We start from the raw sequence: 57106 nt of genomic DNA, 5'->3' as shown, positions 1-57106 counted from the left end.
TGGGTGACAGGCAGCCACCCCGCCGTGACGTAGCGTTCGCATCATGATCGATCAGCAGGTGTCGCTGCGAGGGGGCGCGGCGCGTCTTCCCGTGCGGCCGAGGACCGGTCGGTGTCTCGTGCTGGCCGCTGTCTTCATCTGTGCTGCCTGCGGCCTGGTCTACGAGCTCGAACTGGTGGCGCTCGCCTCCTACTTGATCGGTGATTCCGTCACCCAGGCGTCCGTCGTGCTCTCCGTGATGGTGTTCGCGATGGGCGTCGGCTCGCTCCTCGCGAAACGTTTACGCAGCCGTGCAGCAGTCGGTTTCGGGCTGATCGAGGCGGCGCTCGCACTCGTCGGCGGCTCCTCGGCGCTCGTGCTGTACGCGTCGTTCGCCTGGATCGGGGAGTCGCGGTACGCCCTGGTCGGGTTCTCGCTCACGATCGGCGTCCTGATCGGGGCGGAGATCCCGCTGCTGATGACGCTGATCCAGCGCGTCGACCGGCAGGACGCGGGCGGGACCGTCGCGGATCTGTTCGCCGCCGACTACGTGGGTGCGCTGGTCGGCGGGCTCGCGTTCCCCTTTCTGCTGCTGCCGGTGCTGGGACAGCTCACCGGGGCGCTGTTCACCGGCGCGGTCAACGCGGCGGCGGGCGGGGCGCTGGTGCTGTGGGTGTTCCGGCGGGACCTCACCCCGCGCTCCCGGTGGCTGCTGATCCTCGTCAACGTGGCCGTGATCGCCGTACTCGCCACCGTCACCGCGCTGGTCGGTGACTTCGAGCGGGCGGCGCGGCATGCGGTGTACGGGGACGGGGTGCGGGTCGCGGTGCGGACCGGGGTCCAGGAGGTGGTGCTGACGGGGGCGGGCCGCAGCTCCCTGGACCTGTATCTGGACGGACGGCTGCGGGTCAGCGCGCGCGACGAGTACCGCTACCACGAGGCACTGGTGCACCCGGCGATGAACGGGCCACGCACCCGCGTCCTGATCCTGGGCGGTGGTGATGGCCTCGCCGCCCGGGAGGTGCTGCGCTACCCGGACGTACGCAGCGTCACCCTCGTCGAGCTCGATCCCGGCGTCACCCGGTTGGCCCGTACCGACCGTGCGCTCTCGGCGCTGAACGCCCACGCGTACCGCGATCCGCGGCTGACGGCCGTCAGCGCCGACGCCTTCAACTGGCTGCGGGCGGCGCACGGCGGTTACGACGTGGTGATCTCCGATCTGCCCGACCCCGGGATCTCCGCCGGCACGAAGCTCTACTCGGCGGAGTTCTACGGCCTGGTCGCCGAGGCCCTCGCATCGGGCGGCCGGCTGGTGGTGCACGCGGGGCCGCCGGTGACCCGGCCACGTACGTACTGGACGGTGGAGGCGTCGATGAGGGCGGCGGGCCTGCACACCCGCCCGTACCGGATCAGCGGCAGGCTCTCCGATTTCGCGGCGGGACCCGACAGGGCCACGCACCGGGCGCAGGCCGAGCAGGGCTGGGGCTTCGTCCTCGCCCGGCCGGTCAGGGCGCCGGTGCTCCGCCTCGCCCCGGGGGCGCCGAAGCTCCGGTCGCTGACGCGGGCCTCGCTGATCCGTGCGGGGCGGGAGGCGGAGAGCGGACGGCTGCGCGGGCTGCTGCCGTCGACGCTGGTGCATCCCCGGTACTGGGAGGACCGGTGAGCCGGACGCCGTACGCCGTGCGTCCGGCCGTTTTTGCGACGTGGAACCGCTGACGTGACGGCCGGGGCTGAGTAGGCTCGGTTTCCATGGAGCATGAGGTGTTCGTTCCGGTTCCGGTCCTGTCCCTTCGGCGGACGCTGGGCGATCCCGCCCGCGTCGCGCGCTGCGTACCGGGGCTCCAGCAGGACGCCGACGCGTCCGCGGGCCCGCTGTCCGGCCGGCTCAAGGTCCGGGTCGACGGCCACACGATCACGTACCGCGGTGCGCTGCGGCTCACTGTTTCCCCGCAGGACGGCCCGGACGGGGACGCCGGGATCCTGGTGGCGGGCGAGGGCGTCGAGGCCCGGGGGACCGGCTCGGCGAAGCTGGCTCTGACGATCAGCCTGACGCAGAAGGACGGCGGTACGGCGATCGGGTTCACGGGTACGGCGAGCGGTGACGGCCGCCTCCTGGAGCTGGACCCGGCGGCGGCGCTCTCGACGGCCCACCGGCTGCTGGACCGCTTTGTGCAGCAACTGGTGACGGAGACGCTGGCGGGCGAGGACCTCGGCCGGGCCGAGCGGTCCGTCGGGGAAGCCGTGGAACAGGCCATCGAGGAGGCGGCCGAGGAGGCCGACGCGACCGGCGCGGCCACCAATCGGAGTACTGCTCCGGAAGCCGCCGACGACACCGACGACACCGACGACACCGACGACACCGATGACACCGACGACATCGACGACGGCGCCACCATGGACGAGGCATCCTCCACCGAGAACCCGCCGGGCACGGGCTCCGTCTTCGACGCCCCTGTGCCCCCGCCGTCGCTCGACCCCGTGGCGGAGGTGGAGTTCACCGTCCCCGACGGCCCCCCGGTCGAGGCCGCGCACGCCAGGCGCACCATGATCGGCCGCAGCGCCGAGGAGGTCGACCACGCGCCGCCGCGCGGCAGGTACGCCCCCGTACCGTCACCCGATTCGACCACCGCGGGCGCCACACTCCGCTGGGTCGCTCCCGCCGCCGCACTCGCGCTCGCCTCCGCCGTCGTGGTGAGCAGGGCGCTGAGGCGGCGGAGGTAGGAGCAGCGCCAGTAATGTCGGTCGGGTGAGTAGCAGCGAGAAGGACGTCCGGCTGTCCGTCGGCGATGCAGAGTTGACCGTGAACCCCGCCAACGGCTGTCGCATCAGCAGTCTGCGGATCGGTGGCACCGAGGTGCTGCGGCAGGGGGAGCGGTACGGCTGCTTCCCGATGGTGCCGTGGTGCGGGCGCACCGAGAACGGGCTCTTCCACAACGGCGACGTCCCGCACCGGTTGCCGCTGAACTCCCCGCCGCACGCCATCCACGGAACCGGCAGGGACACCGCCTGGCGCATCGCCCGGGTGGGCGAGCAGGAGGCCGCGTTCTACTACGACCTTGCCGACCCCTGGCCGTATCCGGGCCGGGTGACCCAGACCTTCGAGTTGTCCGAGGACTCGCTCACGCTTGCGTTCGGCATCGAGACGTACGGGGATTCGTTCCCGGCGCAGGCCGGCTGGCATCCCTGGTTCCTGCGGGATCTCGGCGGCGGCAAGAACGTGGAGATCGCCTTCGACGCGGCCTGGCAGGAGGAACGTGGCGAGAACCATCTGCCGACCGGCCGCCGCATCCCGCCCCTGGCCGGCCCGTGGGACGACTGCTTCGGGATGCCGGACGGCGTCGACGTGACGCTCACCTGGCCGGAGCAGCTGCAACTGACCGTGAAGAGCCGGGCCGAGTGGGTCGTGATCTACGACGAGCAGGCCGAGGCGGTCTGTGTGGAGCCGCAGTCCGGTCCGCCGAACGGATTGAACACCGCGCCCCGGTATGTCACCCCGATCGAGCCGCTGGAGATCGCGACGACCTGGAACTGGCGCAGGCTCTGACCCGACAGCGGTGCGGGCTTCGACCAGGCACCCGTGCAGGGCCACGACCCGTTGTCGGCGCGGGCCCCGACACGGCAACGGCACGAGCCCCGACACAGGCGCCTTAAGCTCGTAGCCATGACTGACGTACGTGCTGAGCTGCTCCAGCAGATCAAGGACAAGGCCGTGGTGCACGGCAAGGTGACCCTTTCCTCGGGTCTTGAGGCCGACTGGTACATCGATCTGCGCCGCATCACGCTGGACGGCAAGGCCGCTCCGATGGTCGGTCAGGTCATGCTCGACATCACCGCCGAACTGGACTACGACTGCGTGGGCGGGCTGACGCTGGGCGCCGACCCGGTCGCCACCTCGATGCTGCACGCCTCCGCCGCGCGCGGGCAGGAGCTGGACGCGTTCGTCGTCCGCAAGGCGCAGAAGGCGCACGGGATGCAGCGCCGCATCGAGGGCACGGACGTGAAGGGCCGCCGCTGCCTGGTCGTCGAGGACACCTCGACGACCGGCGGTTCGCCGCTGACGGCCGTCGAGGCGGTGCGCGAGGCCGGTGGCGAGGTTGTCGCCGTCGCCACGATCGTGGAGCGGGGTGCGGCTCCGGCCATTGCCGAGGCCGGTCTCCCGTACGTCCACGCCTACACGGTGGCGGACCTCGACCTGGCCTGATCGCCCGGTTTGACCTGCGGTTTTCTTCGAGGGCGGACGGTTTCACGTGAAACCGTCCGCCCTTGTCGTGTGCCTTCCGCCGTCCGGTCCGGACGTTGAGGGACCAGGCCGGGTGGAGCCGGAGCGAGAGTCTGGGAAGATGGGGGCGACGATGACGTCGCCCCCAGGTCAGGGAACCCGCAACGCACACCCGCACATCCCAAGGAGCGGACAGATGCCCATCGCAACCCCCGAGGTCTACGCCGAGATGCTCGACCGGGCGAAGGCAGGCAAGTTCGCCTACCCGGCCATCAATGTGACGTCGACCCAGACCCTGCACGCTGCACTGCGCGGCTTCGCGGAGGCGGAGAGCGACGGCATCGTCCAGATCTCCACCGGTGGGGCGGAGTTCCTGGGCGGCCAGCACAACAAGGACATGGTCACGGGCGCCGTCGCCCTTGCCGAGTTCGCGCACATCGTCGCCGCCAAGTACGACGTCACGGTCGCGCTGCACACCGACCACTGCCCCAAGGACAAGCTGGACGGTTACGTACGCCCGCTGCTCGACATCTCCGCCGAGCGCGTCGCCAAGGGCCAGAACCCGCTGTTCCAGTCCCACATGTGGGACGGCTCGGCCGAAACCCTCGCCGAAAACCTGGCCATCGGCCAGGAGCTGCTCGCCAAGGCCGCCGCCGCCAAGATCATTCTTGAGGTCGAGATCACCCCGACCGGTGGCGAGGAGGACGGCGTCACGCACGAGATCAACGACGAGCTGTACACGACCGTCGACGACGCGCTGCGCACCGCCGAGGCGCTCGGCCTGGGCGAGAAGGGCCGCTACCTGCTGGCCGCCTCCTTCGGCAACGTTCACGGCGTCTACAAGCCGGGCAACGTCGTCCTCCGTCCCGAGCTGCTGAAGGACCTCCAGGAGGGCGTCGCCGCCAAGTACGGCAAGGCCGCCGGTAGCCGCCCCTTCGACTTCGTCTTCCACGGCGGCTCCGGCTCCACCGAGCAGGAGATCGCCACCGCGCTGGAGAACGGCGTCGTGAAGATGAACCTCGACACCGACACCCAGTACGCCTTCACCCGCCCGATCGTGGACCACGTGTTCCGCAACTACGACGGTGTGCTGAAGGTCGACGGCGAGGTCGGCAACAAGAAGGTCTACGACCCGCGCAGCTGGGGCAAGTCCGCCGAGGCGGGCATGGCCAAGCGCGTCACGGAGGCCTGCGCCAACCTGCGTTCCACCGGCACCAAGCTGAAGTAGCGGCCGGTACGAAGTGTGGCCGTGGGCCCGGTACCCCCTGGGGTGCCGGGCCCACGGCATGTCCGAGAGAAGAAGTGAGGGATCCCTGTGAGTTCCAGCGCCCGCTATGACTTCGACACCGTCGTCGACCGCCGGGGCACCTGGTGCGTCCAGTGGGACGGGGTCGCGGACCGGTTCGGGGTGGACGGACTGCTGCCGTTCACCATTTCCGACATGGACTTCGAGACCGCACCGGAGGTGCTGAGCGCGCTGCGGGCCCGTCTCGACCACGGGGTGTTCGGCTACACGACCTGGCAGCAGGACGACTTCCGCTCGGCGATAGCCCACTGGTACGCGACCCGGTACGGGACACGGATCGACACCGGGCAGCTGGTGTACGGGCCGTCCGTGCTCAGCCAGCTCTCGCAGCTGCTGCAGATGTGGACGGCCGAGGGCGAGGGCGTGGTCGTCCACACCCCGACGTACGACGGTTTCCGCAAGGCGATCACCGGGCTCGGGCGCGAGCTGCGGGGCGTGCCGGTGGGAGACACGGCCACGCTGGAACGCGAGCTCGCCCGCCCCGACAGCAAGGTCCTTCTCGTGTGCTCGCCCCACAACCCGACGGGCCGGGTATGGACGGAGGCCGAACTGAGTGAGATGTCGGCGCTCGCCGCACGGTACGGGGTCGCGGTGATCAGCGACGAGATCCACGCGGACTTCGTGCATGAGGGGCATGTGCATGTGCCATGGACGCGGGTCGGGGGCGACGGGCGCTGGGCGGTGATCTCCTCCGCGTCGAAGGCGTTCAACTTCCCCGCGCTGACCGGTTCGTACGGGCTGATCGGCGATCCGGCCGACCGGGCGGAGTTCCTGCGCCGGATGGAGACGGCGGAGGGGCTCGCCTCCCCGGCGGTGCTGTCACTGACCGCGCACATCGCCGCGTACCGGGAGGCCGGGGCGTGGCTGGACGAGGCCCGCGCCTATGTCGCCGGGAATCTGGCGCTGGTCGCGAAACGGCTGAACGAGGCGTTTCCGGAACTGGGATGGCAGCCGCCACAGGCCGGCTATCTGGCGTGGATCGATCTGCGCCCGGCGGGCGTCGGCGACGACGAGGCGTTGCAGCGGGCGCTGATCGAACGTGAGAAGGTCGCGGTGATGCCGGGGGCGGTGTACGGGGCCGAGGGCTTCGTACGGCTGAACGTCGGGTGTCCGCGGTCCAAGGCGGAGGCGGGCGTGGAGGCACTGATCCGGGCGGCGCGGGCGGTAGCGCTCTGATCCTCGGCCATCGGGCCGGACAGGTTCCGGACCTGGGCCGACAGGCCGAGGAGGTTTCGTAGGCGCAGGTCCGACGTTCATTCGGGCAGCGTGCCGGGACAGGCAGACGCTGCCCGACGCGGCACCAGGGACTCAGCCGCGCGGCTGCTCCGGTTGTGGGCTGATCACCCGCGGGCGACCACCTTGCGGATCTTCGCGGCGGAGCAGCGAGGGACGGCTGTCCCGACCCGTGGATCCGGACTGGCCTCGCGGGCGGGAAGCGGGGATGCTGCTCGCATGGGCGAGACACCCGCCGGTGAAATTCGTACCGCCTCCGCACTCGGACGCTGGGTCATCCTCACCACCGTCCTCGGCTCCAGCATGGCCCTGCTCGACTCCACCGTCATCAACGTCGCCCTGCCCCGCATCGGCAAGGACCTCGGCACCGATCTGGCCGCCCTCCAGTGGACCGTCAACGCCTACATGCTGACCCTCGCCGGGCTGATCCTCCTCGGTGGTGCCCTCGGCGACCGGTACGGCCGGCGGCGGGTCTTCGTCGTCGGAGTCGTCTGGTTCGCCGCCGCGTCCGTGATCTGCGGCATCGCGCCGAACGCCACCGTCCTGATCGCCGCCCGCGCTCTTCAGGGCATCGGCGGGGCGCTCCTCACCCCCGGTTCGCTGGCACTGATCCAGGCGAGCTTCCATCCGGACGACCGGGCCCGCGCGGTCGGACTGTGGTCGGGGCTCGGCGGGGTCGGCGCCGCCATCGGGCCGTTCGTCGGCGGCTGGCTCGTCGACGGGCCCGGCTGGCGATGGGTCTTCCTGCTCAACGTGCCGGTCGCCGCGGTCTGCCTGCCGGTGGCGCTGCGCCACGTACCGGAATCGCGTGACCCCGACGCACACGGGCGCTTCGACGTGCTGGGCGCCGTGCTCGGCGCGCTCGCCCTCGCCCTGGTGACCTATGCGCTGATCGAGGCGCCGGGACAGGGGGCGTCCGCGGTGGTGATCGGTGCGGCTGTCGGCGGGATCGTCCTCGGGGCGGTGTTCGTGCAGGTGGAGCGGCGGCGGGCGGACCCGATGCTGCCGCCCTCGGTGTTCGCGTCCCGGCAGTTCACCGTCGTCAACATCATCACGCTCTGTGTGTACGCGGCACTCGGCGGCTACTTCTTCCTCTCCGCGATCCAGCTCCAGGTCGTGGCCGGGTACTCGGCCCTCGGCGCCGGCACGGCCCTGCTGCCCACGACCGTGCTGATGCTGCTCTTCTCGGCCTCCTCGGGCGAACTGGGGCAGCGTATCGGGCCCCGCATTCCGCTCACCGTCGGCCCACTGGTCGCCGCCACCGGAATGCTCCTGATGCTGCGGGTCGGGCCGGGGTCGAACTCCGTCTCCGCCTACTTCGCCGATGTGCTTCCCGCGGTCGGTGTGCTCGGCGTCGGACTCGTCACCCTGGTGGCACCGCTCACCGCGACCGTCCTGGCCTCCGTGGACACCGCACGGGCCGGCCTCGCCAGCGGGATCAACAACGCTGCCGCTCGCGCCGCCGGGCTGATCGCGGTGGCCGCGCTGCCGCTGCTCGCCGGGATGGGCCCGGAGGCCTACCGGAACGCCGACGAGTTCGCCGCGACGTTCCGGCGGGCCATGCCGATGTGTGCCGGGGTGCTCGTGCTGGGCTCGCTGATCGCCTGGGCGACCGTACGCAAGGCCCCCGTCACGGCGGACGAGAAGGAGAAGGCGCGCCCCGAGTGCACGGTGCACTGCGGCGTCGTCGCCCCGCCCCTGGAACCCACGCACGAGGAGGCGGGGAAGCCGGGCGTGGACCGGCCCTCCCCGGGGCGCCCGGGTATTCCCGGCGTGAACTGACCCACCGCACGGCGCCCGGGTATTCCCGGCGTGAACTGACCCACCGCACGGCGCCCGGGTATTCCCGGCGTGAACTGACCCACCGCACGGCGCCCGAGTACCCCGGCGCGCATCTGCCAGGCACACTTGAACCCATGTCGATCCACGAGAACCTGCTCGGGGGGCCTCCCCCGACCCACCTGCCCGACGACCCGGAGCCGCGCGAGCTGCTCGCGAACGGCACGGCCCCCGCCGACGTCGCCGCGAAGTACCCGACCTCCTCCCTGGCCTGGGCACAGCTCGCCGACGAGGCGTTCGAGGGCGGCCGCGTCATCGAGTCGTACGCCTACGCCCGCACCGGCTACCACCGCGGCCTCGACGCGCTGCGCAGGGCCGGCTGGAAGGGCCACGGCCCCGTACCGTTCGAGCACGAGCCGAACCGCGGCTTCCTGCGCGCCCTGCATGCCCTGGCGCGGGCCGCCCAGGCGATCGGCGAGCAGGAGGAGTACGAGCGCTGCTCGACGTTCCTGCGCGACTCCTCGCCGACCGCCGCCGAGACCCTCGGCTAGTGCTGCGGTCGCAGCACTAGCGGCGACCGAGCCTCTCGGCCGGGGCGACGGAACCCCTCGGCCAGACGTACGCGTACACCTTGTGACGTTCCGGACCCCGCAGATGTACCGGCATCTGCGGGGTCTGCGCGCTTGTGCGGGCTCCGTTTAGGATGCGGGCAGGGGACCGGAGCTCCACCACCTCACGGAAGGGGCGGACCGCTACCCGGAAGCTCGTGTCGAGGAGACAGCAATGTCGACGATCCACCCCGACCCCGAAGCCACCGGTGCGCAGACCCCGCACCTCGACTTCGCGGGAACGACTCCGTACGAGGACTATGTCCAGGCGGATGTCCTGACCCATCTCCAGCACCTTCGCTCCGACGATCCGGGCGAAATGGTCTTCCTGATCACCACCCAGGTCATGGAACTGTGGTTCACCGTCATCGTCCACGAGTGGGAGACCGCCGCGCACGCCCTGCGCGAGGACCGGGTGCCCGTCGCACGCGACGCGCTCAAGCGGTCGGTGCGGGAACTGGAGGCGCTCAACGCCTCCTGGACGCCGCTCGCCCAGCTCACCCCCGCCCAGTTCAACTCCTACCGCGCCGCCCTCGGTGAGGGGTCCGGCTTCCAGTCGGCGATGTACCGGCGGATGGAGTTCCTGCTCGGCGACAAGTCCGCGTCCATGCTCGTGCCGCACCGGGGCGCGCCCCGCGTCCACGCGGAGCTGGAGAAGGCGCTCGCCGAACCGGGTCTGTACGACGAGACGCTCGCCCTGCTCGCCCGGCGCGGCCACGCCGTACCGCAGGCCGTGCTCGGCCGGGACCTGACGCAGAAGTACGAGCCGTCCCCCGAGGTCGAGGCCGTCTGGGTGGAGATCTACGCCAACCCCGACCAGCACGACGAGCTGGTCCGGCTCGGCGAGGCGCTCACCGACGTCGGTGAACTGGTGTGGCGCTGGCGCAACGACCATCTCGTCGCCACCCGGCGCGCGATGGGCTCGAAGACCGGTACCGGCGGTTCCGCCGGGGTCGCGTGGCTGGAGAAACGGGCCACGAAGAACGTCTTCCCCGAGCTGTGGACGGCGCGCAGCCATGTCTGAGACCTTCGCCGCGCGGGCCGCGGCACTCGATGCCGCCGACCGGCTCGCCGATCTGCGCAAGCTGTTCACCCTCGACGACACCGTCTACCTCGACGGAAACTCGCTCGGTGCGCTGCCCGCGCACGTACCCGCGCGGGTGCAGGAGGTCCTCACCCGCGAGTGGGGCGAGCTGCGCATCCGGTCCTGGGACGAGAGCGGCTGGTGGACCGCGCCCGAGCGGATCGGCGACCGCATCGCCCCGCTCGTCGGGGCCGCCGCCGGGCAGATCGTCGTCGGCGATTCGACCAGTGTGAACGTCTTCAAGGCCGTCGTCGCCGCGAGCCGGCTGGCGCCGGAGGGCCGCGACGAGATCCTCGTCGACGCGACGACATTTCCCACGGACGGATACATCGCCGCATCCGCGGCCCGGATGACCGGCCACCGGCTCGTCCCGGTCGCCCCCGCCGAGGTGCCGGACGCCCTCGGCCCCCGTACCGCGGCCGTCCTGCTCAACCATGTCGACTACCGCACCGGCAGGCTCCACGACCTGCCCGGACTCACCGCCGCCGTGCACGCGGCGGGCGGCCTCGCCGTCTGGGACCTGTGCCACAGCGCGGGCGCCCTGCCCGTCGGCCTCGACGCACACGGCGTGGACCTCGCGGTCGGCTGCACGTACAAGTACCTGAACGGCGGCCCCGGTTCGCCCGCCTACCTGTACGTCGCCGAGCGTCACCAGGCAGCCTTCGACTCGCCCCTGCCGGGGTGGACGTCGCACGCCGACCCGTTCGGCATGACCCCCGGATACGCCCCGGCGGACGGTGCCGTACGGGGCCGGGTCGGTACCCCCGACATCCTCTCCATGCTGGCACTCGAAGCGTCGCTGGACGTGTGGAACGGGGTGTCGATCGAGGCGGTACGGGCCAAGTCCCTGGCGCTGACGGACTTCTTCCTGGAGTGCGTCGCCGAGCATGTGCCCGAGGGCCGGGTCACCTCCGTCACCCCGGCCGCGCACACGGAACGCGGCAGCCAGGTCGCGCTGCGGTGCGAGGACGCGGAACCGGTGATGAGCGCGCTCATCGCGCGGGGTGTCGTCGGGGATCTGCGGCGGCCGGACGTGCTGCGGTTCGGGTTCACGCCGCTGTACGTGGGGTTCGCGGACGTGGAACGGGCGGCGCGCGTACTGGGTGAGGTGCTGAAGCCCTAGCAACGGGGACCCGGAGGCCCCTGCATGATCCGTCGGCGGGGACGGGAACGTTCCGTACTGGTACCGTCCCCGCAGGTCAGGCCAGTTGGGCTGTTGGGTCGTTGAGCTGTTGGGCTCAGATACAGGACGGTTGGAGCAGCATGTCGGATTCTGCCGCGCGTGATCGTGACGCAGCCGAGACCGAGTCGGCACTCTCGCATCCACCGGTCGCCCCCGATGCATCGGCCGCCTACGGCAGCCACCCCGACCAGGTGGTCGACTTCTACGCCCCGCGTGACGGCCGGACCGGTGCGCCGGTCGTGGTCGTTCTGCACGGCGGGGCGTGGCGGGCGCCGTACGACCGGCAGCATGTGTCGCCGTTCGCGGACTTCCTGGCCCGGCGCGGTTTCGCCGTCGCCAGCGTCGAGTACCGGCGCGGCAGCGAGATCCCGCAGCAGCGGGGTTCCGGTCCGGTCGCGGGCCGTTGGCCGGAGACCTTCGACGATGTCGCCGCGGCGATGGACGCACTGCCGGCCCTGCTGGCCCGGGAACTTCCGCAGGCCGACGCCCGGCGGATCGTCGTCACCGGGCACTCCGCCGGCGGGCAGCTCGCCCTGTGGGCCGCCGCCCGGCACGTCCTGCCCGCGGGCTCGCCGTGGCGGCTGCCCGCACCGCCGTCGCTGCGTGGTGTCGTCGCTCTCGCGCCGATCGCGGACTTCACCACGGCCGTCGAGCTGGACGTGTGCTCGGGGGCGGTCGGGCAATTCCTCGGCCGCGAGGAGGACTTCGCGGCGCGGGCCCCGCACGCCGACCCGGCCGTGCTGCTGCCCACCGGGATCGCGACCACGGTGGTGCAGGGCACCACCGACATCGATGTGCCGCAGGCCGTCTCGGAGGCGTTCGTCGACGCGGCGGCGAAGGCGGGGGAGACGGTGGGCCTGACCCTGCTGCCCGACGTCGGTCACTACCCGCTGATCGACCCGGCCAGCGACGCGTGCGCGGTGGTGGCGGAGGAGCTCACCCAGCTCGCCTGGTGAGCGGGCGGTCCGGCGCCGGTGCGGCCCCGTAGTACTTGCGATGGACGGCGCAGGATCCGTATCGCTGCTGACGACCCGGGCCGATCCGGCCCCTACCGTGGAAACGTGACCGAGACCAAGAGCAGAAGCCCCGAGTTCCGAGTGGCCGCAGGGGCGTTGGACGGCCTGCGGCAGGACCTTTTCCGCAACGCCTTCGCGTACCGTCCGCTGGAGCGGATGCGGACCGACGGACCGCTGCTGCGGCAGCTGCCGGAGCGGATGCGCGAGCGTGCCGCGTGGACACCCCACGCACTGGTCGGGGCCGCCGCACTGCTCACGGCCTTCGTGGGCCTCGTCTCGGCGGACTCCTTCGCCCTGCGTTTCGCGGTCGACTTCATCCTGATCGTGCTGCTCCCTGTGATATCCGTACTGATGACGCTGGTCAGGCCGGTCGGCGCGTTCTGGATTTCGATGGCACTCACCCCGTTCTCGGCGGTCGCCAGCGGTGGCTACTGGCCATGGGCGCCGAGCACCTTCCTCTCGCATCTGATGGTGCTGGTCGTGGTCGCGGCCCGGACCCGGCCCCGTACCGCCGCCTGGATGTGGGGTCTCACCGTGGTGTTCGGCACCGCGCTGGAGAACTTCGGCGGCTGGCACCCCTCCTCGACCACCTCCACCTTTGCCGTGGCCTCCGCGTTCGCGCTGCTGGTCGTGGCCGTGGTGCAGATCCGTCGCGACGCTCAGCGCGAGGTGACCGTGCAGCGCACGGTGACCGCCGTCGAACGCGACCGGCGCACACTGCTCGAGGAGCGCACCACCATCGCCCGTGAGCTGCACGACGTGGTAGCCCACCACATGTCGGTCGTCGCGATCCAGGCCGAGGCGGCCCCGTACCGGGTGGAGAATCCGCCGCCCGAGCTGGAGCAGGCCTTCGTCACGATCCGGGAGAACGCGGTCGCCGCTCTCACCGAACTGCGCCGGGTCCTCGGCGTCGTACGGGCCGAGGACTACCAGGCGCCGGACGCCCCGCAGCCCACCCTCGCCCAGCTCGACGGGCTCCTCGCCAATGTGCGTGAGGCCGGCCTGGAGACGGAGAAGACGGTCACCGGCGCGGTACGTGAACTGCCGCAGGGCGTCGAGCTGTCGGCGTACCGGATCATTCAGGAGGCCCTCAGCAACACACTGCGGCACGCACCGGGCGCCACTGCCAAGGTGGAGATCGGCTATGTGCTGGGCGGACTCGGCCTGCGCGTCGTCAACGGGCCGCCGACCGGTCCGGTGAAGCCCTCGCCGGGGGCCGGTCACGGGATCACGGGGATGCGGGAGCGGGTCGCGATGCTGAACGGCGACATGACGGCCGCGGCGACGGAGGAGGGCGGTTACGAGATCGCCGCGTTCATCCCCGTCCAACTCATCTGCGACACGGGCGAGCCGAACGGGACGCACACGACGCACGAGTCGCACAAGGCGCAGGCGGAACTGGGGGAGAAAGCATGACCATCCCCACTGCCCCGGCCATCCGGGTGCTGATCGTCGACGACCAGATGATGGTCCGCGAGGGCTTCTCCGTGCTGCTCAACGCCATGCCGGGGATCGAGGTCGTCGGCGAGGCCGTCGACGGCCGGCAGGCCATCGCGCAGGTCGCGGCGCTGCGTCCCGACGTGGTGCTGATGGACATCCGGATGCCGGAACTCAACGGCATCGAGGCCACTCGCGAGATCATCGCCGCCGACGCGGACGCCAAAGTGCTGGTACTGACCACCTTCGACCTCGACGAGTACGTGTACCAGGCGCTGCGCGCCGGGGCGTCCGGCTTCCTCCTCAAGGACGCCTCCGCCCGTCAACTCGCGGACGGGGTACGGGTGGTGGCCGCCGGTGAGGCGTTGCTCGCCCCGACCGTCACCAAGCGGCTGATCAATGAGTTCTCGAAGCTCGCCGAGACCCCGCGCCTGCCCGCCTTCGCCCGGATCGGCGACCTCACGGAGCGTGAGACGGAGGTGCTCGTCCTCATCGCGCAGGGCCGGTCCAACGCCGAGATCGCCTCGCATCTGGTGGTGGCCGAGTCCACCATCAAGACGCATGTGAGCCGCATCCTGGTGAAGCTGGGTCTGCGCGACCGCACGCAGGCGGCGGTCTTTGCGTACGAGGCCCGGCTGGTCACGCCGTCCTGAGGAGTCCGGGGAGCTCGGGGTCGCTGGTCGGCGACGGGGGCCGGGGTGGGTGACCGACGGGGCCCGGGGGGTGGGTGGCCGACGGCCGTCGGGTCCGGTTAGCGTCCGTATATGCACCCGTCCTCACGTTCCGCGGCCGACGCCCCCTTCGCCCTCTTCGACCCTTGGTCCCCGGCGTTCGTCGCCGACCCGTACCCGGCCTACGCCGCGCTGCGAGCAGCCGGCCGGGTGCACTACTTCGAGCCGACCGACCAGTGGCTCGTCCCGCACCACTTTGATGTGTCCGCGCTGCTGCGCGACCGCCGCCTGGGCCGTACGTATCTGCACCGCTTCACCCACGAGGAGTTCGGCCGCACGCCGCCGCCCGCGGAGCACGAGCCCTTCCACACCCTCAACGGCCAGGGGCTCCTCGATCTGGAGGCCCCCGACCACACCCGGATCCGGCGCCTGGTCTCCAAGGCGTTCACTCCGCGTACGGTCGAGCAGCTCGTCCCGACCGTGCGGCGGCTGGCCGCCGGGCTGGTCGACTCGTTCGTCGAGGCGGGAGGCGGCGATCTGCTGACGGCCGTCGCCGAACCGCTGCCCGTGGCCGTCATCGCCGAGATGCTCGGCATCCCGGAGTCCGATCGTGCCCCGTTGCGGCCCTGGTCGGCGGCGATCTGCGGAATGTTTGAACTGAATCCGTCCGAGGACACCGCCCGTGCCGCCGTCCGCGCCTCGCTCGACTTCTCCGCGTATCTGCGCGAGCTGATCAAGGAGCGGCGCAAGAACCCCGGTACGGATCTGATCTCCGCGCTCATCGCCGCCCACGACGAGGGGGAGCGGCTGAGCGAGCAGGAGATGATCTCCACCTGTGTGCTGCTGCTCAACGCGGGCCACGAGGCGACCGTCAACACCACGGTGAATGGCTGGTGGACGCTGTTGCGCCACCCCGAGCAGCTGGCCGCGCTGCGCGCCGACCACGGGCTGCTGCCGACGGCGATCGAGGAACTGATGCGGTACGACACTCCGCTGCAGATGTTCGAGCGCTGGGTCCTCGACGACATCGAGATCGACGGCACAGTCATTCCGCGCGGCTCCGAGGTGGCCCTGCTCTTCGGCTCCGCCAACCGTGACCCGGCCCGCTTCCCGGCCCCGGACACCCTGGACCTGGCCCGCCGGGAGAACCCCCACATCACCTTCGGCGCCGGCATCCACTTCTGCCTGGGCGCCCCGCTGGCCCGGGTCGAACTGGCCGCGTCCTTCGGTGAGTTGCTGCGCCGCGCCCCGAACCTGCGACTGGTGGCCGAGCCGGAGTGGAACCCGGGTTATGTGATCAGGGGCCTGAAAGAACTGCGCGTCGAGCTGTGACGGGGTGAGGAGGGGGTGGGCCGGGCACGGCGCGGGCCGGGAGTCAGCACCCCGGCCCGCAGTTCAGCGGCGGTCCTTCCAGTACGTCGAACGCCACCCCGAAACCGGCAAGGGCCGTCAGGAGCGCCGCCGCCCCGAGTGCACGCCGCCACTTCCCCTGTACGAGGGCGAAGAGCGCGATCCCGGCCGCGATGCCGCCGAGAGTCATGACCGGCAGGCCGAGCAGGAGCACGTTCCACTCCGACTCGCCCTCGAAGCCGCCGAAGATCCCGCGCCGGCCGTAGGGGGCCCAGGCGAGCATTCCGGCGGCCCCGCCGGCGGCGGCGACCATGCATCCGGCGACCCCGCGGATGGCTTCGCGTCGGTTCTCCATGGTCAGGGGGACGCGGGTGCACCAGGGGGAGGTTGCACCCGGGGCGGCCCCGCCCTCGCGTCACGTCAGGACATCGCGTCGCCGCAACGCCGCCACCCCGGCCCCCACCAGCACCATCGCGGTCGCGGTGAGCGCCAGCACCGGGCCCCATTCCATCCCCGTGCTCCCCGGCAGCTTCGGCAGATGCGTGAACGGCGATACGTCCATCACCGGCTGCGGCAGATCGATGGCGGGCCCGATCCACCCCAGCGCCAGGCAGATCCCGGCCACGCCCCAGGACGCCACCGCCGCCTTCGGGAGCGCCCCGTACAGCAGGACCGCCACTGCGCCCAGCAGCCAGATCGCCGGCAGCTGCACCAGCGACGCACCCAGCACGGCCGGGAGTTCGTGGCCGTAGCCGACGGCCAGGCCGAGGCCACCGACCGCCATGATCAGGGCGGCGCCGCCGAAGGCGATGGCCAGATGACCGGCCGCCCACCCGATCCGGCTCACCCCGCCCGCCAGCACCGGTTCGGCGCGTCCGGCGGTCTCCTCGCCGTGCAGCCGCAGCACCGTCGCGACGATGTACAGCGCCGCGACCATCCCGAGCATCGAGACCATCGCCGCGAGGAACGCGTCGGTCAGCCCGGACTGTCCGCCCATCCGCTCGAAGATCTCCTGCGTCTTCGCGTTGTCGCCGACGAGATCAGCCGCCCCGCCGGTCAGCCCGCCGAAGACGACACCGACCGCGGCGAAGGACAGCATCCACCCGATCAGCGAACCGCGCTGGAGCCGCAGCGCAAGACCGAACGCCGTGGAGATCCGCCCCTGCGCGGGCCCGGGCCGGGTCGCCAGGAAGCTCATGCCGACATCGCGCCGCCCCGCCAGGGCGTACGCGAGGGCGGCCTGGACCGCGACGGCCGCCGCGATGACGAGCAGCACCCACCAGCGCTCGTCCGCGTACGCGCGCACGTTCTCCGCCCAGCCGATGGGGGAGAGCCAGGTCAGTACGGACGAGCCGTCGCCCGTCGCGGAGTCGCCCGCGGCCTTCAGTACGAACGCGGCACCGATCACCGCCGCCGTGAGTCCTTTCGCGAGCCGTGCGCTCTCGGTGAACTGTGCGGCGATCGCGGCGGTGCAGGCGAACAGCATGCCGATCCCGGCGATCGCCAGCGCGAGCGCCACCGCTCCGGCGCCGCCCCCGCCGGACCCGGCCATACCGGCCGTGATCATCAGCGCCAGCGCGGCGTTGGCGATCAGCGCGGCGAGGAGCGCGGCGGTCAGCGGGGCACGGCGGCCCACCATGGCGGAGGAGAGCATCTCCTGACGGCCGGTCTCCTCTTCCTCCCGGGTGTGCCGGATGACGACGATCAGGCTCATCACGGCCGCCAGCGCTCCGCCGAAGCCGACCATCCGCCAGCTGACGAGCCCGCCGACGGAGTCGTTGAAGACCGGTCCGTACAGCGCCCGGAGCGAGCTGTTGGCGTTCATCGACGCGGCGAGCTCGGCGCGCTGGGCGGCCGTTTCGTACAGCGAGGCGAAGGACTTCCCGACCGAGGAGAAGGAAGCGCCGAGCACGATCACCCAGATCGGCATCATGATCCGGTCGCGCCGCAGCGCGAGCCTCAGCAGGGGCCGGGTGCCGGCGAGCTGCCCGGTAGCGGACCCGGTCCGGCGTCCCGCGCCGGCCGGTGCGGTCATGGTCACGGCAGTCATCGCGCCGCCACCCCCACACCCTCGCCGCTCTCCGTCGTGCCGGTCGTGCCCGTCGCGTCGGTCGCGTAGTGACGCAGGAAGAGCTCCTCCAGCGTGGGCGGGGTGCTGGTCAGCGTCCGTACCCCCGATGCGCAGAGCGACTTGAGGACCGCGTCCAGCTTGTCCGTGTCGACCTGGAGCGTGACCCGCAGGCCCTGGACGTCGAGGTCATGGACGCCGGGCAGATGCGCGAGCCCGTCGGGGGCACCGGCCAGCTCGGCGCTGATGTTCGTACGGGTCAGATGGCGCATGTCCGCCAGCGAACCCGTCTCCACCGTCTGCCCCTGGCGGATGATGCTGACCCGGTCGCAGAGCGATTCGACCTCGCTGAGGATGTGGCTGGACAGCAGGATCGTCCGCCCGCGCGCACGCTCCTCGGCGACGCAGTCCTGGAAGACCTCCTCCATCAGCGGATCGAGACCGCTCGTCGGCTCGTCCAGGATCAGCAGATCGACATCGGAGGCGAACGCGGCGACGAGGGCGACCTTCTGCCGGTTTCCCTTGGAGTACGTGCGGCCCTTCTTCGTCGGGTCGAGCTCGAACCGTTCGACGAGGTCGGCGCGCCGGGTCCGGTCGAGGCCGCCGCGCAGCCGCCCGTACAGATCGATCACCTCGCCGCCGGAGAGGTTGCGCCACAGCGTGACGTCACCCGGGACGTACGCCACCCGTCGGTGGAGCTCGACCGCGTCGTTCCACGGGTCGCGGCCGAGCAGCTGGGCGGCGCCGGAGTCGGCCCGCAGCAGCCCCAGCAGCACCCGGATGGTGGTGGACTTCCCGGACCCGTTGGGCCCCAGGAAGCCGTGGACCTCACCGGTCTCGACCGTGAGGTCGAGGCCGTCCAGTGCGTGCGTCCGACCGAACGACTTGTGCAGCCCGGCCACCGTGATTGCCTTCGTCATGTTTTTGAAGCTACGCTACTTTCACAAATTTGTGAAGTTAAGGAAGCGTATAAAGTTGGGGCTGCGGCGGGGGCTTGGGAATCAGGGGAGACGATCGGGTCATGACCAGCGAAACCGAACAGAACATGGGCGACGGGCGTGACGCGGAAGCCGTGTCGCGGTTCGTGGAGCGGTTCGCGTCCGACATGAGCGAGGCGGGGATGCAGCGAATGGGGTCCCGCGTCTTCGCCGCGCTCCTCGCGGACGACGACGGCTCGATGACCTCCGCCGAGCTCGCCATGGCCTTGCGGATCAGCCCGGCGGCCGTGTCCGGCGCGGTCAATTACCTCACGCAGGTCGGCATGGTCGGCCGCGAACGCGACCCGGGCTCGCGCCGGGACCGCTACCGCGTGCACGACGAGGTCTGGTACACCACCTTCACCCAGCGCGACCGGGTGCTCACCCGCTGGGAGAACACCCTCAAGGACGGCGCCCGCACCCTGGGCGAGCACACCCCGGCCGGCGCCCGCCTCGCCGAAACAGTGGCGTTCTTCGAGTTCGTCCAGTCGGAGCTGGGCGGCATGATGGAACGCTGGCGCGAGCACCGCAAGACGCTCGACCTGCCGACGGCCGACGGCCGCAGCCACGCCTGACGGCCCCGCACGGCGCCCGTCACCGGCAGATCGAGTGCGACCGGCGTCGTCCCCACGGCCCCCGACCCAGGTAACCGCCGCTCCCGCGCCGGCGCCCGCTCCCGGTCTGTCCGCATCGTCCGGCATACCCCGCCCCTCACTCTTCCGCCCCGTGCCGGAGGCTCCCCGTCCGGGGCTATCCCTCGCCCACCGGCAACATCAGCCCCCAGGCCCCCGCCCGTACCGTCCAGGTCCTCGTCCGGACCGGGCCGCCGACCTGTATGTCCGCGCGGTAGCGGAAGTCCGCGCCCGAGACCGTGACGGCCTTCGCCTCCGCCGTGACCGGTTCGGACGCCGGAGTGCGGATCACCACCTCCGCGAGGCCCCCGTCGCCGCCCTGCGAGGTCACCGTCACCGACTCGACCGGGCGGTCCAGATCGTTCAGCAGGACGCCGTCCGCCTCGACCCGCAGCCGGTGTGTGCGCGGCGGGGCGGGGGGCGTCGCCGGGGTGGGGCGCACCAGGGTGCGGACCAGGGTGCGGCAGGTGTCCCAGACCGCCGTGACCCCCGTATGGGCGGCCACCGCGCCCGGTAGCGCGCCCAGGGCCGGGATGCGCAGCGCGCCCAGGACGACGCCGTCGCTGTCGTCGACCAGCAGGTCGAGCCTGCGCACGGCACCGTCCAGTGCGGTGCGCGCCGCCGCCACCGCGCCCAGGGGCACGCCGAGCGAATGGGCGAGTTCCAGCGCGGCCGCGGCGCCGACCGGAATCAGCGAGAGCGCGGCCTGGGCCGGCTCCCGCTCCCGGTGCAGGAGGGACACCGCCCGCCGCAGCGCCCGGTCGTCGCCGACCACCACCGGACGCCGACTGCCCCGGCGGGACAAGGCCCGGGCGAACTCCTCGGGCCCGTCGGGCAGGCAGATCTTGGCGTGCGAACCGGCGCTGAGCACGTCCTTCGCGATACGGACGGACTCGCCGTCGGTCCGGCGGGCTACCGGGTCGATGACCACCAGCAGCTGGTGCGCACCGTCGCCGGGGGGCTGGGCAGCCGACACCTCGGTCCTTCCTCGGGTAGCATCTTGGTGCAAGAGCCCCTTGCGCTATTGCGCCAGGGGCTTCGTCTATTCCGGGGCACCCGGTTCGACGGTTCAGGCCTTGTCGTACATCGTCGTACGGCATGTACGACGTTTACGTACGCCCCCTGACCTTGGACATGCCCCGCCCGGAAGGGGTGTACGCCTGTGCCCGCACTTGTGCTGCTCGGTGCTCAGTGGGGTGACGAGGGCAAGGGAAAGGCCACCGACCTCCTCGGTGGATCCGTGGACTATGTGGTGCGCTACCAAGGCGGCAACAATGCCGGCCACACGGTGGTCGTCGGTGACCAGAAGTACGCACTTCATCTCCTCCCCTCCGGAATCCTTTCGCCGGGGTGTACCCCGGTCATCGGAAACGGTGTCGTCGTCGACCCGGCCGTCCTGCTCTCCGAGCTGAGTGGGCTGAACGATCGCGGCGTGGACACGTCCAAGCTGCTGATCAGCGGTAATGCCCATTTGATCACCCCGTACAACGTCACGGTCGACAAGGTGACGGAACGGTTCCTCGGCAAGCGCAAGATCGGTACGACCGGCCGGGGTATCGGCCCGACGTACGCCGACAAGATCAACCGTGTGGGCATCCGCGTCCAGGACCTCTACGACGAGTCGATCCTGGAGCAGAAGGTCGAGGCGGCCCTGGAGCAGAAGAACCAGCTCCTCGCCAAGGTCTTCAACCGCCGCGCCATCGAGTCGGGCAAGATCGTCGAGGAGATGCTCCAGTACGCGGAGCAGATCAAGCCGTACGTCGCCGACACGACGCTGGTCCTGAACGATGCCATCGACGCGGGCAAGGTCGTCCTCTTCGAGGGCGGCCAGGGCACGCTGCTCGACGTCGACCACGGCACGTACCCCTTCGTCACCTCGTCGAACCCGACCGCGGGCGGCGCCTGCACCGGTGCCGGCGTGGGTCCGACGAAGATCAGCCGGGTCATCGGCATCCTCAAGGCGTACACCACCCGCGTCGGCGCCGGCCCGTTCCCGACGGAGCTGCTCGACGAGGACGGCGAGGCGCTGCGCCGGATCGGTGGGGAGCGCGGTGTCACCACCGGCCGCGACCGCCGCTGCGGCTGGTTCGACGCGGTGATCGCGCGGTACGCGACCCGGGTCAACGGTCTCACCGACTTCTTCCTCACCAAGCTGGACGTGCTGACCGGCTGGGAGCAGATCCCAGTGTGCGTCGCGTACGAGATCGACGGCAAGCGCGTCGAGGAGCTCCCGTACAGCCAGACCGACTTCCACCACGCGAAGCCGGTCTACGAGATGCTGCCGGGCTGGTCCGAGGACATCACGAAGGCCAAGACCTTCGCTGATCTGCCGAAGAACGCGCAGGCGTACGTGAAGGCGCTGGAGGAGATGTCCGGCGCCCCGATCTCCGCGATCGGTGTCGGCCCCGGCCGCACCGAGACCATCGAGATCAACTCCTTCCTGTAGGAGTTCCTGCAGGAGCGGCGAACGCGCCGAGAGGGCCGGGACGGTGAGTCCCGGCCCTCTCGGCGTCCGGTCAGTCCTTGCCGCAGATCCGCAGCCCCTTCGGGGTCGCGCACGGCAGATGCCCGTGCGTACGGATCACGTCCTGGCCGTTCCCCCGGCTCAGATCCGCGGCCCGGGTCGCCACGCACGAGCGGATCACCGCCGTCCTCGGTACGGCGCCGGGCTCCCGGCTGTGCTGCTGACGGCCGAATGCCGCGGCGCCGTGGACGACTTGGGCCTGCCCGGCCCGGTGGTGCGGTTCGGAGTGTTCAGCGGAAGGCCGCGGCATTGCGTTCGGCCCACGCGGCGAAGCTGCCCGCCGCCCGGCCCAGGACACGCTCGGCATCGGGGCTCACCCGCTGCTCCTCCTCGGTGGGTTCGCCCAGGATGGCCAGCGTGCCCTCGACCACGGGAAGCGGCATGAACCGCGCCATCAGCGCGTGGGCCTCCTTGCGGGTCTGCTCGGTGAACCGCACCGGTTCGCCCAGCGCGGCCGCGATCGCCGCCGCCCGCTCGCGCGGGGTGGTCGGCGCGGGACCGGTCAGGGTGTACGTGGCACCCGCGTGAGCGTCCTCGCGCAGGACGACGGCGGCGACCGCAGCCACATCGGCAGGGTCGACGAAGGGCAGACCGACGTCACCGAACGGTGCTGCGGCCTCCCGCCTGGTACGGATCGACTCGGCCCACGCGAGGACATTGGTGTCCATCCCGCCCGACCGCAGAACCGTCCAGTCGAGCCCGGACTCCCGTACGGCCGTCTCGAACAGAAGGGGATGCCGGTACGCCTCCGGACGGGTTCCCGCACCCTGCGAGGACAGCAGTACCACCTTGCGCACCCCGGCGGATTTCGCCACCTCGAGAATGCCGTGCGGGTCGTCGCCCGCCACCAGCAGGAACAGCGCCTCCGCCCCGTCGAACGCGCCCTGCAGACCGGCCGGCTCGGCCAGGTCGGCAGCCGTCGCCCGAACCCCCGGCGGCACATCGGCGTCGGTGATGTGCCGGGCCACGGCCGTCACCGGCACCCGGGCATCACTCAGCACCTGCACCAGCGCCCGCCCGACGTTCCCGGTCGCACCTGTCACCACGATCATGCCGGTCTCCCTCGTTGAGAATGAGTCGGTGAGTCGAGTTAGTTAGTCAACTCACTTACTTCGTTGACGGGACGCTAGCACAGTCGGACCGGTCGCTGTCTATAGTTAGTCGGGTGACTGACTCAGTGGATTCCCGGCGCCCTCGGGCGAAGGCCGCCGACAAGCGGCAGCGGCTGATGGCGGCCGCCGCCCGGGTCCTGCACGAGCAGGGCGTGGAGCGCACGACCATCGCGGACATCGCCCAGGCCGCCGACGTCCCGGCAGGCAACGTGTACTACTACTTCAAGACCAAGGGTGAGCTGGTCGAAGCTGCCCTCTCCGAACACACCAGGCACCTGGAAGCCCTCACCGGCCGCCTCGATCAGCTCACCGATCCGCGCGAACGCCTGAAGGGCCTCGTGGATGCGTGGGTCGGGCAGCGCGACACCGCGGCCCGCTACGGCTGTCCCACCGGCACCCTCGCCGTCGAACTCGACAAGCGTGCCGAGGGAGGTCTCGACCTGTCGGTCGGTCAGGTCATCCGCCGTCTGCTGGACTGGGTGGAGCGGCAGTTCCGTGAGATGGGGGTGGCCGACCCCGAGGGTCTCTCGCTGACGTTCGTCGGCGCCTACCAGGGCATGTCGCTGCTCTCCAGTGCTCTGCGCGATCCGGAGATCATGACCCGCGAGGGCGCCCGCCTCGTCCGCTGGCTCGACACCCTGACCTGACGCGGGTGGCCGGGCCCGGGTGCCGCCGGCCGCTGACCGGCCGACCGGTCCGACGTTTCGCATGCTGGACGGGCCCGAAGGTTTTACCTTCGGGCCCGCCCGGCATGCGGCGCGTGATCCGGATGAACTCCGTCCGGAATTCCTCCTGTTGAGAGCGGGTCCGGCGGCGCGAATGTGCTGCGGGCCCGCCCGCGAACGCTCTTTCGGGAAGGTTTCCCGATGTTGGTCTAGACCTTGACAGGTTCAGACCAGCGGCGCTTGAGTGACCGTCACCCCCCATGGCGGCGCACCGTCCAGCTCGGTGCGCCGCACCGAAGGAGTGATCACGTGATCAGACGCATCATGGGCCTGCTGGCCGCGCTGGGCGCGGTCGTCGCGATGGTCGTCGTTCTCCCTGCCACCACCGCCGCGGCAGCCGACTGCGCGGCACCCTGGAATTCCTCGTCCGTCTACACCGGCGGTGGATCGGCCTCCTACAACGGGCACAACTGGACCGCCAAGTGGTGGACCCAGAACGAGACCCCCGGCAGCTCCGACGTCTGGGCGGACCAGGGCAGTTGCGGCGGTGGCGGCGGAACGGACCCGGGCACCCCGTCCGGCTTCGTCGTCAGCGAGGCGCAGTTCAACCAGATGTTCCCGAACCGGAATCCGTTCTACACGTACAGCGGACTGACTGCGGCGCTGAGCGCCTACCCGGGCTTCGCGAACACCGGCAGCGACACCGTCAAGCGCCAGGAGGCGGCGGCGTTCCTCGCCAACGTCAGCCACGAGACGGGCGGTCTGGTGTACGTCGTCGAGCAGAACACGGCCAACTACCCGCACTACTGCGACAGCAGCCGGCCCTACGGCTGCCCGGCCGGCCAGTCCGCGTACTACGGCCGCGGCCCGATACAGCTCAGCTGGAACTTCAACTACAAGGCCGCCGGTGACGCTCTCGGCATCGATCTGCTGGGCAACCCGTACCTGGTCGAGCAGAACGCCTCGGTCGCCTGGAAGACCGGCCTCTGGTACTGGAACACCCAGAACGGCCCCGGCACCATGACCGCCCACAACGCCATGGTGAACGGTGCCGGATTCGGCGAGACCATCCGCTCGATCAACGGTTCCCTGGAGTGCAACGGCGGCAACCCCGCCCAGGTCCAGAGCCGTATCGACCGCTACCGGGCATTCGTATCGATCCTCGGTACCACCCCCGGCTCCAACCTGAGCTGCTGACCCGCAGCCCGTATATCCGCAATCCGTGGATCCGCGGTGTGCGGATCTGCAGACTGCGCATCCCCTCACCCGACGAGGGGCGTGCCCGGCCCCGGCCGGTCACGCCCCCCGTCTCGGTTCACCGGGCGGCGTCCGCTCCCGCTACGTCCAGGGCCCGGAAGGCCAGCCACAGGTCATAACGAGCACTCGGTGTCTGCAGCAACGAGCGCTGAAGAATCGACTCGAGCCGCGCGAGACGCTTACGGGCCCCCGGTACCGAAATCCCCAACGTGGCCGCCGTCGGGCCAAGTCGGGCCTCGCACTCCAGCCAGGTACGGAGCGTCGCCCGCGGGTCGGCGGCGGTCAGGGAAGAGCGGGACGCGGTGAGCGGGCGCAGCTGCTGGGCCGCCCATTCCTGGACGGCCGGGCCGCGCAGGATGTCGTCCAGCCGGCGGGGCGACGCAGGTGTTGCCCCGGCCGGGCCGACTGTCCTGAGCACGGTGGGCGTGGCGCGGATGCGCAGGGCCAGGTCGAGGGCGGCCTGGTCGGCGACCCGGTTCAGGTCGAGGCCGAGCAGCTTGCCGATCAGCCGGAGCCGTGCGGCCAGCGTGTTCCGGTGGATCTTCAGATGCTGGGTCGCGTGCGAGGAGAACGCGAGCCAGGAGGAGAGGGTTGCCGCGAGCTCCTGGCTGCCCGGGTCATGGCTGCGCCGCGGGAGATGCGTGAGCAACGGGTTCAGCAGCGCATCCGCCCACTGCGCGCCGCTCGCACCGGCGACCAGGGCGGCCTCCGGCGCCGAGCCGAAGCGGGCATGCCGGGCGGGCAGCCCGCGGGCCACGGCCAGGGCATGGAACGCCTGGCGGTATCCGGTCGCCGTGTCGGACAGCGGTACGTCCTCGCTCACCCCCACGACACACTCGTCCACCACGTCGGCGACCCGGAGACCGAGCTGCTGTTCGGCCACGTCCGGGCCCGCCGGCACGACGAGGATCAGATGGCGTGCGTACACCGGACACCGCACGATCCAGGACCGGCCGCCGGAGAGTTCCGCGCAGATCCGTGCCACCTCGTCCCGGCGCCCGCCCGGGCACTCCACGACGCACACCCGGACGGGGTCGGGCAGCGTGGGCTTCAGCGCACCCGCCACCTGACGCGCGATGGACAGCTGGCCGGTCATGAGCAGATGCAGCACCGCTTCCCGGCTGCGGGACTCCGCGAGGTCCACGCGGCGGCGCCTGCGCTCCACGGTCTCCGCGGCCCAGCACATGGCGAGAGGCAACACCACATCGGAGAGAAGCGTGACGAGTCCGTCCGGCAGCGGGCGCGGGGCGACGACGGCCAGGAACGGGGGAGAGACGTTCGGCGGGCCGTCGAGCGGGAAAAGCAACGCGGTGTGCGGCCCCTTGTCGAACGAGAAGGAGTGCGCGTCGAGTGACGCCAGTTCCCTGACGCCCTCGGTGGCCAGCGCGGCGGCCTCGACGCCCGTACGGTCCGCGGTCCGGGTCACGCAGTGCAGAACGGTGCCGTCACCGTCGAGCAGTCCGGCCCAGCCCTCCGCCCGGCCGGACACCCAGCGCAGAAGCTCCTGCGATCCGCCGGATCGGGCCAGCCGGTGCATCCGCAGTACGTCGTCGGCCCGTTCCCGCGCGTGCACGCATCCTCCGCTTCTGTGTTCCTGCGCTTCCGTGTTCCTGCGCTCCTGCCAAAAACCGGAGTGCAGCGTACTGGTCCGGCTGTGCGGACTGTTACCTCTGACGGCCCACGCAGTGCGAACTGAATCTTTCTGTCGCGTACCCGAAGTCCTAGAGTCCGAACTCGGTTGCGGGGCTCTTCGGGGGAGGGGCACGGGGACGACGGCCGCGGCTCACGGGGGTGGCCGCTGTCGTCGGCCGCGACCGTTCTTCCTTCTCCCGTTGTCAGTGGTGGCCCCTAGTGTCGGCTCACGATCACGACCACGATCAGAGACGACCGGGAGAGGCCGCCGCCATGGAGTTCCGCATTGAGCGCAGCGCACTGACCGACGCCGTGGCCTGGGCGGCCCGGGTGCTGCCCACGCGCTCGCCCGTTCCTGTGCTGGGCGGGCTGCTGTTGGAGACTTCCGACGGCCGGCTGCGTATCTCGGGCCTCGATTACGAGGCGTCCGCGTGCATCGAGGTGGAGGCGGAGACCGTACGGGCCGGGAAGGTGCTGGTCATGGGCCGTCGGCTGCTCGATGTCTGCCGGGTGCTGCCCGAGGGGGCGGTGCAGTGCGCGGTCGAGGGCTCACGGTTCTCGCTGACGAGTGACAGTGCCCGGTTCGGACTCTCGGTGCTGCCGTTCGACGACTATCCGGCGCTGCCGTCACTGCCGGAGGTGCTTGGTGCGGTGGACGCGGAGGAGTTCGCCGCGGCCGTCGCCCATGTCACGGTGGCGGCGGGCCGGGACGACACGCTGCCGATCCTGACCGGTATCCGCCTGGCGCTCGACGGCGACACGATGACGCTCGCCGCCACGGACCGCTACCGGTTCGCGGTACGCACGCTCCTCTGGAAGCCCGGGAAGGACGGTGTCTCGGCCGATGTCGTGGTCTCCGCCCGCAGGCTGACCGAGATCGCCCGCTCCTTCGGCCGGGCCGGAATGGTCCGACTCGCACTGGACGGTGGTTCGGCCGGCTTCGAACTGGCCGGGATGCGCACCACGGTGCGTCTGCTCGACGGCCGACTTCCGCGCCACGACAAGCTGTTCGCCATGGTGGACCCCGTCTCTGCGGTGACGGACCGGGCCCCCCTGGTCGAGGCCGTCAAGCGCGTCGCCGTGGTCGCGGAGGGCGGCAGCCCGCTCCAACTGACGTTCTCCGGTGACTCGGTGCTGCTGCAGGCGGGTTACGAGGACGACGTCGCCTCCCAACGTCTGCCTGCCGTCCTCGACGGCACCGATGAACTGACGGTCGCCTTCAACCCCTCGTACCTGATGGACGCCCTGGCCTCGTTCGACGCACCCGTGGTCCGGTTCGACCTGATGGGCCCCGGCCAGCGCGCGATGGTCACCGGCCGGTCGTCCCGGGAGGACGCGGCGGACGATGCGTCGCACCCCGCTCACCAGCACCTGCTGATGTCGGCGAAGCCGCTGGTCTAGGACGAAGGTGGCTGGTCCGGAGCGATGGGCCCGGGGCGGTCCCGTACGACCGTCTCGCCGGGGTGCCGGTGCGTCCGGACCACCAGGCCGGGCTGATCGCGCGGCTGCGTATCCGGCACGGCCAGGGACCACGACCGGCTGCCGGAACGGCGGTGAGGGCAGCAGGACTTGTGGCGTGTCGGCTCATGGCGGGGTGGCGGTGCAGGGGCAGTCCGGGGCGATGCCGAGGCACATGTGCAGTGCGGTGCGGAGCCGGGCGTCGAGTTGCGAGCGTTCGGAGTCCGTGTGGGGTTCCTCCGGCGGTGTGAGCGCGAAGGGGGCCGCGACGGTGAGCAGGACGTCCGGCAGCCGGTACATGTGCGGAATCGTCCGCGCCAACGGTCCCGGAAACAGGCCGCCCAGCCAGTACCTGGCCCGCCCGTGCAACCGTGTGTCCGTATCGAGCAGGGCGCTCCGCAGCAGGTCCGGGTCGGTCCGCACGGTCGTCCGGGTCACGGGGTGCTCGCGCGCCATCCGGGCGGCACGAACGATCTGCTCGGCGACCCGGCACAGGCCCTCCTGCTCGGAGCGCAGGTCGCTCGCGACGAACAGGACGCGTTGCAGCTCGCTTTCGGCGGACTCGCGGACGAGCACATTGCGATCGGGCCAGTTGCGATAGAGCAACTGGCGATCGGTGTCGGCGATGCGTGCCGCGAGGGCCATGTTCATTCTGCGGGGCCCGTGTTCGGCCATGCTCTGCAGCACGGCGGAGTAGATCAGGCTCTGTGACGGTGGTGCCTTGTACGAAGAACGTGGGCGCATGGGGCGAGGCTGGCGCAGGAACCGGTCCGTACGGGCGGCTTCACCCCGCTCCCACCCATAGGGGTCGTTGTACAACGTGACAGGTATGGGGGTGAGTGTCATGTTGCACGGACGGGTGGCCGGCGCGGGGTCGGTCGGATGCGGCGGTAGGTGCCGACGCGAACGTGACAGGTGGAGGGGGAGGTGTCACGTTGCGCGGAAGGGGTGCTGTTGCGGGAGGGCGGGGCATGCGAGCGGGGCCGGGCAACCTGCCCGGCCCCGCACACGTACCGGCCGCTCGTCGGCCTGTCTGCCCGGTTACTTCGTGAAGATGAAGTACTTCCAGGAGCCGTTGGTGTTCGAGTTCACGGTGTCGCCCGAGGTGCCGTTCACGTACGAGGCACGGACGCGCATCCGGTAGCCCGTGTCATGGGTGCCGGTGAGCGTCACGACGGACTTGCCGTTGGTGCCGAGCTTGAAGTACTGCGAGCCCGCGTCGTACCACGTGCCCTGGTAGTAGAACTGCAGGGACAGCTTGTGCGAGCGGTTCTTGTAGTAGCTCATCGTCGTGGTGAAGACCGGGTTGGTCTTCTTGTGGAAGTACGCGTACGACGTGGAGCCGATCTTGGCCGTCTTGTACTGCTTGGAGACGGAGGTCGAGACCTTCACCTTGGCGTACGCCGTGGACGTGACCGTCTTGGACGTGTACCGGCCGTCGCCCTTGAAGACGGCGGTGACGGTGGTGTCCCGGGTCATGTCGACCGTGGTGGACAGATTGCCCTTGGAGTTGACCTTGTCGGTCTTCACCAGCTTCTTGGGCTTGTCCGGACCGAACGGGTCCACCCACAGCTCGACGGTGCGGTTCTTGTACGTCTTGCCGAGATGCGCGGTGAACGAGACGTCGGTGCCGTAGGAGTACAGCGCCTTGTTGTGGTTCAGGGTCAGCGAGGTGGCCGCCCGGGGGACGGCGACCTTGTCGGAACCCGACGCCGCGGAGTGGGCGGCGTCGCCCGCGTACGACACCTTGTAGGTGACCTGGCCGCCCGCGGTCGGGGTGTCGGTGAAGGAGAAGCTGCCGTCCGACTTCAGCGTCACCGCGGGAAGTGTCTTGCCCTTGGGCGACTCGATGTCGGTGCGCGTCACCGTGGCCGTGGCGCCCGTCGGGAACGCGCCGTCGGACTTCACCCGGCCGGTGACGGTGAGCTTCTTGCCGCGCTCCGACTTCGCCGGGGCGTTGACCGTGACGGTGGTCGCGGACTTGACGGCGTCGGTGAGCACCCGCAGCGAGCGGACGCCGTTGCTGTTCACAGTGACGGCGAACAGGCGGCTGGTGTCCGGCGCCCAGGCCAGGCCCGCGTCCTCCAGGGTGTCCGAGCCGCTGCTGTTCCCGGTGTTGGGGAACTCGTACGTCCGGACCGGCTTGCTGGTGACACCGGGCTTGTAGACGTAGACGTCCGGGTCGTACCAGGCGAACGATCCGGCGGCGACCATGCCGTTCGGAGCGATGTCGACCGCATTGGGGTACGAGGTGGACGGATACGCGATGCCCGGCGTGAGGTCCGTCGCGCTGTACGCCTGGTGAAGGTACGGAGCGGCGCTGGCCACCACGACCTGCTTGCCGTCCGGTGTCAGCGCGAGGTCGCGCAGATTGCCCCCGTCCGTGGACCGGAACGCGGTGCGTGTGGCCGTGCCCGAGGACACGTCGTACACGGCCAGATACGTCGGGCTCTGGGTCTCGATACCGGCGGCCAACGTGTCCGGCGCACCGGGCGTCGATGCCAGGGTCGGGGCCGCGTACCAGGTGCCGTTCGTCTCGTGGTCCAGGGTGACGACCGGTTCGGCGCCGGACAGGTCGAGCGAACCGATGTGGCCCGAACCGCCCCCGCCGTACCCGAACCAGAGCTTCCCGCCCGCCAGCGCCGGGAACTTCGGGTCGGTGCCGTTGCCGGTCGCGTACCGCGCGGACTCCTTGAGAGCGGCGGTGTCGATCGTGACGATGGCGTCGGCGCCCGGCACGGCCGCGTACAACGTGCCGGAGTCTGCGGAGAGTTCGAGACCGGTCACGCCCGGCAGAGACGAGATCGTGGCGACGACCGCGCCGTTGTAGTCGGCGACGAGGACCTTGCCGCCGGTCGGGTCACTGATGAAGACCCGCTGGTGCACACCGTCCGCGACGATGTCGCCGACCGATGCGGCGGGAAGGATCTTGCTGGAGTCGGCAGCGGCCGGATTCGCCGCACCGCCGACCAGGACCACGGAACTGAAGAGGACTGCGAGCGAGGTCGCGGCCGAGATTCTGCGCGTACGCAAAATGATGTATACCCCCACGGTAAGAGGGCCGCGTGGCACCCGAAGATGAGAGAGGGGTGCGGCCCAGGAACGCAGGGTATGGCATGGCGTCCACATCTCGTACACATTTGCGGGGCCGGGACGTCGCCGACCCCGCCAACCGTCAGTTCGCCCAGGTGAGGAACGTCGACCAGGCGTCGGGGGCGACCGCGAAGGTGGGGCCTTCGGGCACCTTGGAGTCCCGGACGTGGACGGCGTGGGGGCAGGTGGCGACCTCGATGCACTCGCCGCCGCTGCCGCTGCTGTACGAGGACTTGCGCCAGTCGAAGGCGACTTCGATGCAGTTACCGCCGCCACTGTCGCTGTAGCTGGACTTGAACCACTGCAGGGTGCTGCTCATTCCTCGTCTCCCGCCAACCGCTCGATGAGGCCCAGCGATTCACGAGGACCCAGGGCCTGTGACCGGATCTTCGCATATCGATGGACACGTGTACTCACCTCCGCAGGATCCCTGATCAGCAGGCTTTCGTCCTGGACCTCCAGGAAGAGCAGGTGGTCATGGTCCGGGTTCTCCACCAGATTCATGTCGCCCCTGTCTCCCGCGTGCTCGCCACTCAGCCCGCAGTCCAGCGGCAGCACCTGGATCGTGACGTTACGACGCTTCGCGCAATCCGCGAGATACCGCAACTGCTCCCGCATGATCTCCGCACTGCCGATGGTCCGGCGCAGGACAGCCTCCTCCAGAACCAGCTCGATCAGCGCTACCGGCTCCCGGTCGTAGAGCGCCTTGCGCGCCATCCGCGCCTCGACCAGTTCCGCCACCCGCCGGTCGGGGAGGGGCGGGTAGCCGCCCCCGATCAGGGCTCCTGCGTACTCTTCCGTCTGGAAGAGACCGTGCACGACGAGCGTCGCGTACAACTGGAGTCGCACTGCGTCCTGTTCCAGCAGCGCGTAGTTCTTGAACTGCTCTGGGTACTTCTCCATCCGTACGTACCGGCGTGCGCTCTCGAAGATGCCGGTGCCGTCACCCAGCACGCGCTCCAGGGCCGCGAGCATGTGGTCGCTCGCGGGCTGTGCGCATGTCTCCATCGCGCTGACCGCCGCCGCCGAGTAGCCGATTTCCGCGCCCAGCTGTTCCTGGGTCAACTTCCTTTTGATGCGCATCGCGCGGGCCACCTCGGCCACCATCTGCACCGTCGGACTCGCCGTTTCCTTGTTTTCCGCTCGCGCCATTGCGATCCCTTTTCGACTCAACCGGTCTCAACCGGTCACTACCCGACCCTGCCGAACTCAACTGAGATTCAGAGGAGTTCACGCAGGTCAACGGGTATGCGACGCCCCTCGTCAGTCAAGGGAAACGCTAGCCATCCGGGGACAGACTGGTCCCGTGAATGCGCCGAAAAGTGAACTGAAACCTGAATGGATTCCGGCTTCCGGATTTCAACTCCGCAAGGCGGGCGTGCAATTCGACGCCGTGCGTGTGGACGGTGACGAAGGGAGGCGGCTCGCCTTCTTGATGGAGGCGATTACGGGCGGTGAGCCGGGGCCCGTCGTCACCGAGGCGAACGGGCGGCGGGCGGTGTACTTCCTCGTTCCGGCCGGCACCACCGTATGCAAGTCCTGGCCGGCCGGGGCGACTCCGTTGAACGCGGCGGTGGGCCGGATCAGTTACGTACCGATCCCCGCCCTGACCGGCCGTACCTGGCCGCTGGCGTGGCACTTTCCGCCGACCGCGCAGGACCGGTTCGTCCACACCCTGCTGCTGCTGAACGCGGCGTCCGCCCTGCTGGGCTGATCAGTCGGCCTTGGTGTACGTGAGCTTCTCGCCGGTGTCCGTGTTCTCGCGACGCAGCGATCCGTCCGGGAGCAGGGTGAGCGTGGTGGGTTTGCCCGCGGTGCAGGACGTCATGGGTTCGCCGAAGACGACCGTGGAGGGGCCGACCTCCACCGGGCCGGTCGGGGACGGTTCCGCGGTCAGGTCCGCCCGGAAGACGCAGTGGTAGGAGCCGCCGCCGTCGAGCGGGCCGTCCGCGGTGAGGGTGAGGACAGTCCGGCCCACCGTGCCCTGCCGGATGACGAGTTCACGGGTGGAGTGGCCTGCGGCGTTGTCGATGGAGCCCGACCAGGTGCCGAGGTAGCCGGCGGGTATGGGGCCGTCGTTGTTCTTCTTCTCGTCGGAGGGGGAGGGGTCCGCCTCCGGGGACGACGGATCGTCGGTGACGGGGGAGTCCGAGGCGGTGGGGGACGGATTGGGTGTCGGCCCCTTGTCTTTCATGAACGCGTAGACGGAGCCGCCCGCACCGATGGCGACGAGCACGGCGATCGCGACGAGGGCGATGGTCGAACCCCTGCCGCGGCGGGCGGGTTCGGGGCCGGGCTGCGGGACGGCGGGGTAGCCGGGGCCGTACGGGGGTGTGACGCCGGAGCCGGGTTGCTGCTGCGGCGGATATCCGTACCCGGCGTAGTTCTGCTGGGTGCCGAAGGCCTGGCCGGGCTGCGGCTGGGCGGGCGGCTGCGGATAGCCGTACGCGGGGGAGGGCGGCCCGTGGGGCGGGGCGGGCGCGGGCGCGGGTGTCGTCGTCGGGGTGCCGGCCATCGGGAGCGTGTGGCCGGCGCCGGGCGTCTGCGGGGCGGGGCGGTCCGTGGGGGCTTCGGGCACCTCGGGAGCTGGGGGCGCCGCGGATATTGCCGGTGCCGCGTCTGCCGCCTCGGCAGCTTCCTCCGGGTCCTCGGAGTCCAGCAGTTCCACGGCGTGGCGGCCGAGTTGGGCGATGAGTACGCCCGGGAGCCAGGGCTCCGCCGTGTCGCCGGCGGCCAGGCGTTCCAGGATGGCGTCAGTCGTCGGGCGGGCGGCCGGGTCCTTGTGCAGGCAGTCCCTGACCAGTTCGACGAGGTCCACCGGGACGCCGGTCAGGTCCGGTTCCTCCTGCGCGATCCGGAACATCTGCGCGTGCGCGCCGCTGTCGGACGTCCCGAACGGAAGCCGGCCGGCCGACGCGTACGCCAGTACCGAGCCGAGACAGAACACGTCGCACGCCGGGGTCACCCGCTCGCCCCGCACCTGCTCGGGCGCCATGAAGCCGGGCGAACCGACCAGGGCCCCGGTGCGGGTGATGCCGCCGCCTTCGGCGACGGTGTCGAGTGCCCGGGCTATACCGAAGTCGATGACGCGCGGTCCGTCGATCGTCAGCAGGATGTTGGAGGGCTTGAGGTCGCGATGGATGAGCCCGGCGGCGTGGATGGCCTGGAGGGCGTGGGTGAGACCGGCACCCAGGATGTGGACCGAACGCTCGGGCAGGGGGCCGTACGCACCGGAAGCCGGTCCCACGGGGGCGCCCGCGCGGCCGGAGACGGTGGCCTGGAGGGAGGGCCCGGCGACGTACCCGGTCGCGACCCAGGGCACGGCGGCCTCGGTGTCGGCGTCCAGCACGGGGGCGGTCCAGGCGGAGCCGACCTGGCGGGCGGCGTGCACTTCCTGGCGGAAGCGGTCGCGGAACTCCTGCTGCTCGGCGAGTTCGCGGCGTACCAGCTTGATCGCCACGGTGCGGCCGCGGTCGGAGCGGGCCAGATAGACCTGGCCCATGCCGCCTGCGCCGAGTCGGCCCAGCAGGCGGTAGGCGCCGATGCGTTGTGGGTCGGTGGGCCCGAGCTTTTCCATGGTGCGCGTCCTCCCCCGTGCGGCGATACGCCGGAACGCGTTGAGAATAGCGGCGCGCGCTGTGCCCCCGGCGGGCGTGGTTTTCGGGCCCGTCCGCTGGGCGCCCCCGTCCTGCCTCCTGCTCCGTCCTCAATCGCCGGACGGTCCGGATTCTGCGCCCGTCACAGAGACGGCCACCGGACGGCCCCCGGTTCCCGCTGCCCGCCCCATCCATCGCGCCGACCCGACACCCTGCCCACCAAAGCGCCCCACGCCATACAAGGTGGCCATGTCGAGCCGCTCCCGGCGCGACCTACGCTCACCGCATGACCCCTCATGCCCCTCATGCCCCGCATGTCGACCCCGCTGCCGGTGCGGCCGTGAAGGCCGCCGACCGCGCGCACGTGTTCCACTCCTGGTCCGCCCAGGGCCTGATCGACCCGCTCGCCGTCGCCGGCGCCGAGGGGGCGTACTTCTGGGACTACGACGGCAACCGCTACCTGGACTTCACCAGCGGCCTCGTCTACACCAACATCGGCTACCAGCACCCCACCGTCGTCGCCGCGATCCAGGAGCAGGCGGGCAAGCTCGCCACCTTCGCCCCTGCGTTCGCGATCGAGGCGCGTTCCGAGGCCGCACGCCTCATCGCCGAGCGCACCCCCGGTGACCTGGACAAGATCTTCTTCACCAACGGCGGCGCGGAGGCCGTCGAGAACGCCGTCCGGATGGCCCGGCTGCACACCGGCCGTACGAAGGTGCTCTCCGCCTACCGCTCGTACCACGGCGCCACCTCCACCGCGATCAACCTCACCGGTGACCCGCGCCGCTGGCCGTCCGACAACGGCTCGGCGGGCGTCGTCCGCTTCTGGGCCCCGTTCCTCTACCGCTCGCCGTTCCACGCCGAGACCGAGGCCGAGGAGTGCGCCCGCGCGCTCCAGCACCTGGAGGACACCCTCGCTTTCGAGGGCCCCGCCACCGTCGCCGCGATCATTCTGGAGACGATCCCCGGCACGGCGGGCATCATGACGCCGCCGCCGGGCTATCTCGCGGGCGTCCGCGAGATCTGCGACCGGTACGGAATCGTCTTCGTCCTCGACGAGGTGATGGCCGGCTTCGGGCGCACCGGCAAGTGGTTCGCCGCCGACCACTTCGACGTGGTGCCGGACCTGATGACGTTCGCCAAGGGCGTCAACTCCGGTTACGTACCGCTCGGCGGCGTCGCCATCTCCGCCGAGATCGCCGCCACCTTCGACACCCGCCCCTACCCGGGCGGACTGACCTACTCCGGTCACCCGCTGGCCTGCGCCGCCGCTGTCGCCACCATTCACGTGATGGAGGACGAGAAGGTCATCGAGAACGCCGCCCACATCGGCGAGACGGTCCTCGGCCCCGGCCTGCGCGAGCTCGGCGAACGCCACCCGTCGGTCGGCGAGGTCCGCGGCCTCGGCGCGTTCTGGGCGCTGGACCTGGTCCGCAACAAGGAGACCCGCGAGCCGCTGGTCCCGTACAACGCGGCGGGCGAGGCCAACGCGGCCATGGCGGCCTTCGGCGCGGCCGCGAAGAAGAACGGCCTGTGGCCCTTCATCAACATGAACCGCACCCACGCCGTTCCGGCTTGCAACGTCACCGAGGCCGAGGCCAAGGAGGGCCTCGCGGCTCTCGACGCGGCGCTGTCGGTCGCGGACGAGTACACCGTGTAGCGGCGGGTCCGCGCAGCCCAGCAGTACGGCGCCCCTCCCCTGCCCGGATCCGGGCACGGCGACCCTGGCTTAAGGTGACCCAAGCCGAAAAAGGGGAAGGGGCGCCATGGGCGCGAGCGGAGCTGTAACCCGCAGTACGCTGCGGCAGCAGATCGCGGACGCGCTGCGTGACGAAGTGCTTGCCGGGCGTTTGCAGCCGGGACGGGAGTTCACCGTCAAGCAGATCGCCGAGCAGTACGGTGTCTCGGCGACTCCGGTACGCGAGGCGCTCTTCGATCTCTCCGCGCAGGGCCTGCTCGAATCGGATCAGCACCGCGGTTTCCGGGTGCGTGAGTTCACCGTCGCCGACTACCGGTCGATGGTCGAGGCCCGCACCCTGGTCATGAACGGAGTCATCCGCGGCATCTTCCACGGGCCCACGCTGTCGTCCGCGCAGACGGCGAGGCACCCGGACTGCCTGGTCTCCGTACGCCGCAGGGCCCAGGAGGCCGCACGGGCGGCGCAGGGTGGCGACCTCGACATCCTCATCGGCTACGACCTGCGTTTCTGGCGCGAACTGGGCGCGCTCGTGGGCAACACGTACATCAACGATTTCCTGCACCGGCTGCGTGTCCAGGCCTGGGTGTTCGCGGTGCCGTACCTGCGCCACGACGCGGGCGCCCGGGACTGGCTCTGGCACGGCCATCCGGAACTGGTCGCGGCGGTCACGCTCGGCAGCCACGACGCGGTGCGCGCGGTGATCGACGACTTCAACACACACGCGCTGAACTGGGCGGACCGGCTCGCGGCCGGAAACCTCCCGCACCCGGGCCACGGCCCGCAACCGGCCGGGCAGGCACCGCCCCCCGGGTCGTCGGAGCCCCAGACACGCTGACCGCATGTCAGGAGCCACCGTCCCCGGCTCGCCGACCGCGTGTCAGGAGACGCAGAACAGCAGAGGCGCTGATCGTGTGTCAGGAGACAGAGGCGCAGGCGCGTTGACCGTACGTCAGGAGTCACGGCCCCCACGCGCCGACCATGCCGTCAGGAGCCGCAGCCCCCACGCGCCGGCCATGTCGGCCGGGGCCACGGGCCCCGACCGGCCCCTACCCGCAACCCTCGGCCACTGTGCGCGGCGAGCCCGCCGCATTACGCTGTCCCGACCGTTGTGAATATTCCGATGCGCACCCGTGGGAGAGCGAGACTTCGTGGCCTGTGACCTGTGGCTGGTTCCCCTCGTCGATGTGCTGTGCCACAGCCCCGACAACCCGTTCGCCGAAGAGATAGCCGTCTACGACAAGGCGCTGGGCGAGGCCGGGCTGCCGCCCGTCCCCGTGTACGCCTACATGCCGGGCCTGACCGGCGAGGTCGCCCCGGTCGCGGGCTTCGACTACGACGCACTGCACTTCCTGCGCCGCGCCTATCTGCTCCAGCTCAGCGGCCTCGCGGTCACGCCCGTCGACGAACTGGGCGGGGACTACGAGCAGTTGCTGGAGATGTTCGAGGCGACGGCCCGGCAGTCCCACCTGGTCTGGCACTACGACCACGCTGGGGCGTACGTTCCGCTGGACTTCGCCGTCCCGCTCTCCAACGACGACCTGCTGGAGGGCGGCGGCCCGCTCGGCTCCGCGCACGGGCTGCTGCGGGAGCTGGAGTTCGTCGCATGGTCCATCGGCATCGACCCGGCGAACCCGCCGGCCGCCCCGCTGCCGCCCGCCGCACCGACCTCCCTGGAGGAGTCGGCGGGCCCGATTCCGTACGACGACAGTCCGTTCGCCCGTGAGCGGCACGTCTGGCTGGGCCTGCACGCGGCGGCCACCCGCAGCCTCGCCCAAGGCTCCATGATCATCTTCAGCTGAGCAGATACCGGTACCGGGTGCAGCAGGTGCAGGTGCAGGTGCAGGCACGGGTACGAGTGCCGGCATCAAGGAAGCCATGCGCCTCCGGTGTCACCGCGGTGGGATCACCGGGGTGACTCCGGAGGCCGCTGCCGCGGCATGTTCGGCCGGGCCATCGTCTGCATCGGGAACCGTCCCGGCGGCGCCCCCTGGTCCGCACGGCCGCCGCCCCCGCTGCCCGACGACAGCGCCTGCATCCCCATCGGCGCGGGCCCGGCCCGGAACTCCACCATCCAGTCCGCGGTCTCGGTCCGTACGAGCTCCGTGATGTCCTCCGAGAACCGCCGCAGCACTCCCAGACACCGCTCGGCGGCCTCGCTGGCCGTCCCCTCGGTCGGGCCGAGCACCTCTCGCACGCACTCCGACGCCCAGTCGAACTGCAGCACCTGAAGGCGCCGCTGCACGGCCTGGGCGGTGGCGAGGTTTCTTATCCAGCCCGAGGTCAGGCCGAAGTACCGGTCGCAGGCCATGCACGCGGCGCCCAGCAGCAGCGACAGATAGCCCCAGCCCGCCGCCCCGCCCAGCGCCCCGGTGAGATCGAGCAGCGGCAGTGCGGCGCCCGCCACCGCCCCGGCCGCCGTACCGATCCGCAGCGCCCTGGCCCCGCGCCGCTTCCACATCCGGTCGCGCAGATACCAGTCGGCGGTGTGCAGCGCATCGGCCTCGACCCAGCGGTACAGCTCGTCGAGGCGTTCGGCGGGTTCGCCCCAGTCGCCGAGCGGGAACGGCGTGCCGGTCAGGTCCCGGCCCCGCGCGCCACGGCCGCGTGCGCCGGAGCCCGAGCCGGTCGAACCGGGCTCGTTGCGGGGCGGCCCTTCGGGCTGCATCTCCGGCTGACTCACCGGGGTACTCCTCTGCATTCTGCGTAGCGACGCCTGATGTGTGGCGGTGTGTTCGACGGTGGGCTGATCACTGCTCTCCGGCGTTGCCGACTGTCCCGCGTACGTAACCTTGCGTGACGGGCGGTGCGCCTGTGTGTCCTGAGTGCAAGCCCTTCCTACCGCCGAATGGTGGGCCGTGGGGTCGAAATCGCGGTATTGCCGGGTCTGCAGGGGCTGTGATCAGGTATAGGAGTCCCGCCGACGTTGCCTGAAACTCACTCGAAAGAGTTGCTCGCCAGTGGGTGGGGCGCGCTGCACGGTGACCACGTAGGCTCGGCGTACCGAAACATTTTGTCGTCGAATTGCCAGGAGTGACCGTGATTCCCGGTGGTGGTCAGCCCAATATGCAGCAGTTGCTGCAGCAGGCTCAGAAGATGCAGCAGGATCTCGCCGTGGCCCAGGAGGAACTGGCCAGGACCGAGGTCGAGGGTCAGGCGGGTGGCGGTCTGGTGAAGGCGACCGTGACCGGCTCCGGCGAGCTCCGTGCTCTGGTGATCGACCCCAAGGCCGTCGACCCGGAGGACACCGAGACGCTCGCGGACCTCGTCGTCGCCGCAGTCCAGGCAGCGAACGAGAACGCGCAGCAGCTCCAGCAGCAGAAGCTGGGCCCGCTGGCCCAGGGTCTGGGCGGCATGCCCGGCCTCCCCTTCTGACGTTTCTGATCCTCCAGATCTCTTCTGACCTGCGATCCGAACTCGTAAGTTGTATTCATAGCTCATTCCAGGAAGGCGTTCCGTTGTACGAAGGCGTGGTTCAGGACCTCATCGACGAGTTGGGCAGGCTGCCCGGCGTCGGTCCCAAGAGCGCGCAGCGGATCGCTTTCCACATCCTGCAGGCCGAGCCGACCGATGTGCGCCGCCTTGCCCATGCCCTCCTGGAGGTCAAGGACAAAGTCCGGTTCTGTTCGGTCTGCGGCAATGTCGCCCAGCAGGAACAGTGCAACATCTGCCGCGACGCGCGCCGCGACCAGACGGTCATCTGTGTGGTCGAGGAGCCGAAGGATGTCGTCGCGATCGAGCGGACCCGTGAGTTCCGGGGCCGGTACCACGTGCTCGGCGGCGCGATCAGCCCGATCGAGGGCGTCGGTCCCGACGATCTGCGCATCCGCGAGCTGCTCGCCCGTCTCGCCGACGGATCGATCACGGAGCTGATCCTGGCGACCGACCCCAACCTGGAGGGCGAGGCCACCGCGACGTACCTGGCGCGGATGGTCAAGCCGATGGGCCTGCGGGTCACCAGGCTGGCCAGCGGCCTGCCGGTGGGCGGCGACCTGGAGTACGCGGACGAGGTCACCCTGGGCCGCGCCTTCGAGGGGAGGCGCCTGCTCGATGTCTGATGCCTTCACGATGGCGACGCCCGATGTTCTTGCATCGGCTCACGACGGCTTTACGTTCAGCGACGCTATGTTCTACTCACCGTTCGCGACCGTGCCCACGGGAGGTCCCCTCGATGTCTGACGCCACGCTGAACTCCGTCACGCAGGACCCGGACGACTTCGCCGTCCAGATCGCCGACCAGATCAAGACGTTCATCGTCGCGGTCACCGAGGTGTCCAAGGTCGAGGAGCCCGAGGAGGCCGTCCCCGTCCTGCTGCTCCAGATCTCCCAGCTGCTGCTGGCGGGCGGCAGGCTCGGTGCGTACGAGGACATCGTCCCCGACGAGCGCTACGAGCCGGATCTGGGCGCCGAGCCGGACGCCGACGGCCTGCGCGAGCGGTTCGCCGCCCTGCTGGAGCCGATCGACGTCTACTCCGAGGTCTTCGACCCGTACGAGCCCCGCAAGGCCCCGGTTCCGGCCCGTATCTCCGACGACCTGGCCGACCTGGTCACCGACCTGCGCCACGGTCTGGCCCACTACGAAGAGGACCGCACGACCGAGGCGCTGTGGTGGTGGCAGTTCTCCTACTTCTCCAACTGGGGCTCCACCGCATCCGCCACTCTGCGCGCCCTCCAGTCCCTCATCGCCCACATCCGCCTCAACCAGCCCCTCCAGGAGCTGGACGGCCTGGACACGGACTCGGAGACCGCCGACGACGAGCTGGCCGAGGAGGCGGGCCGGGTGATGGCCGAGGAGATCGCGGGCCCGCTGGGGCTGCGGCCGGTGCAGTAACGCCCGGCGCCCACCCACCCTTCACAGCAACGTGGCACTCGACGTCCGAGTGTCACGTTGTTCGGTCTGTGGCAGCGCCATTCGCGTGGCCGCGATCGGGACGCCCCCCGCACAACCTCCGGCGGGAGCAACTGGAACTCCCTTCGTTGCCTTCGCCGTCACTCGCGGCTGAATCGGCGCGGGCCGGCCCGGGGCTCAAGCCTCGGGCTCCGAGCCCTTTTCTTTAGGAATGGGTGGTTGGGTTCGATCCCACCCGCCCTCCCAAGTCCCGCGCACACGCGTGCGGGTGACGTTCCGTGATCTGCTTGATTCACAGCGTGTGCGCGTTCTGGGTTCGCGTTGAAGAATCCGCAATCCGAAAAACGGACGGCCCCGGCGGTGCACGAACACCAACCGGGGTCTTGCCGAACCAGATCGAAAGAGAGTCGATCCTGATGGCCGGTGCCAACGATAGTGCTGCCCAGGCGAGCACGCGGAGGCTTGCGCATGGCGGGGGCCTCCGAAGGGCGGACCGTAAGGTTCCGGTCCACGCTGGAGGTGGGTGGCTCATGAATTGCGGACCCGGCTCGCCGCGTGTGTGGGCCAGGCCACATACGGGAGTAGGGGCCCGATCGGCGGGCAACAGCCCCGTACGAGCAGTTCGGGGCGACACGCCGATGATCACGTGTTGAGCGGGACATCTCACCATGTGGTATCGGCGGGGCGTTTCCGGACTGCTCGTTAAACTGAGTCGACCGCAGTAATGGACTGAGCGAGGAGCGCACGTGGGCCTTGTCGTGCAGAAGTACGGAGGCTCCTCCGTAGCCGATGCCGAAGGCATCAAGCGCGTCGCCAAGCGAATCGTCGATGCCAAGAAGAACGGCAACCAGGTGGTTGTCGTGGTGTCAGCGATGGGCGACACGACGGACGAGCTGATCGATCTCGCCGAGCAGGTATCCCCGATCCCTGCCGGGCGTGAGTTCGACATGCTGCTGACCGCCGGAGAGCGGATCTCCATGGCCCTGCTGGCGATGGCGATCAAAAACCTGGGCCACGAGGCCCAGTCGTTCACAGGTAGCCAGGCAGGCGTCATCACCGACTCGGTCCACAACAAAGCGCGCATCATCGATGTGACGCCGGGCCGTATCCGTACGGCGCTGGACGAGGGGAACATCGCGATCGTCGCGGGGTTCCAGGGTGTGTCCCAGGACAAGAAGGACATCACCACCCTCGGCCGCGGCGGGTCCGACACCACCGCGGTCGCGCTCGCGGCCGCGCTGGATGCCGAGGTCTGTGAGATCTACACCGATGTGGACGGTGTCTTCACCGCCGACCCGCGGGTCGTGAAGAAGGCCCGGAAGATCGACTGGATCTCCTTCGAGGACATGCTGGAGCTGGCCGCGTCCGGCTCCAAGGTGCTGCTGCACCGATGCGTGGAGTACGCACGCCGCTACAACATCCCGATCCATGTCCGCTCGTCCTTCTCCGGACTGCGCGGAACCTGGGTCAGCAACGAGCCGCAAGGGGACCAGAAGGTGGAGCACGCGATCATCTCCGGAGTCGCCCATGACGTCTCCGAGGCCAAGATCACCGTCGTCGGCGTGCCCGACAAGCCGGGCGAGGCCGCCGCGATCTTCCGCGCCATCGCGAACGCGGAAGTCAACATCGACATGGTGGTGCAGAACGTCTCCGCCGCGTCGACCGGTCTGACCGACATCTCGTTCACGCTGCCGAAGGCCGAGGGCCGCAAGGCCATCGACGCCCTGGAGCGCAACCGCGGCACCATCGGCTTCGAGTCGCTGCGCTACGACGACCAGATCGCGAAGATCTCCCTGGTCGGCGCCGGCATGAAGACCAATCCGGGTGTCACGGCGGGCTTCTTCGAGGCGCTGTCGGACGCCGGTGTGAACATCGAGCTCATCTCGACGTCCGAGATCCGTATCTCGGTGGTCACCCGCGCCGACGACGTCAACGAGGCCGTGTGCGCCGTGCACACCGCCTTCGGTCTCGACAGCGATTCCGACGAGGCCGTTGTCTACGGGGGCACCGGCCGATGACCGCCCGCCGCCCTTCGCTCGCGGTCGTCGGAGCGACCGGGGTGATCGGCGGCGTCATGCTCCAGATCCTTTCGCAGCACGCGGATGTCTGGGGCGAGGTGAAACTGATCGCCTCGCCGCGTTCGGCCGGCCGCAAGCTGGTCGTGCGCGGCGAGGAGAGCGAAGTCCTCGAACTCACCGAGGACGTGTTCGACGACGTCGACGTGGCACTGTTCCTGGTGCCCGACGCCGTCTCCGCGCAGTGGGCGCCGATCGCCGCCGCCAAGGGCACGGTCGTCGTCGACGACTCCGCCGCGTTCCGGCTGGACCCGGACGTTCCGCTGGTCGTGCCCGAGATCAATCCGCATGCCGCGCGGATCAGGCCGCGCGGCATCGTCGCGAGCCCGAACTGCACGACACTCTCGCTGATCGTCGCGGTCGGCGCGCTGCACGCCGAATTCGGGGTACGGGAACTGGTCGTCTCCTCGTACCAGGCGGTGAGCGGGGCCGGCCGGGACGGTGTCGCGGCGCTGCGCGAACAGCTGTCGATGGTGGCCGGTACGGAACTGGGTACGCAGCCCGGGGATGTACGCCGGGCCCTGGGGGACGTGGAAGGCAGCCCCTTTGCCGCGCCGGTGGCCCTCAACGTGGTGCCCTGGGCCGGGACCGAGGCCGGGGACGGCTGGTCGTCGGAGGAGCTGGCGATCCGCGAGGAGTGCCGCAAGGTTCTGGACCTGCCGAGCCTGCGGGTGGCGGCGACCTGTGTCTACGTACCCGTCATCGCGACGCACTCGATGTCCGTGCACGCACGGTTCGAGAACGAGATCGCGGTCGACCGGGCCCACGAGATCCTGGCGACGGCACCGGGCGTGGTGCTCTACGACAGTCCGGCGGCGGGGGACTTCCCGACACCGTCCGACGTCGTCGGCACCGATCCGACCTGGGTCGGGCGGGTGCGCAGGTCACTGGACGATCCCCGGGGCCTGGAACTGTTCGTCTGCGGCGACAACCTCCGCAAGGGAGCGGCGTTGAACGTGGCGCAGATCGCCGAATCGGTGGCTGCCGAATTTCCCCGAGTCTGATTCGAACCTGTTTTGTACTCTCTGTGAATGCCCTGTGAGCAAGTTGAAGGTCTGAACCTCTTGAGCTGGGGTGTCGGGGTATCCGACGATGACCTTTCGGCCTGGTGCAACCGTCGGCCGGAGGGCACGCGTCTATGCGGTCACTTCTTGCACGGCGGGCGCATATTCGGGGCATTTGTGGAAGAGCAGGTATGTATGAGGGCATGTCGCACTGCGATGAACGCGGTGCCGCGCGCGTACAACCCTGACGGGGGGAAACGTGTCCAACTGGCGTGGCAGAGGTTCTCGAAATCACAGTGGTGGGCCCCTTGCGCGGCGCTTCGGTGCGTCCGCTCAGACGGCCCCGCGCACCCGGCGGTATGCCGGTGATTGCGCCCATGCCCGCTGCACGTCCCGCACGGCTGCCGTCGCAGCGCGAGGGCGCTGAGGAGAGCGTGGCTGCAGGAACCACGGTCGACCATCTCACCGAGACCTATCGGGCCCATTACCGTTCGCTGCTGGGCCTCGCGGCTCTGCTCCTGGACGACACCGCCTCGTGCGAGGACGTCGTGCAGGAGGCGTTCATCCGCGTGCACTCGGCGCGCAGCCGGGTACGGGAACCCGAGAAGACACTCGCGTATCTGCGTCAGACCGTCGTCAACCTGTCGCGCTCCGCGCTGCGCCGCCGCATCCTCGGGCTGAAGCTGCTGTCCAAGCCCATGCCGGACATGGCGAGCGCGGAGGAGGGCGCGTACGACCAACTGGAGCGGGACGCGCTGATCAAAGCGATGCGGGGGCTGCAACGGCGCCAGCGAGAGGTGCTGGTGCTGCGTTACTTCGCGGACATGACGGAGGCTCAGGTGGCCGAGACGCTGGGCATATCCCTGGGCTCGGTCAAGGCGTACGGCTCCCGTGGGATCGCGGCGCTGCGCGTCGTGATGGAGGCGCAGGTATGAGTTGGCGCTACCGCAGGAAAGAGAACAGCCACGAGCGTGAGCATCGGATTGACCGGACTGGAAACGGAATTGTGAACGACGGGCCGGAGAGCGCCTCGCATGTGAACCCGGACGCGAAGTCGGACGCGAAGTCGGATGCGGATCACGTGGAACGGGATCTCGCGGATCGCGACCTCGCGTCCGCGGGAGGCGCGGGTGACCTCTGTGAGGGCGACACAGCCGCTGAGACGGCCGAGCTCGGGGGGCTGAGCAGCCTCTTCGGCAAGGGCCCGGGTATGGGTTCCGGTTCGGGGGGCGGTGGCGGCCCGGACATGGACGAGGTCGCGCTGCGCCGCATGCTGCGCGGGGCCGTCCAGCACATCGAACCCCGCGACGGCACCCTTGACCATCTGTACCGTGCGGTGCCCGCGCGGCGCGCCAGGCGGCGGCAGGCCGTCGTCGGTATGGCGGCAGCGGCGCTGCTCATCGGCACCGCGGTCCCCGCCTTCGTCCATGTCGCGAACTCCGACGGTTCGAGCACCGCCAACCCCGCGATGGCCGGACACGGTGAGCAGGCGCAGGGCGGCAGCGGCACCGACAACGGCTCGGGATCCGGCGGGAAGAGCGGCGGCGGCAGCACCGACGGTCAGGGTGACGGCGACCGGGGCCGGCCGACGAGCACGAGCAGTCCGTCCGACAGCCGTGGTCAGGGCGTCGGCGGCAACCTGGTCGGCGGGGTCGCCGACCCGGACAACTCCGCGGCGGCCTCCATGCCGACCTGCGATCCGGGGCAGCTCGGTGTCGCCTCGGCCGAGACGGGCGCGGCGGGTGCCGACGGCACGGTGTACGGCACGTTCCGCATCGCCAATGTCTCCGGCAAGGACTGTTCGGTGAGCAGCAGCGGCAGCGTGGGCTTCCAGGCGATGGGCGCGGCCGACCCGGCCAAGATCACGATCGTCCAGCACACCGCGGGTGACGCGGCGGCCGGACTCCCCGACCCCTCGCAGGAGCAGGGGACGGTGCTGCTGAAACCGTCCATGGCGTACGAGGTGAAGTTCGCCTGGGTGCCGAAGGACACATGTCCGACTTCCGGAGGTTCACCGAGCCCGACACCGACGGGCGGCACGGACAGCGCGGGCGGCGCCGCTGCCGCCGGGGCCGGTACGGGTACCACTGACGGGACTTCGGATACGGCTGCGCAGTTCGGCAGCGAGGACGGCGGCGGGGCGCTGGACGGCAGCGTTGCCGTGACGCACACGCCGGAGGCGGGGGCGCCGGTCGCGGAGGCGAAGATCTCCAACGCCTGCGCGGGCACGATCTACCGGACCGGGGTGCTGGCCCCCGCGACATGACGCAGGGGCGGCGGCGTACGACGCACACGTGAGGGGGCCCGCCGGTCGATTCGGCGGGCCCCCTCACGTATGTCCGGCTCAGGCGTCTGGCTCAGGCCGTGCCGGCGCTCACGTTGGAGTCGGCGGGATCGGTGGGGCCGGTGTTCGTGCCCGGGTCCTTGCCTGTATCGGTATCCGCATCCGCATCCGCATCCGCATCCGTGCCCGCATCCGTGCCGTCGACGAGGCCCAGCTTCAGGTCCCGCGCCGCTTCGGCCTCGCGGCGGACCAGCCGGAACCACATGAAGAGCACGAACCCGGCGAAGACGAACCACTCGCCCGTGTAGCCGAGGTTCTGGAAGGCCTTCAGATCGAGCCCGGTGCCCTGCGGTACGGCGGCCGGTACGGGACGCAGCGCGCCGCTGGAGCCGGTGTCCTGGAGCGTCACCCATGCGTCGTAGACGTCGTACGGGACGAGGTTGACCAGGGAAGCGGCGCTGATCATGCCGAGCTGACCGTCCGGGAGCCCACCCGCCGTGTCGACGCCCGCGGTGCCGGCGTTCTCGGACGCCTGGAGGTCGCCGGTCACCGTGACCTCGCCGGTCGGTGCGGCAGGCACGGCGCTGTGGCCGGGCTTGCCGGGCAGCCAGCCGCGTACCACCGGCAGGGCCTTGCCACCGTCCGTGCGGAGCATGTTCAGGACATAGAAGCCGCTCTTGTCGTCCAACTCCCGTCCGGGTACCAGGAACTGGTCGGCGTACCGGCCGGTGGCGGTGGCGGGGCGGCCCGAGGTCACCGTGTCGACGGGCAGGAGGTCGTCGATCGGCTCGGCCGCCCTCGTGCCAGGGGCGGGCTGCTTCTCGGCGGCGTCGTGCGTCTGCACGCGATCCTCGAAGCGGCCGAGCTGCCAGGTGCCCATGAAGATGCAGAACGGGATGGCCAGCACGACGAAGAGGTTGATCCCCCACCATCGCGGGGTCAGCAGGAACCGGTACACCCCTCCACGGTACGGTCCCCGCTCCGGTCGCCCGGAGCGGGGTGCCGCGTGGGGCGCGGCCGCGGTGCCGACGGGGCCGGTGGCCGTCGGCGTCCGGCTCGGCACCCCGACCGCGCGGCGTTGCTCGCCGGTCACCGATTCGTCCTCGATCGCCGGCGGGCTCACGACGGCCTGTGGCGGTGGTGTCATGCGGGCTTCGTGCGGGAGTGACAGACGTCCCTATTCTCCGGACAGGCTCGAAGAGGCGGGGGCGCCATCCGTGGCCAGGTGGCGCTGGGCGAAGTCGAGTTCCAGCCGGAACTGCTTGATCCGTTCCTCCACGACGAGCGAACCGTGTCCCGCGTCGTACCGGTAGACCTCGTGCACCGCGTCACGGCCCTTCAGCCGGTCCACGTAGTTCTCGACCTGCCGGATCGGGCAGCGCGGATCGTTGACGCCCGCCGAGATGTAGACCGGCGCCCGCACGGCGTCGACGTACGTCAGCGGGGACGAGGCCTCGAAACGCTCGGGGACCTCCTCCGGCGTGCCGCCCAGCAGTGTGCGGTCCATCGCCTTCAGGTCCTCCATCTCGTCGTGATACGCCGTGACGTAGTCGGCGACCGGGACCGCCGCCAGGCCCAGGGCCCAGTCGTCCGGCTGCGTACCGAGGCCGAGCAGGGTCAGATAGCCACCCCAGGAGCCACCGGCCAGGACCAGCTTCGCCGGGTCCGCGAGCCCGGACTTCACCGCCCACTCCCGTACCGCGGCGATGTCCTCCAGCTCGATCAGACCGACCCGGTGCTTGAGCGCGTCCGTCCAGGCGCGGCCGTATCCGGTGGAGCCGCGGTAGTTGACCCGGACGACCGCGTAGCCGTGGTCCACCCAGGCGGCGGGGCCGGAGGCGAAGGCGTCGCTGTCGTGCCAGGTCGGTCCGCCGTGGATCTCGAAGACGGTGGGAAACGGGCCCTCCGCCGGGGCGGCGGGCCGCTGCACGAGAGCGTGGACGCGGCCCCCGGGCCCGTCCACCCACACGTCCTCCACCGGCACGGAGGCCGGAGCCTTCAAGCCGGGCGGATCGAGCACCACCGCACCCGAGGTGGACCGGATGACGGGCGGCTGCGCGGCCGACGACCACAGGTACTCCACCGTGCCGTCGGGCCGGGCCGTGGCTCCCGACACCGAACCCGCGGGGGTATCCACCCGGACGGGAGCGCTGCCCGCCCCCGGCTCGTACCGCCACAGGTCGCTGCGGGCCTCGAAGCCGTGCACGATCAGCAGCGCGGAGGCGTCCGGATACCACTCGGCGCCCACATCACCGGGCAGGCCGATCGCGAGGTCCGTCTCCGTGCCTGTCATCGGATCCCAGATCATCGGCTCCCAGCGGCCCCGCCGCTGATGCCCGACCAGCAGCCTCGTGTCCCCGGCGACGGGGGCGAAGCCCAGCACGGACAGGCCCAGCTCCTTCGTACCGCCCTCGGTGTCGTCCAGCTCGGCGACGGTCGACCCGTCGGGCCGCACGACGCGCAGCGCGGAGTGCATCGCATCGCCGTGCTCGGTGTGCTCCAGGGCGATCAGCGTCCCGTCGTACGACAGGTCGCCGACGCCCGCCGACTCGTGGTGGCGGTAGATCTCGACGGGCGCGGCCCCGGGCCGTACGACATGGACCGTCGTCCCGTCCTCGTCGGTCGAACGGCCGACCACCGCCGTACCGTCACGCCCGATCGCGAGCCCGGCCGAGTACGAGGCACCGAGACCGGGTGCCGCCGGCTCGTCCACCACCTCCGCGCCCTCGCCGCTGTGGAACGGCTGGCGCATCCACACCCCGAACTCGTCCCCGTCGGTGTCGCTGAACCACCAGATCGACTCGCCGTCCGGTGTCAGCACGCCGTCAGTCGTCCCGTTCGGCCGGTCGGTCACCTGACGCTGCTTGCCGGTCGCGCGGTCCCATGCGTACAGCTCGTACGTCCCCGTGGCATTGGAGACGAACAGTGCGCGGTCCGGCGCATCCTCCGCCCAGTCGGGCAACGACACCCGCGGCGCCCGGAAACGCTGCTCCCACTCCGGTACGGAAGCGGTCGCCGGAGCGGAAGCGGTCGCCGGTGCGGTGGAGGCCGTCGAGCCAGTGATCTCAGTCATGCCCCCCATTCTGCGCCGGAACGACGACAATTCGTTCGCATCGCCCGCAGCCTGTGGATAACCTCCCGGGCATGTATGCACCGACCCCTGCCGACTGGCACGAGGCCAACCGCGCGCGCTGGGACGAGCGGGTCCCCATCCACGCCGGGAGCGACTTCTACGACCTGGATTCCTTCCGCGCCGGCAAGGAGGCCCTGCGCGACTTCGAACTCGCCGAGGTCGGGGACGTCACGGGCAAGTCGCTGCTGCATCTGCAGTGCCACATCGGGGTCGACACCCTCTCCTGGGCCCGGCACGGCGCCGCGCACGTCGTCGGTCTGGACTTCTCCGAACCGGCCGTGGAGACCGCACGCGGCCTGGCCCGCGAGCTGGGGTTCACCCAGGACCGGGCAGCGTTCGTCGCCGCCGATGTCCATGACGCCGCGCAGGCCGTCCCGGACTCGTCGTACGACATCGTCTACACCGGCGTCGGCGCGCTGAACTGGCTGCCCGACACCCGGCGCTGGGCCGAGACCGCCGCATCGCTCGTGGCGCCCGGCGGCTTCCTCTACCTCGCGGAGTTCCATCCGCTCACGGACTGCCTCGACGACTCGACCGGCGCGAAGGTCGTCCACGACTACTTCAGCCGCGACGCCTGGGTGGACGAGACGCCGGGCACGTACGCGGACTTCGACGCACCGACCGTCCACAACCGAAGCGTCGAATGGCAGCACCCGATCGGCGACGTGGTGTCGGCGCTGGCCGCCGCCGGGCTGCGGATCGAGTTCCTGCACGAGCACGACGTCTCGCTCTTCGCCCGCTTCTCGGCGCTGGAGCGGCACGGCGACGGCTTCTACCGCTTCCCCGCGGACCGTCCGCGCATCCCGCTGATGTACTCGGTCAAGGCATCGCGCCCGGCCGGCTCCTGACCGAAGGCGGACGTTCAAGGCCCGTTGTCAGTGGTGGGGTTCAGACTCGAACCATGACCACGACTGCTGATCTGCGTACCGCGGTGAAGACGTACTGGACCGCGGCCGGCAACCGCGACTGGGACACCTTCGCCACGACGCTCGCCGACGAGGTGCTGTACGACCTGCCGCAGACCCGCGAACGCATCCGCGGGAGGGAGCGGTACGTGCAGTTCAACCGGGAGTACCCGGGGGACCGGCACGTCGGTGTCGAACGGATCGTGGCCGACCGGGAGGGGCAGCAGGTCGCTGTCCGGACGGTTTTCACGGTCGGCCCGCAGGAGTTGCACGCCCTCCACTTCTTCACGTTCGACGCGGAGGGGCGGATCAGCGAGATCACCGACTTCCGGCCCGAGCCGTACGAGCTCCCGGCGGGCCGGGAGCACCTCGTCGAGCGGTACTGAGGCCGATCGGACGGGGGCGGGGGGATGAATGGGGGAGACCGGAGTGGGGGACGGGGAACGTGAGGGCGGCGATGGGCGTCGGCCGGGCCGCGGGTCCTCCGGTCGCCCTCTCGTCCTCGCCCTTGCCCCTGCCTTCACCTTTGCTTTCGCCCCGCTCGCCCTCAATTGCCTGACGGGCTCGGCTCCTTGGGCCCCGTGCGGTCCCACCCGGGGGCGCGGACATCGACTGTCAGCGTGTTCATCGCGACCTCCTTGCCGCACGTGCGGCAGATCCACGCCGCATCAAGATCGTGCGCGTGCGAGTCCTCGTGACCGGCCTCCGCCGCCGGTTCATGGATCATGACCACCGGCTGCTCCTCCAGCACCCACCGGTCGCCCCAGTCCAGCAGGGCCCGGATCACCGGTGCGAGATCACGACCGGATTCGGTCAGGTGGTACTCGTAGCGCGGCGGCCGTTCGTTGTAGGGCCGCCGCTCGACCACCCCTGCCTGCTCCAGTGAGCGCAGCCGGGCCGCGAGGCGGTCCCGGGGCGCGCCGGTGTTACGGGCGATCGCCTCGAACCGGTGGTTGCCGAAGAAGATCTCGCGCACCGCGAGCAGAGCCCATTTCTCACCCACCACATGCAGCGCGGCGGCGGCCGAGCACGGCCGGCCGGGCAGCGAGAACGCGGGGACGGCGGGGGTGTGGGGTTCCTGTGCAGCACTCATCACTACAAGGTTGCCATCTCAAACTCACTGGCGCTACCTTGCCGCCATGACAGTTGGAGAATCAAACTCACCCCCCTCTGCCGTTGCCTCCGCGACTGGCCGTGCGGCTGCCCCGGCTTCCTCCCGTGCCACCGGCTGGATCATTTCGGCCGGTGTCTTTGTCGTGAATCTCGATCTGTTCATCGTCAATGTCGCGGTCCCCGCCCTGGGCGACGCCTTCGACGGCAGCTCGCTCGCCTCGCTGTCCTGGGTGCTCAACGCGTACGCGATCGTCTTCGCCGCTCTGCTCGTCGTCGCGGGCCGGCTCGCCGACCGGTACGGACACCGCCGAGGTTTTCTCCTCGGTCTTGCGGTCTTCACCGTCGCCTCCGCGCTCTGTGCAGTCGCCCCCGGCGTCGGCTGGCTGGTGGCCGCCCGCGTCCTGCAGGCCGTCGGAGCCGCCGCCCTCCTGCCGACGTCGCTCGCCCTCCTGCTCGTCAACACCCCGGCAGAGCGTCGTCCCCGGGCCATCCGCAGCTGGGCGGCGATCGGCGGCATCGCGGCCGGCCTGGGGCCGGTGGTCGGTGGCGTACTCGTGGAAGCGGACTGGCGCTGGGTCTTCCTCGTCAATGTGCCGGTCGGTGCGATCGGCCTGATCGCGGGCGGCCGGTCGCTGCCCGACGCCCGCCCGCACCGCGAGGGTCCCTTCCCGGACCTCTTCGGTGCCGTTCTGCTCACCCTCGCCATCGGCGCACTGGCGCTCGCCCTGGTCAAGGCCGATGCCTGGGGCTGGAGTTCGCCGGGAGTCCTCGGCCTGCTGGTCGCGACCGCCGTCCTCGCCGCGGGCTTCTGGCTGCGCTCCGCCCGGCACCCGGCCCCGGTCGTCGAACTGCCGATGCTGCGCACCCGGGCCTTCGCGACAGCCACCTTCGCGGCTCTGCTCTTCACCGTCGCGTTCGCCGCGATGCTGCTGACGTCGGTGCTCTGGTGCCAGCAGGTGTGGGGGTACTCGGCGATCCGTACCGGACTCGCCATCGCCCCGGGGCCGTTGGCCGTACCCGCGCTCGCCGTGCTCTCGGGGCCGGTCGTCAGTCGCATCGGAGCGGGCCGCACCGCCGCACTCGGCTGCCTGCTGTTCGCTGTCGGGCTGGCCTGGTGGGCCGTCGCACTCGATACGGCTCCGCACTACGCGAGCGGTTTCCTCCCCGGCATGATGATGACCGGCATCGGCGTCGGATTCGCCCTTCCCACCCTGGTCGGCGCCGCCGCTGCGGCTCTCCCGCCCACCCGTTTCGCCACCGGATCAGCGGTCACCACGACGGCTCGCCAGACGGGTTCGGTGCTGGGTGTCGCCCTGATGGTCACGCTGCTCGGCGCCCCTGACGGACCGGCCGAGGCGCTCGACGCGTTCCGGCACGGCTGGTGGGCGGCCGCAGCCACCGCCGTACTCGCCGCTGCGACCGCCCTCGCCCTGCACCGACGGGGCACGGCTGCCCGCGCCTGAACGCAACAGAAGCGCGGTGGGTGGCCGGAACCCCGGCAGCCTGCCGCGCTTCTGTACCTCCGTCGTCCGCGTCCTACGCGGCCGAGCGGAAGGCTGGAAGATAGCCGCCCGACTGTCCGGCGGCCTTGGGGTGGTACGAGTTGTAGACGGGGAGCGTCACACTGTGGAGCCATGCGTCACCGGAGCACAGCTCATGCCCGGTGAACTCGTCCACCACGCTGGAGAACGTGAACCCGGCGTTGGCCGCCTGCTTGGCGATGACACCGTTCAGGACGTCGGACGCGTTGTTGATGGCCGCCCGCTCCTTCTCCGAGAGCCCGGCGATGCAGCTGCCGCTCAGCTGGTAGAAGCGCGGGTATCCCAGCACCACGACATGGGCCTGCGGGGCCCGTGAACGGATGGAACCGTAGAGCGAACTCAGGCCGGACGGCAGCGAGGTCTGTATCTGCGACACCGCCGAGCTCACGCTGCTCAGGCAGGTGGCCTCGCTGGACAGCACGCAGTCCTGCATGACATCGGCGAAGCCGACGTCGTTGCCGCCCGCAGTGACGCTGACTAGGCCGGTGGACGAGCTCAGTGCGCCCAGCTGGCTGCCGGCCACCGAACTCGTCGTGGCGCCCGAACAGGCGACGAAGGCGAAAGAGGAAGGTGAGTTCGCAGCTGCCCAGAGGTAGGGGTAGGCGTTGGTGCTGCGGCGGCAGTCGCCGCTGTCGGAGAGATAGCTCCCCGCGCCGACGCCGGACGAGTACGAGTCGCCGAGTGCGACGTACCCGCCGGCGGCGGCCGAGGATGCCGAGGCCGGCTGGGCGACGCCCAGAGCGGCCACGGCGGCGAGGACCAGAGTGGATGCGGACGCCCAGAATCTCCGTACTGACATGGCTGTCAGCCCTCCGAAGTGTGGGGGGTGGGTGGGGGGTTGCTTGAGCGCCACGTTTCTAGCAGCTGTTGGTACTCGCCGGTAATAGCTGCGCAAGAACTGGTCTGATATGCCTGAATGATCGTTCGGTCGCGATGGCTCCGCGCGTAGATAAACCTCTCGGGGTGCCTGAATCTCCTTGCGAGGCCTGAGTTGCGGGCGGCGGTGGAGCCCCGTGCCATGGCGCCCGGGGTGCGGGAGCCGGCCCCGGCGAGGTCCAGTCGTCGGCGCTTGAACGGGCCGGCCACGGCCCCTGCGTGACGGGCTGTCAATCGCCGCGAGTGATCCGGTATCCGCGTCCGGAGTCCGGCTCCGCGTCAGCGGCTCATACGGATACTGGTACCCCTGTCACGACGGAGCCCGGACGAGGAGTCTCGTTGAGCGCACGCATACTGGTTGCCGAGGACGACGTGAAGCAGGCGCGGTTGATAGGCATCTATCTGGAGCGTGAGGGGAACGAGGTCCAGATCGTCGCCGACGGCCGCTCGGCGATCGACCGGGCAAGGTCCTCCCGGCCCGACCTCATCGTGCTCGATGTGATGATGCCCAACGTCGACGGTCTCGACGTATGCCGGATCCTGCGCGCCGAATCCCAGGTCCCCATCCTGCTGCTCACGGCACGCACCACGGAGGAGGACATGCTCCTGGGGCTGGACCTGGGGGCCGACGACTACATGGCCAAGCCGTACAGCCCCAGGGAGCTGACAGCTCGGGTCAGGGCGCTGCTGCGCCGGTCGAAGGCGGCCGGGCGCACTGATCCGGCGGTGCTCACGGTCGGCGACCTGGAGATCGACACCGCTCGTTTCGAGGTACGGGTGGCCGGGGCGCCGGTGGTGTTGACCGGCAAGGAGTTCGCCATCCTGACCGTGCTCGCGGGGGAGCCCGGACGGGCCTTCACCCGGGCACAGATCATCGACCAGGTCTTCGGGTTCGACCAGAACGTACTGGAACGCACCGTCGATGCCCATGTGATGAACCTGCGGCGGAAGCTGGAGCGGGGGCGAGCGGACCGGAGGTATGTGGAGACCGTCTACGGCCGGGGATACCGATTGGCGAACGGGCCCGGTGCGGGGCAGTGAGCTTCAGACTGCGGGCGCTCGGCCTGCTGATGCTTGTCGCGATGGCCGCCACAGCGGCGACCGCCTGGCTGACTCTGCGGCAGGCGAACCTCCAGGTCCGCGACTCCGCCGCCGCGGGGCAGCAGGAGGTCTCCCGGATCACCGGCGAACTGTACGCGTACGGCTTCGCGCACGGCACTTGGGACGGGGTCTCGCCGACTGTGGGCGCGCTGGCGAAGGACACCGGTCAGCGCATCCGCGTCGCCACGGAGGCCGATGCTCTTGTCGTCGACTCCGACGCCCTTGCGGGCCGCGAACCCCGCACGGCCGACAGCCGGCCCCCGGTCCTGGTCGATCCGCGCCCTGCCCTGCGGTTGCCCACGGAGAAGGCGCCGAGGGTCTCGGTCAAGCTCACGGTGACCGCGATCGCCGAGTACCGGGCTGCCGCGACGTACGCCGCATGCCTGACACGTGCGGGGGCCGCGGTGACGGCCCGGCCGAACGGTATCGGCATCCCCGTGATCAGCACGGAGCACCGGCCCTCGCAGTGCAGGGAGTCGTCGGCCGACTCGGATCCTCGGATCGCCCAGGATCACGAAGCGGTGCAGACGTGCGAGTCCGATCCGCGGCCCGCCGCCTGTCTCCAGCGGGCCTTCAACGAGCGGATCGCGGCCGCTGCGCCGCCCCGACTCCAGGTCCTTCTCGGGGCCAGGGACGAATCCCCGCCCACCCTGGCCGCCGCGCCCACGATTGCCGTCGCGGCGGGCGTCTTTCTCGCGGCTGTCCTGGGCGCCCTGCTTCTGTCCAGGGCGGTGCTGCGCCCGATCCGGGCCCTGACCATGGCAGCGCGGGGGCTGGGCGAAGGCGACCTGGGGCGGAGGGTGGTCGTCTCCGGCCGGGACGAGATCGCCGAACTCGGTGGTGCCTTCAACCGGATGGCCGACTCCATCCAGGCGGGTGAGGACCGCCAGCGCCGCCTCACCGGTGACATCGCGCATGAGCTGCGCACCCCGCTGGCCAATCTGCGCGGCTATCTGGAGGCGCTGCAGGACGGCTACGTCGAGCCGACCCCCGAACTGCTGGAGTCCCTCCACGAGGAGGCGATGCTGCAGCAGCGGATCGTGGACGACCTGCAGGATCTGGCCCTGGCCGAGGCCGGTGCGCTCACCTACCATCGCGTCGATGTCGATCTGGGCGAAATGCTGGAGACCTGCCGCACCGCCCACCGGGCCAGGGCCGAGACGGCCGGCGTCGTACTGGAGCTCGACGTACCGCAGTCGGTACGTGTGTTCGCCGACGCGGACCGGCTGCGCCAGGTCGTCGGCAACCTGGTCGTGAACGCGGTACGGGTCACGGCGCCAGGCGGCAGGGTGAACCTTGCGCTGGTCCGGGACGGAGACCTGGCGGTCATTCAGGTGCGGGACACCGGGAAGGGGATACCTCCCGAGGACCTGCCGCACCTATTCGACCGCTTCTGGCGCGCGGACGCGGCACGGGGCCGCGCCACGGGTGGCAGTGGCCTGGGGCTGTCCATCGCCCGCCAGATCGTGACCGACCACCGGGGGAGGATCGATGTGGAAAGCACCGTGGGAGTCGGCACGGCATTCAGCGTCGTGCTCCCCACGGGCCCGGGGGATATCGCAGGGTGAGCGGAGGCGGCCGATCGGCACGGGGCGGGCACAGGCGACCGGCACCGGCCGGACGGCCTTGGATGCCGTCGCAGTCGCACGG

At 70.4% G+C, this 57106-nt stretch carries 52 protein-coding genes; 35 read left to right on the top strand and 17 right to left on the bottom strand.

Annotated features, from left to right (window positions below):
- Positions 1 to 43 precede the first annotated feature (43 nt).
- The 14 genes from GA0115254_RS35495 to GA0115254_RS35430 all read left to right on the top strand — a co-directional run bounded on the left by GA0115254_RS35495 (position 44) and on the right by GA0115254_RS35430 (position 15847).
- Positions 44 to 1642: a polyamine aminopropyltransferase gene (locus GA0115254_RS35495; protein ID WP_093899375.1), complete on the top strand. Its 1599-nt coding sequence runs from the start codon at positions 44 to 46 to the stop codon at positions 1640 to 1642.
- 86 nt (positions 1643 to 1728) lie between these two features.
- Positions 1729 to 2700 (top strand): SRPBCC domain-containing protein, encoded by a 972-nt coding sequence (locus GA0115254_RS35490; protein WP_176740419.1) that lies wholly within the window; start codon positions 1729 to 1731, stop codon positions 2698 to 2700.
- A gap of 25 nt (positions 2701 to 2725) precedes the next feature.
- Complete coding sequence (locus GA0115254_RS35485) at positions 2726 to 3523, top strand: aldose epimerase family protein (protein WP_093899374.1); 798 nt, start codon at positions 2726 to 2728, stop codon at positions 3521 to 3523.
- 117 nt (positions 3524 to 3640) lie between these two features.
- On the top strand, positions 3641 to 4180 hold the full coding sequence (pyrE, locus tag GA0115254_RS35480) for an orotate phosphoribosyltransferase (RefSeq protein ID WP_093899373.1): 540 nt from the start codon (positions 3641 to 3643) through the stop codon (positions 4178 to 4180).
- Positions 4181 to 4394: 214 nt separating this feature from the next.
- Positions 4395 to 5426, top strand: coding sequence for a class II fructose-bisphosphate aldolase (gene fbaA / locus GA0115254_RS35475; RefSeq protein ID WP_093899372.1), 1032 nt, complete (start codon positions 4395 to 4397; stop codon positions 5424 to 5426).
- 87 nt (positions 5427 to 5513) lie between these two features.
- Entirely contained in the window at positions 5514 to 6680 is a 1167-nt protein-coding gene (locus tag GA0115254_RS35470; protein ID WP_093899371.1) for a MalY/PatB family protein, read from the top strand.
- Positions 6681 to 6956: 276 nt separating this feature from the next.
- Positions 6957 to 8519, top strand: a complete 1563-nt coding sequence (locus tag GA0115254_RS35465) for an MFS transporter (RefSeq protein ID WP_093899370.1) — start codon at positions 6957 to 6959, stop codon at positions 8517 to 8519.
- 134 nt (positions 8520 to 8653) lie between these two features.
- Positions 8654 to 9067 (top strand): DUF3151 domain-containing protein, encoded by a 414-nt coding sequence (locus tag GA0115254_RS35460; protein WP_093899369.1) that lies wholly within the window; start codon positions 8654 to 8656, stop codon positions 9065 to 9067.
- A 232-nt stretch (positions 9068 to 9299) separates the two neighbouring features.
- Positions 9300 to 10148: a tryptophan 2,3-dioxygenase family protein gene (locus GA0115254_RS35455; protein ID WP_093899368.1), complete on the top strand. Its 849-nt coding sequence runs from the start codon at positions 9300 to 9302 to the stop codon at positions 10146 to 10148.
- Positions 10141 to 11331: a kynureninase gene (gene kynU, locus GA0115254_RS35450; protein ID WP_093899367.1), complete on the top strand. Its 1191-nt coding sequence runs from the start codon at positions 10141 to 10143 to the stop codon at positions 11329 to 11331. The genes GA0115254_RS35455 and kynU overlap by 8 nt, the downstream gene beginning before the upstream one ends.
- 140 nt (positions 11332 to 11471) lie before the next feature.
- Positions 11472 to 12347 (top strand): alpha/beta hydrolase family protein, encoded by an 876-nt coding sequence (locus GA0115254_RS35445; protein WP_093899366.1) that lies wholly within the window; start codon positions 11472 to 11474, stop codon positions 12345 to 12347.
- Positions 12348 to 12452: 105 nt separating this feature from the next.
- The gene (locus tag GA0115254_RS35440) at positions 12453 to 13823 is read left to right on the top strand and encodes a sensor histidine kinase (protein WP_093899365.1); all 1371 of its coding nucleotides are present in this window, start codon (positions 12453 to 12455) and stop codon (positions 13821 to 13823) included.
- Entirely contained in the window at positions 13820 to 14497 is a 678-nt protein-coding gene (locus GA0115254_RS35435; RefSeq protein ID WP_093899364.1) for a response regulator, read from the top strand. Before GA0115254_RS35440 ends, GA0115254_RS35435 begins: the two co-directional genes overlap by 4 nt.
- 111 nt (positions 14498 to 14608) lie before the next feature.
- On the top strand, positions 14609 to 15847 hold the full coding sequence (locus GA0115254_RS35430) for a cytochrome P450 (RefSeq protein ID WP_093899363.1): 1239 nt from the start codon (positions 14609 to 14611) through the stop codon (positions 15845 to 15847).
- A gap of 43 nt (positions 15848 to 15890) precedes the next feature.
- Here the strand turns inward: GA0115254_RS35430 and GA0115254_RS35425 are convergent, their stop codons facing one another.
- The 3 genes from GA0115254_RS35425 to GA0115254_RS35415 are packed head-to-tail and all read right to left on the bottom strand — an operon-like array spanning position 15891 to position 18853.
- Positions 15891 to 16220: a hypothetical protein gene (locus GA0115254_RS35425; protein ID WP_093899362.1), complete on the bottom strand. Its 330-nt coding sequence runs from the start codon at positions 16218 to 16220 to the stop codon at positions 15891 to 15893.
- 60 nt (positions 16221 to 16280) lie between these two features.
- Positions 16281 to 17915 carry an ABC transporter permease gene (locus tag GA0115254_RS35420; RefSeq protein WP_093899361.1) on the bottom strand — a complete coding sequence of 545 codons (1635 nt, stop codon included), beginning with the start codon at positions 17913 to 17915 and terminating at the stop codon, positions 16281 to 16283.
- On the bottom strand, positions 17912 to 18853 hold the full coding sequence (locus GA0115254_RS35415; RefSeq protein WP_093899360.1) for an ABC transporter ATP-binding protein: 942 nt from the start codon (positions 18851 to 18853) through the stop codon (positions 17912 to 17914). The genes GA0115254_RS35420 and GA0115254_RS35415 overlap by 4 nt, the downstream gene beginning before the upstream one ends.
- A 101-nt stretch (positions 18854 to 18954) precedes the next feature.
- On the opposite strand from GA0115254_RS35415, the gene GA0115254_RS35410 reads away from it, so the two are divergent.
- The gene (locus GA0115254_RS35410; protein ID WP_093899359.1) at positions 18955 to 19485 is read left to right on the top strand and encodes a GbsR/MarR family transcriptional regulator; all 531 of its coding nucleotides are present in this window, start codon (positions 18955 to 18957) and stop codon (positions 19483 to 19485) included.
- Positions 19486 to 19660: 175 nt separating this feature from the next.
- On the opposite strand, the gene GA0115254_RS35405 is transcribed toward GA0115254_RS35410, so the two are convergent.
- Positions 19661 to 20518 (bottom strand): diacylglycerol kinase family protein, encoded by an 858-nt coding sequence (locus GA0115254_RS35405; RefSeq protein ID WP_093899358.1) that lies wholly within the window; start codon positions 20516 to 20518, stop codon positions 19661 to 19663.
- Between the two features lie 186 nt (positions 20519 to 20704).
- On the opposite strand from GA0115254_RS35405, the gene GA0115254_RS35400 reads away from it, so the two are divergent.
- On the top strand, positions 20705 to 21988 hold the full coding sequence (locus tag GA0115254_RS35400; RefSeq protein WP_093899357.1) for an adenylosuccinate synthase: 1284 nt from the start codon (positions 20705 to 20707) through the stop codon (positions 21986 to 21988).
- Between the two features lie 70 nt (positions 21989 to 22058).
- Here GA0115254_RS35400 and GA0115254_RS35395 read toward each other — a convergent pair whose 3' ends face one another.
- Both GA0115254_RS35395 and GA0115254_RS35390 read right to left on the bottom strand, forming a co-directional pair.
- Positions 22059 to 22316, bottom strand: a complete 258-nt coding sequence (locus tag GA0115254_RS35395) for a hypothetical protein (protein WP_093899356.1) — start codon at positions 22314 to 22316, stop codon at positions 22059 to 22061.
- Positions 22297 to 23118, bottom strand: a complete 822-nt coding sequence (locus GA0115254_RS35390) for an SDR family oxidoreductase (protein WP_093899355.1) — start codon at positions 23116 to 23118, stop codon at positions 22297 to 22299. The genes GA0115254_RS35395 and GA0115254_RS35390 overlap by 20 nt, the downstream gene beginning before the upstream one ends.
- Before the next feature lie 113 nt (positions 23119 to 23231).
- On the opposite strand from GA0115254_RS35390, the gene GA0115254_RS35385 reads away from it, so the two are divergent.
- Together GA0115254_RS35385 and GA0115254_RS35380 are read left to right on the top strand one after the other, a co-directional pair.
- A complete protein-coding gene (locus GA0115254_RS35385) occupies positions 23232 to 23825 on the top strand; it encodes a TetR/AcrR family transcriptional regulator (RefSeq protein WP_176740418.1) in 594 nt (197 codons plus the stop codon).
- A gap of 327 nt (positions 23826 to 24152) precedes the next feature.
- Complete coding sequence (locus GA0115254_RS35380) at positions 24153 to 25040, top strand: glycoside hydrolase family 19 protein (RefSeq protein ID WP_093899354.1); 888 nt, start codon at positions 24153 to 24155, stop codon at positions 25038 to 25040.
- 118 nt (positions 25041 to 25158) lie between these two features.
- Here GA0115254_RS35380 and GA0115254_RS35375 read toward each other — a convergent pair whose 3' ends face one another.
- On the bottom strand, positions 25159 to 26637 hold the full coding sequence (locus GA0115254_RS35375; protein WP_176740430.1) for a PucR family transcriptional regulator: 1479 nt from the start codon (positions 26635 to 26637) through the stop codon (positions 25159 to 25161).
- A 368-nt stretch (positions 26638 to 27005) separates the two neighbouring features.
- Between GA0115254_RS35375 and dnaN the strand changes: the two genes are divergently transcribed.
- The gene (gene dnaN / locus GA0115254_RS35370) at positions 27006 to 28133 is read left to right on the top strand and encodes a DNA polymerase III subunit beta (RefSeq protein WP_093899352.1); all 1128 of its coding nucleotides are present in this window, start codon (positions 27006 to 27008) and stop codon (positions 28131 to 28133) included.
- 183 nt (positions 28134 to 28316) lie between these two features.
- On the opposite strand, the gene GA0115254_RS35365 is transcribed toward dnaN, so the two are convergent.
- The 4 genes from GA0115254_RS35365 to GA0115254_RS35350 form a co-directional block, all read right to left on the bottom strand.
- The gene (locus GA0115254_RS35365; protein WP_093899351.1) at positions 28317 to 28934 is read right to left on the bottom strand and encodes a hypothetical protein; all 618 of its coding nucleotides are present in this window, start codon (positions 28932 to 28934) and stop codon (positions 28317 to 28319) included.
- Between the two features lie 297 nt (positions 28935 to 29231).
- A complete protein-coding gene (locus GA0115254_RS35360) occupies positions 29232 to 31223 on the bottom strand; it encodes a hypothetical protein (RefSeq protein WP_093899350.1) in 1992 nt (663 codons plus the stop codon).
- Between the two features lie 142 nt (positions 31224 to 31365).
- Complete coding sequence (locus tag GA0115254_RS35355) at positions 31366 to 31602, bottom strand: DUF397 domain-containing protein (RefSeq protein WP_093899349.1); 237 nt, start codon at positions 31600 to 31602, stop codon at positions 31366 to 31368.
- Complete coding sequence (locus tag GA0115254_RS35350; protein WP_093899348.1) at positions 31599 to 32435, bottom strand: helix-turn-helix domain-containing protein; 837 nt, start codon at positions 32433 to 32435, stop codon at positions 31599 to 31601. The genes GA0115254_RS35355 and GA0115254_RS35350 overlap by 4 nt, the downstream gene beginning before the upstream one ends.
- 226 nt (positions 32436 to 32661) lie before the next feature.
- Here GA0115254_RS35350 and GA0115254_RS35345 point away from each other — a divergent pair, with 226 nt between their 5' ends.
- The gene (locus GA0115254_RS35345) at positions 32662 to 32997 is read left to right on the top strand and encodes a hypothetical protein (protein ID WP_256102945.1); all 336 of its coding nucleotides are present in this window, start codon (positions 32662 to 32664) and stop codon (positions 32995 to 32997) included.
- Here GA0115254_RS35345 and GA0115254_RS35340 read toward each other — a convergent pair whose 3' ends face one another.
- Positions 32998 to 34860, bottom strand: coding sequence for a serine/threonine-protein kinase (locus GA0115254_RS35340; RefSeq protein WP_093899347.1), 1863 nt, complete (start codon positions 34858 to 34860; stop codon positions 32998 to 33000). It lies immediately after the preceding gene.
- Between the two features lie 305 nt (positions 34861 to 35165).
- Here GA0115254_RS35340 and GA0115254_RS35335 point away from each other — a divergent pair, with 305 nt between their 5' ends.
- The 3 genes from GA0115254_RS35335 (at position 35166) to GA0115254_RS35325 (ending at position 38377) form a co-directional block, all read left to right on the top strand.
- Positions 35166 to 36539, top strand: coding sequence for an aspartate aminotransferase family protein (locus GA0115254_RS35335; protein WP_093899346.1), 1374 nt, complete (start codon positions 35166 to 35168; stop codon positions 36537 to 36539).
- Positions 36540 to 36645: 106 nt separating this feature from the next.
- On the top strand, positions 36646 to 37413 hold the full coding sequence (locus tag GA0115254_RS35330) for a GntR family transcriptional regulator (protein WP_093899345.1): 768 nt from the start codon (positions 36646 to 36648) through the stop codon (positions 37411 to 37413).
- Between the two features lie 313 nt (positions 37414 to 37726).
- The gene (locus GA0115254_RS35325; protein WP_093899344.1) at positions 37727 to 38377 is read left to right on the top strand and encodes a hypothetical protein; all 651 of its coding nucleotides are present in this window, start codon (positions 37727 to 37729) and stop codon (positions 38375 to 38377) included.
- Positions 38378 to 38481: 104 nt separating this feature from the next.
- Here the strand turns inward: GA0115254_RS35325 and GA0115254_RS35320 are convergent, their stop codons facing one another.
- Entirely contained in the window at positions 38482 to 39258 is a 777-nt protein-coding gene (locus GA0115254_RS35320; RefSeq protein WP_176740417.1) for an SLATT domain-containing protein, read from the bottom strand.
- Between the two features lie 356 nt (positions 39259 to 39614).
- Here GA0115254_RS35320 and GA0115254_RS35315 point away from each other — a divergent pair, with 356 nt between their 5' ends.
- From GA0115254_RS35315 to GA0115254_RS35285, 7 genes are all read left to right on the top strand, one after another.
- Positions 39615 to 39950, top strand: coding sequence for a YbaB/EbfC family nucleoid-associated protein (locus GA0115254_RS35315; protein ID WP_093899343.1), 336 nt, complete (start codon positions 39615 to 39617; stop codon positions 39948 to 39950).
- Positions 39951 to 40033: 83 nt separating this feature from the next.
- Positions 40034 to 40633, top strand: a complete 600-nt coding sequence (gene recR, locus GA0115254_RS35310; protein WP_093899342.1) for a recombination mediator RecR — start codon at positions 40034 to 40036, stop codon at positions 40631 to 40633.
- Positions 40634 to 40746: 113 nt separating this feature from the next.
- Positions 40747 to 41406: a DUF5063 domain-containing protein gene (locus GA0115254_RS35305; protein WP_093899341.1), complete on the top strand. Its 660-nt coding sequence runs from the start codon at positions 40747 to 40749 to the stop codon at positions 41404 to 41406.
- Positions 41407 to 42170: 764 nt separating this feature from the next.
- On the top strand, positions 42171 to 43442 hold the full coding sequence (locus GA0115254_RS35300) for an aspartate kinase (protein WP_093899340.1): 1272 nt from the start codon (positions 42171 to 42173) through the stop codon (positions 43440 to 43442).
- Entirely contained in the window at positions 43439 to 44503 is a 1065-nt protein-coding gene (locus GA0115254_RS35295) for an aspartate-semialdehyde dehydrogenase (RefSeq protein WP_093899339.1), read from the top strand. Before GA0115254_RS35300 ends, GA0115254_RS35295 begins: the two co-directional genes overlap by 4 nt.
- 359 nt (positions 44504 to 44862) lie before the next feature.
- Positions 44863 to 45438, top strand: a complete 576-nt coding sequence (locus GA0115254_RS35290; RefSeq protein ID WP_093899338.1) for a SigE family RNA polymerase sigma factor — start codon at positions 44863 to 44865, stop codon at positions 45436 to 45438.
- A gap of 71 nt (positions 45439 to 45509) precedes the next feature.
- A complete protein-coding gene (locus GA0115254_RS35285) occupies positions 45510 to 46769 on the top strand; it encodes a hypothetical protein (RefSeq protein ID WP_093899337.1) in 1260 nt (419 codons plus the stop codon).
- Between the two features lie 91 nt (positions 46770 to 46860).
- Here GA0115254_RS35285 and GA0115254_RS35280 read toward each other — a convergent pair whose 3' ends face one another.
- Positions 46861 to 47745 (bottom strand): SURF1 family protein, encoded by an 885-nt coding sequence (locus tag GA0115254_RS35280; protein WP_093899484.1) that lies wholly within the window; start codon positions 47743 to 47745, stop codon positions 46861 to 46863.
- A 219-nt stretch (positions 47746 to 47964) separates the two neighbouring features.
- Positions 47965 to 49860 (bottom strand): S9 family peptidase, encoded by a 1896-nt coding sequence (locus tag GA0115254_RS35275; protein WP_370740999.1) that lies wholly within the window; start codon positions 49858 to 49860, stop codon positions 47965 to 47967.
- A gap of 71 nt (positions 49861 to 49931) precedes the next feature.
- Here GA0115254_RS35275 and GA0115254_RS35270 point away from each other — a divergent pair, with 71 nt between their 5' ends.
- Together GA0115254_RS35270 and GA0115254_RS35265 are read left to right on the top strand one after the other, a co-directional pair.
- Positions 49932 to 50768 (top strand): class I SAM-dependent methyltransferase, encoded by an 837-nt coding sequence (locus GA0115254_RS35270; protein WP_093899335.1) that lies wholly within the window; start codon positions 49932 to 49934, stop codon positions 50766 to 50768.
- Between the two features lie 53 nt (positions 50769 to 50821).
- Entirely contained in the window at positions 50822 to 51211 is a 390-nt protein-coding gene (locus GA0115254_RS35265) for a nuclear transport factor 2 family protein (protein WP_176740416.1), read from the top strand.
- A 161-nt stretch (positions 51212 to 51372) separates the two neighbouring features.
- On the opposite strand, the gene GA0115254_RS35260 is transcribed toward GA0115254_RS35265, so the two are convergent.
- Positions 51373 to 51918: a winged helix-turn-helix transcriptional regulator gene (locus tag GA0115254_RS35260; RefSeq protein WP_093899334.1), complete on the bottom strand. Its 546-nt coding sequence runs from the start codon at positions 51916 to 51918 to the stop codon at positions 51373 to 51375.
- Positions 51919 to 51964: 46 nt separating this feature from the next.
- Between GA0115254_RS35260 and GA0115254_RS35255 the strand changes: the two genes are divergently transcribed.
- Positions 51965 to 53401 (top strand): MFS transporter, encoded by a 1437-nt coding sequence (locus GA0115254_RS35255; RefSeq protein ID WP_093899333.1) that lies wholly within the window; start codon positions 51965 to 51967, stop codon positions 53399 to 53401.
- 73 nt (positions 53402 to 53474) lie between these two features.
- On the opposite strand, the gene GA0115254_RS35250 is transcribed toward GA0115254_RS35255, so the two are convergent.
- Entirely contained in the window at positions 53475 to 54278 is an 804-nt protein-coding gene (locus tag GA0115254_RS35250; RefSeq protein ID WP_093899332.1) for an SGNH/GDSL hydrolase family protein, read from the bottom strand.
- A gap of 416 nt (positions 54279 to 54694) precedes the next feature.
- Between GA0115254_RS35250 and GA0115254_RS35245 the strand changes: the two genes are divergently transcribed.
- Entirely contained in the window at positions 54695 to 55396 is a 702-nt protein-coding gene (locus GA0115254_RS35245) for a response regulator transcription factor (RefSeq protein ID WP_093899331.1), read from the top strand.
- A complete protein-coding gene (locus GA0115254_RS35240; RefSeq protein ID WP_093899330.1) occupies positions 55393 to 57024 on the top strand; it encodes a sensor histidine kinase in 1632 nt (543 codons plus the stop codon). The genes GA0115254_RS35245 and GA0115254_RS35240 overlap by 4 nt, the downstream gene beginning before the upstream one ends.
- Positions 57025 to 57106 lie beyond the last annotated feature (82 nt).

Origin of the sequence: Streptomyces sp. Ncost-T10-10d (assembly GCF_900091955.1) — a bacterium.
Lineage (GTDB): Bacteria > Actinomycetota > Actinomycetes > Streptomycetales > Streptomycetaceae > Streptomyces.
This window is presented reverse-complemented; position numbering and strand designations above follow the sequence as displayed.

Excerpts from the sequence above, each read along its gene's own strand:
- GA0115254_RS35495 (WP_093899375.1), top strand. The coding sequence starts at position 44 with ATGATCGATCAGCAGGTGTCGCTGCGAGGGGGCGCGGCGCGTCTTCCC.
- GA0115254_RS35490 (WP_176740419.1), top strand. The coding sequence starts at position 1,729 with ATGGAGCATGAGGTGTTCGTTCCGGTTCCGGTCCTGTCCCTTCGGCGG.
- pyrE (WP_093899373.1), top strand. The coding sequence starts at position 3,641 with ATGACTGACGTACGTGCTGAGCTGCTCCAGCAGATCAAGGACAAGGCC.
- fbaA (WP_093899372.1), top strand. The coding sequence starts at position 4,395 with ATGCCCATCGCAACCCCCGAGGTCTACGCCGAGATGCTCGACCGGGCG.
- GA0115254_RS35465 (WP_093899370.1), top strand. The coding sequence starts at position 6,957 with ATGGGCGAGACACCCGCCGGTGAAATTCGTACCGCCTCCGCACTCGGA.
- GA0115254_RS35460 (WP_093899369.1), top strand. The coding sequence starts at position 8,654 with ATGTCGATCCACGAGAACCTGCTCGGGGGGCCTCCCCCGACCCACCTG.
- GA0115254_RS35455 (WP_093899368.1), top strand. The coding sequence starts at position 9,300 with ATGTCGACGATCCACCCCGACCCCGAAGCCACCGGTGCGCAGACCCCG.
- kynU (WP_093899367.1), top strand. The coding sequence starts at position 10,141 with ATGTCTGAGACCTTCGCCGCGCGGGCCGCGGCACTCGATGCCGCCGAC.
- GA0115254_RS35445 (WP_093899366.1), top strand. The coding sequence starts at position 11,472 with ATGTCGGATTCTGCCGCGCGTGATCGTGACGCAGCCGAGACCGAGTCG.
- GA0115254_RS35435 (WP_093899364.1), top strand. The coding sequence starts at position 13,820 with ATGACCATCCCCACTGCCCCGGCCATCCGGGTGCTGATCGTCGACGAC.
- GA0115254_RS35430 (WP_093899363.1), top strand. The coding sequence starts at position 14,609 with ATGCACCCGTCCTCACGTTCCGCGGCCGACGCCCCCTTCGCCCTCTTC.
- GA0115254_RS35425 (WP_093899362.1), bottom strand. The coding sequence starts at position 16,220 with ATGGAGAACCGACGCGAAGCCATCCGCGGGGTCGCCGGATGCATGGTC.
- GA0115254_RS35420 (WP_093899361.1), bottom strand. The coding sequence starts at position 17,915 with ATGACTGCCGTGACCATGACCGCACCGGCCGGCGCGGGACGCCGGACC.
- GA0115254_RS35415 (WP_093899360.1), bottom strand. The coding sequence starts at position 18,853 with ATGACGAAGGCAATCACGGTGGCCGGGCTGCACAAGTCGTTCGGTCGG.
- GA0115254_RS35410 (WP_093899359.1), top strand. The coding sequence starts at position 18,955 with ATGACCAGCGAAACCGAACAGAACATGGGCGACGGGCGTGACGCGGAA.
- GA0115254_RS35395 (WP_093899356.1), bottom strand. The coding sequence starts at position 22,316 with ATGCCGCGGCCTTCCGCTGAACACTCCGAACCGCACCACCGGGCCGGG.
- GA0115254_RS35390 (WP_093899355.1), bottom strand. The coding sequence starts at position 23,118 with ATGATCGTGGTGACAGGTGCGACCGGGAACGTCGGGCGGGCGCTGGTG.
- GA0115254_RS35375 (WP_176740430.1), bottom strand. The coding sequence starts at position 26,637 with ATGCACCGGCTGGCCCGATCCGGCGGATCGCAGGAGCTTCTGCGCTGG.
- dnaN (WP_093899352.1), top strand. The coding sequence starts at position 27,006 with ATGGAGTTCCGCATTGAGCGCAGCGCACTGACCGACGCCGTGGCCTGG.
- GA0115254_RS35365 (WP_093899351.1), bottom strand. The coding sequence starts at position 28,934 with ATGCGCCCACGTTCTTCGTACAAGGCACCACCGTCACAGAGCCTGATC.
- GA0115254_RS35355 (WP_093899349.1), bottom strand. The coding sequence starts at position 31,602 with ATGAGCAGCACCCTGCAGTGGTTCAAGTCCAGCTACAGCGACAGTGGC.
- GA0115254_RS35350 (WP_093899348.1), bottom strand. The coding sequence starts at position 32,435 with ATGGCGCGAGCGGAAAACAAGGAAACGGCGAGTCCGACGGTGCAGATG.
- GA0115254_RS35340 (WP_093899347.1), bottom strand. The coding sequence starts at position 34,860 with ATGGAAAAGCTCGGGCCCACCGACCCACAACGCATCGGCGCCTACCGC.
- GA0115254_RS35335 (WP_093899346.1), top strand. The coding sequence starts at position 35,166 with ATGACCCCTCATGCCCCTCATGCCCCGCATGTCGACCCCGCTGCCGGT.
- GA0115254_RS35330 (WP_093899345.1), top strand. The coding sequence starts at position 36,646 with ATGGGCGCGAGCGGAGCTGTAACCCGCAGTACGCTGCGGCAGCAGATC.
- GA0115254_RS35305 (WP_093899341.1), top strand. The coding sequence starts at position 40,747 with ATGTCTGACGCCACGCTGAACTCCGTCACGCAGGACCCGGACGACTTC.
- GA0115254_RS35295 (WP_093899339.1), top strand. The coding sequence starts at position 43,439 with ATGACCGCCCGCCGCCCTTCGCTCGCGGTCGTCGGAGCGACCGGGGTG.
- GA0115254_RS35290 (WP_093899338.1), top strand. The coding sequence starts at position 44,863 with ATGCCGGTGATTGCGCCCATGCCCGCTGCACGTCCCGCACGGCTGCCG.
- GA0115254_RS35275 (WP_370740999.1), bottom strand. The coding sequence starts at position 49,860 with ATGACTGAGATCACTGGCTCGACGGCCTCCACCGCACCGGCGACCGCT.
- GA0115254_RS35270 (WP_093899335.1), top strand. The coding sequence starts at position 49,932 with ATGTATGCACCGACCCCTGCCGACTGGCACGAGGCCAACCGCGCGCGC.
- GA0115254_RS35265 (WP_176740416.1), top strand. The coding sequence starts at position 50,822 with ATGACCACGACTGCTGATCTGCGTACCGCGGTGAAGACGTACTGGACC.
- GA0115254_RS35260 (WP_093899334.1), bottom strand. The coding sequence starts at position 51,918 with ATGAGTGCTGCACAGGAACCCCACACCCCCGCCGTCCCCGCGTTCTCG.
- GA0115254_RS35255 (WP_093899333.1), top strand. The coding sequence starts at position 51,965 with ATGACAGTTGGAGAATCAAACTCACCCCCCTCTGCCGTTGCCTCCGCG.
- GA0115254_RS35250 (WP_093899332.1), bottom strand. The coding sequence starts at position 54,278 with ATGTCAGTACGGAGATTCTGGGCGTCCGCATCCACTCTGGTCCTCGCC.